This window comes from Veillonella sp. CHU110 (assembly GCF_003992255.1).
Taxonomy (GTDB): Bacteria; Bacillota; Negativicutes; order Veillonellales; family Veillonellaceae; genus F0422.
This window is the reverse complement of sequence record NZ_RQVA01000008.1, coordinates 1-57,671: the sequence shown is the minus strand read 5'-3', so window position 1 is coordinate 57,671 and position 57,671 is coordinate 1. Positions and strand designations below refer to the sequence as shown.

General features: G+C 40.2%; 43 protein-coding genes. 4 read left to right on the top strand and 39 right to left on the bottom strand.

The features are described from left to right. Positions 1-152: 152 nt before the first annotated feature. The 8 genes from potE to EO122_RS04720 all read right to left on the bottom strand — a co-directional run bounded on the left by potE (position 153) and on the right by EO122_RS04720 (position 13,412). Positions 153-1,469 carry a putrescine-ornithine antiporter gene (gene potE / locus EO122_RS04755; protein ID WP_127009604.1) on the bottom strand — a complete coding sequence of 439 codons (1,317 nt, stop codon included), beginning with the start codon at positions 1,467-1,469 and terminating at the stop codon, positions 153-155. A 63-nt stretch (positions 1,470-1,532) separates the two neighbouring features. Next, positions 1,533-3,713 carry an ornithine decarboxylase SpeF gene (gene speF / locus EO122_RS04750; protein ID WP_127009603.1) on the bottom strand — a complete coding sequence of 727 codons (2,181 nt, stop codon included), beginning with the start codon at positions 3,711-3,713 and terminating at the stop codon, positions 1,533-1,535. 578 nt (positions 3,714-4,291) lie between these two features. Then, the gene (locus EO122_RS04745; RefSeq protein ID WP_127009639.1) at positions 4,292-5,590 is read right to left on the bottom strand and encodes an adenylosuccinate synthase; all 1,299 of its coding nucleotides are present in this window, start codon (positions 5,588-5,590) and stop codon (positions 4,292-4,294) included. Positions 5,591-5,803: 213 nt separating this feature from the next. Next, complete coding sequence (gene purB / locus EO122_RS04740; RefSeq protein ID WP_127009602.1) at positions 5,804-7,099, bottom strand: adenylosuccinate lyase; 1,296 nt, start codon at positions 7,097-7,099, stop codon at positions 5,804-5,806. A 351-nt stretch (positions 7,100-7,450) separates the two neighbouring features. Then, complete coding sequence (locus EO122_RS04735; protein WP_127009601.1) at positions 7,451-8,809, bottom strand: MFS transporter; 1,359 nt, start codon at positions 8,807-8,809, stop codon at positions 7,451-7,453. Positions 8,810-9,500: 691 nt separating this feature from the next. Further along, positions 9,501-10,373 (bottom strand): 2-oxoacid:ferredoxin oxidoreductase subunit beta, encoded by an 873-nt coding sequence (locus EO122_RS04730; protein WP_127009600.1) that lies wholly within the window; start codon positions 10,371-10,373, stop codon positions 9,501-9,503. Beyond that, positions 10,373-12,124, bottom strand: coding sequence for a 2-oxoacid:acceptor oxidoreductase subunit alpha (locus tag EO122_RS04725; protein WP_127009599.1), 1,752 nt, complete (start codon positions 12,122-12,124; stop codon positions 10,373-10,375). The genes EO122_RS04730 and EO122_RS04725 overlap by 1 nt, the downstream gene beginning before the upstream one ends. Before the next feature lie 592 nt (positions 12,125-12,716). Further along, the gene (locus EO122_RS04720; RefSeq protein ID WP_127009598.1) at positions 12,717-13,412 is read right to left on the bottom strand and encodes a GntR family transcriptional regulator; all 696 of its coding nucleotides are present in this window, start codon (positions 13,410-13,412) and stop codon (positions 12,717-12,719) included. Positions 13,413-13,603: 191 nt separating this feature from the next. Between EO122_RS04720 and EO122_RS04715 the strand changes: the two genes are divergently transcribed. After that, positions 13,604-14,542 (top strand): diacylglycerol kinase family protein, encoded by a 939-nt coding sequence (locus EO122_RS04715; protein ID WP_127009597.1) that lies wholly within the window; start codon positions 13,604-13,606, stop codon positions 14,540-14,542. Positions 14,543-14,651: 109 nt separating this feature from the next. On the opposite strand, the gene EO122_RS04710 is transcribed toward EO122_RS04715, so the two are convergent. The 6 genes from EO122_RS04710 to EO122_RS04685 form a co-directional block, all read right to left on the bottom strand. After that, on the bottom strand, positions 14,652-16,130 hold the full coding sequence (locus tag EO122_RS04710) for a fibronectin type III domain-containing protein (RefSeq protein ID WP_127009596.1): 1,479 nt from the start codon (positions 16,128-16,130) through the stop codon (positions 14,652-14,654). Between the two features lie 131 nt (positions 16,131-16,261). After that, the gene (locus EO122_RS04705) at positions 16,262-16,594 is read right to left on the bottom strand and encodes a YolD-like family protein (RefSeq protein WP_127009595.1); all 333 of its coding nucleotides are present in this window, start codon (positions 16,592-16,594) and stop codon (positions 16,262-16,264) included. Further along, positions 16,584-17,846, bottom strand: a complete 1,263-nt coding sequence (locus EO122_RS04700) for a DNA repair protein (protein WP_127009594.1) — start codon at positions 17,844-17,846, stop codon at positions 16,584-16,586. The genes EO122_RS04705 and EO122_RS04700 overlap by 11 nt, the downstream gene beginning before the upstream one ends. A gap of 147 nt (positions 17,847-17,993) precedes the next feature. Next, positions 17,994-18,866: a CoB--CoM heterodisulfide reductase iron-sulfur subunit B family protein gene (locus EO122_RS04695; protein ID WP_126937792.1), complete on the bottom strand. Its 873-nt coding sequence runs from the start codon at positions 18,864-18,866 to the stop codon at positions 17,994-17,996. After that, a complete protein-coding gene (locus EO122_RS04690; RefSeq protein WP_126937793.1) occupies positions 18,866-19,822 on the bottom strand; it encodes a succinate dehydrogenase/fumarate reductase iron-sulfur subunit in 957 nt (318 codons plus the stop codon). Before EO122_RS04690 ends, EO122_RS04695 begins: the two co-directional genes overlap by 1 nt. Before the next feature lies 1 nt (position 19,823). Beyond that, positions 19,824-21,542, bottom strand: coding sequence for an FAD-binding protein (locus EO122_RS04685; protein ID WP_126937794.1), 1,719 nt, complete (start codon positions 21,540-21,542; stop codon positions 19,824-19,826). Between the two features lie 1,173 nt (positions 21,543-22,715). Between EO122_RS04685 and EO122_RS04680 the strand changes: the two genes are divergently transcribed. Further along, positions 22,716-24,998, top strand: coding sequence for a ribonucleoside-diphosphate reductase subunit alpha (locus EO122_RS04680; protein WP_127009593.1), 2,283 nt, complete (start codon positions 22,716-22,718; stop codon positions 24,996-24,998). A 577-nt stretch (positions 24,999-25,575) separates the two neighbouring features. Further along, positions 25,576-26,190 carry a DUF4143 domain-containing protein gene (locus tag EO122_RS08430; protein WP_371413188.1) on the top strand — a complete coding sequence of 205 codons (615 nt, stop codon included), beginning with the start codon at positions 25,576-25,578 and terminating at the stop codon, positions 26,188-26,190. A 119-nt stretch (positions 26,191-26,309) separates the two neighbouring features. Here the strand turns inward: EO122_RS08430 and EO122_RS04670 are convergent, their stop codons facing one another. Beyond that, on the bottom strand, positions 26,310-26,510 hold the full coding sequence (locus EO122_RS04670; RefSeq protein WP_127009592.1) for a hypothetical protein: 201 nt from the start codon (positions 26,508-26,510) through the stop codon (positions 26,310-26,312). A gap of 291 nt (positions 26,511-26,801) precedes the next feature. Here EO122_RS04670 and EO122_RS04665 point away from each other — a divergent pair, with 291 nt between their 5' ends. Further along, positions 26,802-27,830, top strand: a complete 1,029-nt coding sequence (locus tag EO122_RS04665) for a ribonucleotide-diphosphate reductase subunit beta (RefSeq protein ID WP_127009591.1) — start codon at positions 26,802-26,804, stop codon at positions 27,828-27,830. A gap of 341 nt (positions 27,831-28,171) precedes the next feature. Here the strand turns inward: EO122_RS04665 and EO122_RS04660 are convergent, their stop codons facing one another. The 24 genes from EO122_RS04660 to cysK all read right to left on the bottom strand — a co-directional run bounded on the left by EO122_RS04660 (position 28,172) and on the right by cysK (position 56,594). Beyond that, positions 28,172-30,931: an autotransporter domain-containing protein gene (locus tag EO122_RS04660; protein WP_127009590.1), complete on the bottom strand. Its 2,760-nt coding sequence runs from the start codon at positions 30,929-30,931 to the stop codon at positions 28,172-28,174. Positions 30,932-31,168: 237 nt separating this feature from the next. Then, positions 31,169-32,500, bottom strand: coding sequence for a branched-chain amino acid transport system II carrier protein (brnQ, locus tag EO122_RS04655; RefSeq protein WP_127009589.1), 1,332 nt, complete (start codon positions 32,498-32,500; stop codon positions 31,169-31,171). A 210-nt stretch (positions 32,501-32,710) separates the two neighbouring features. Beyond that, positions 32,711-34,714, bottom strand: coding sequence for a molybdopterin-dependent oxidoreductase (locus EO122_RS04650; protein ID WP_127009588.1), 2,004 nt, complete (start codon positions 34,712-34,714; stop codon positions 32,711-32,713). Between the two features lie 11 nt (positions 34,715-34,725). Continuing rightward, positions 34,726-35,019, bottom strand: coding sequence for a hypothetical protein (locus tag EO122_RS04645; protein ID WP_127009587.1), 294 nt, complete (start codon positions 35,017-35,019; stop codon positions 34,726-34,728). A 263-nt stretch (positions 35,020-35,282) separates the two neighbouring features. Further along, positions 35,283-35,717, bottom strand: a complete 435-nt coding sequence (locus EO122_RS04640) for a DNA starvation/stationary phase protection protein (RefSeq protein ID WP_126938448.1) — start codon at positions 35,715-35,717, stop codon at positions 35,283-35,285. A gap of 346 nt (positions 35,718-36,063) precedes the next feature. Continuing rightward, positions 36,064-36,849 carry a sulfite exporter TauE/SafE family protein gene (locus tag EO122_RS04635; RefSeq protein WP_127009586.1) on the bottom strand — a complete coding sequence of 262 codons (786 nt, stop codon included), beginning with the start codon at positions 36,847-36,849 and terminating at the stop codon, positions 36,064-36,066. A 3-nt stretch (positions 36,850-36,852) separates the two neighbouring features. Next, entirely contained in the window at positions 36,853-37,827 is a 975-nt protein-coding gene (locus tag EO122_RS04630; RefSeq protein WP_127009585.1) for a hypothetical protein, read from the bottom strand. A gap of 19 nt (positions 37,828-37,846) precedes the next feature. Beyond that, a complete protein-coding gene (dinB, locus tag EO122_RS04625; protein WP_127009584.1) occupies positions 37,847-39,052 on the bottom strand; it encodes a DNA polymerase IV in 1,206 nt (401 codons plus the stop codon). Position 39,053: 1 nt separating this feature from the next. Further along, positions 39,054-39,404, bottom strand: a complete 351-nt coding sequence (locus EO122_RS04620; protein ID WP_127009583.1) for a helix-turn-helix transcriptional regulator — start codon at positions 39,402-39,404, stop codon at positions 39,054-39,056. A gap of 307 nt (positions 39,405-39,711) precedes the next feature. Beyond that, positions 39,712-40,275, bottom strand: a complete 564-nt coding sequence (locus EO122_RS04615; RefSeq protein ID WP_126938453.1) for a redoxin domain-containing protein — start codon at positions 40,273-40,275, stop codon at positions 39,712-39,714. Between the two features lie 148 nt (positions 40,276-40,423). Continuing rightward, positions 40,424-41,665 carry a serine dehydratase subunit alpha family protein gene (locus EO122_RS04610; protein ID WP_127009582.1) on the bottom strand — a complete coding sequence of 414 codons (1,242 nt, stop codon included), beginning with the start codon at positions 41,663-41,665 and terminating at the stop codon, positions 40,424-40,426. Between the two features lie 126 nt (positions 41,666-41,791). Next, positions 41,792-42,910, bottom strand: a complete 1,119-nt coding sequence (menC, locus tag EO122_RS04605; RefSeq protein ID WP_127009581.1) for an o-succinylbenzoate synthase — start codon at positions 42,908-42,910, stop codon at positions 41,792-41,794. Positions 42,911-42,939: 29 nt separating this feature from the next. Further along, positions 42,940-43,770 (bottom strand): 2-succinyl-6-hydroxy-2,4-cyclohexadiene-1-carboxylate synthase, encoded by an 831-nt coding sequence (gene menH / locus EO122_RS04600; protein ID WP_127009580.1) that lies wholly within the window; start codon positions 43,768-43,770, stop codon positions 42,940-42,942. A 1-nt stretch (position 43,771) separates the two neighbouring features. Next, on the bottom strand, positions 43,772-45,406 hold the full coding sequence (gene menD, locus EO122_RS04595) for a 2-succinyl-5-enolpyruvyl-6-hydroxy-3-cyclohexene-1-carboxylic-acid synthase (protein ID WP_127009579.1): 1,635 nt from the start codon (positions 45,404-45,406) through the stop codon (positions 43,772-43,774). Between the two features lie 18 nt (positions 45,407-45,424). Beyond that, positions 45,425-46,567, bottom strand: coding sequence for an isochorismate synthase (locus EO122_RS04590; protein ID WP_127009578.1), 1,143 nt, complete (start codon positions 46,565-46,567; stop codon positions 45,425-45,427). Between the two features lie 206 nt (positions 46,568-46,773). Continuing rightward, entirely contained in the window at positions 46,774-48,444 is a 1,671-nt protein-coding gene (locus EO122_RS04585) for a sulfate adenylyltransferase subunit 1 (protein WP_127009577.1), read from the bottom strand. Further along, positions 48,444-49,343 carry a sulfate adenylyltransferase subunit CysD gene (cysD, locus tag EO122_RS04580; protein ID WP_127009576.1) on the bottom strand — a complete coding sequence of 300 codons (900 nt, stop codon included), beginning with the start codon at positions 49,341-49,343 and terminating at the stop codon, positions 48,444-48,446. Before cysD ends, EO122_RS04585 begins: the two co-directional genes overlap by 1 nt. A gap of 10 nt (positions 49,344-49,353) precedes the next feature. Next, on the bottom strand, positions 49,354-49,668 hold the full coding sequence (locus tag EO122_RS04575; RefSeq protein ID WP_127009575.1) for a ferredoxin family protein: 315 nt from the start codon (positions 49,666-49,668) through the stop codon (positions 49,354-49,356). Further along, complete coding sequence (locus EO122_RS04570; protein ID WP_127009574.1) at positions 49,652-51,520, bottom strand: adenylyl-sulfate reductase subunit alpha; 1,869 nt, start codon at positions 51,518-51,520, stop codon at positions 49,652-49,654. Before EO122_RS04570 ends, EO122_RS04575 begins: the two co-directional genes overlap by 17 nt. Before the next feature lie 81 nt (positions 51,521-51,601). Next, positions 51,602-52,663, bottom strand: coding sequence for an ABC transporter ATP-binding protein (locus EO122_RS04565; protein WP_127009573.1), 1,062 nt, complete (start codon positions 52,661-52,663; stop codon positions 51,602-51,604). A 35-nt stretch (positions 52,664-52,698) separates the two neighbouring features. Beyond that, positions 52,699-53,526, bottom strand: a complete 828-nt coding sequence (locus tag EO122_RS04560) for a sulfate ABC transporter permease (protein ID WP_127009572.1) — start codon at positions 53,524-53,526, stop codon at positions 52,699-52,701. A gap of 7 nt (positions 53,527-53,533) precedes the next feature. Then, on the bottom strand, positions 53,534-54,409 hold the full coding sequence (gene cysT, locus EO122_RS04555) for a sulfate ABC transporter permease subunit CysT (RefSeq protein WP_240632656.1): 876 nt from the start codon (positions 54,407-54,409) through the stop codon (positions 53,534-53,536). After that, positions 54,390-55,415 carry a sulfate ABC transporter substrate-binding protein gene (locus EO122_RS04550; protein ID WP_127009570.1) on the bottom strand — a complete coding sequence of 342 codons (1,026 nt, stop codon included), beginning with the start codon at positions 55,413-55,415 and terminating at the stop codon, positions 54,390-54,392. Before EO122_RS04550 ends, cysT begins: the two co-directional genes overlap by 20 nt. Positions 55,416-55,670: 255 nt before the next feature. Continuing rightward, the gene (cysK, locus tag EO122_RS04545; protein ID WP_127009569.1) at positions 55,671-56,594 is read right to left on the bottom strand and encodes a cysteine synthase A; all 924 of its coding nucleotides are present in this window, start codon (positions 56,592-56,594) and stop codon (positions 55,671-55,673) included. Positions 56,595-57,671 lie beyond the last annotated feature (1,077 nt).

The window sequence follows — 57,671 nt, the reverse complement described above, 5'->3', positions numbered from 1 at the left end:
CAAGTATATAAAAAAATGGTGTATCACACAAGTATGATACACCATTTCTAACTATCTTATGGATGCTTCAAGTCTATATTGATCCACTTCATCACGTAACATAACTACATGTTTTATGATATGCGGCCCCTATCTAGACGTCATACAACAAATTAAGATTGTTTTTCTAGATCAAATTTATCAGAGATAAATCCGTATAATGTCCAGCCTACGAATGTTACGATAGAACCATAAGTCATTGCTTCTAAACCAGATGCATATAAAGCATATAAGCTATACAAGGAACCAATGAACGCGATAAATGTAGTACCGCTTAATTCGCCACCTGCACGTCCAGCAGACTTCAAGATCACGATGATAGCTGCCATGGACAATAAGTAAGGGATAATATTAGTTACTACCGCAAGGTTAACTAATACTTCGAATTGTTCATTCAAGGATTCAGACATTGTCATCAACGCTAACAAGGATTGAATGATTGTGATTGTAACCATACCAACCACTGGAGCCGCTTTAGATGTAACTTTGCTGAATAATTTAGGGAATAAGCCTTCATCAGCAGATTGTTTGAATACGTTTGCAATTGTAAACTGCCATCCAAGAAGGGAACCGAAACAAGACATAACCATTAAGCCCATAACAATTTTACCTACTGTTGGAGTGAACATTGTAGCAAATGCTAAACCGAATGGAGCAGAGCTATGTAATAAAGCATCTGCTGGTACAAGACCAAACATAATGTTAGTAGACAATACATAGATAATGGCTGCCCCTAATGTACCACCAAGTACGGCAATTGGCACGTTCTTTTCAGGATTATCAACCGCATCAGAGTTAGCTGCTGCAGATTCCAAACCTAAGAATGCCCACAATGTCATAGCAATAGAGTTAGTTGCTGCTTCACTAAATGGTAAGTTATTTACGTTCCAGTTTTCCATGTATAAGTGACCGGAGAAGAAATACCAACCTGCAGTGGAGATAACGAATACAGGACCGATAACGCCCCATACAGTAAAGCTAGATACACGACCAGTGATACTAGCACCACCAAAGTTAAGAACTGTTGCTAACCATAATGTAGCAATTGTCCACATGGCTGTTGTAAATGGAGATAAGTTCGCATCTAAGAATGTTGCGCCATAACCTACCGCAGAAATCGCAATAGCTACGTTCGCAATTAAAAGGGATACCCCATAGGTATAGTTTGCCATAAAGTTACCAGCTTTACCGAAGGAATATTCGGAATAGCCACCCATACCGCCGCCTTTTTTGCTATACATACCTGCTTTTGCAAAGGCATAGGCAAGAGCCATAGAACCTACGGCTGTAATTAACCAGGATACAATTGACAAAGATCCTACTTGCGCCAACTTAGTTGGAAGCATGATAATACCGGATCCCATCATGTTTACAGCTGTCAAAATCGTAAGCTGTAATACACTCATTTTATTTTCGCTTGTGCTGCTCATAGGCACCTCACTCAGGAAGGCTCAGCTAGGAGCAAGCTCCTAGCTTTACCTCATTATTAATAACTATTTATCAAATTCTTTTTTCAATACATAACCGAAGGCTTTTTTAGTTCCGTCTTCTTGAGTTGTAATGTATACACCTTGGATTTCAGGAGCGAAGCCTGGTAATTTATTGATACCTTCTTCTAATGCTAAGAAGTAATCTCTAGCAGTTTCAGACCATCTTTCACCTGGTTGTACGCAAAGTACTCCTGGAGGGTATGGAAGAGCGCCTTCCAATGCCATGCGACCAACAGCTTCTGTCAATGGAACAAGTTCACCTTGTCCACGTACGAAGTCAAAGTTTGCTTCTTGAGGAGTTTTTACATATTCAGGTAAGTATTCATGCAAGAATAATTTCTTTTGAAGTTCGCTTACATTGCGATCTTTGTAGAAGTCATGCATTTCTTGGCATAGACGGCGGATTGTATAGCCTTTGTATTTATCGATGTTATTGTAGTAAATCGATGGCAATACATCTTGCATTGGTGCATCTTGTTCAATTAATTGTTCGAAGCGAACTAATTGTGCTACCAAATCATCCATTTTTGTTTTGGATTCTGCTGGAGTCATCAAGAATAAAATTGTGTTCAAGTCACATTTTTCTGGGATGATACCATGTTCACGTAAGTAGTTAGCCAAGATATTAGCATGGATACCGAAGTCTTCATACTCACCAGTTTCTACGTTGATACCTGGTGTAATCAATTGGAATTTACATGGATCAATGAAGTATTGACCTGCACCATAGCCTTCGAAGGAATGCCATTTTGCACCTGGCTCGAATGCGAAGCATTTAACATCTTGAGCCATTGCCGCAGTGTCACCGTCTTCCCATTTTTTACCATTTACAACTGGTGGTACTAATGGACGAAGATATTTACAGTTTTTAAGAACTGCTTTACGAGCATCAATAACTGTTTCTACGCAATCTTTCCACAATAATTTACCTGCTTCCCCTTCATGGATTTTAGCATTGATGTCAAGGGATGCAAATAGTGGATAGAATGGAGATGTAGATGCATGCATCATAAATGCGTTATTCAAACGTTTATGGTTTACATAGCGATCTTGACCTTTAATATGGGAGTCTTTTTTATGTACTTGAGAAGTTTGAGAGAAACCAGCTTGTTGTTTATGAACAGATTGAGTTACCAAGATACCAGGATCGTTAGGGCCAAGTTCTAATAACAATGGGCTGCAATCTTTCATCATTGGGATAAATTGTTCATAACCAACCCATGCGGAGTCAAACAAGATGTAATCGCAAAGGTGACCGATTTTATCTACTACTTGACGAGCATTGTAGATAGTACCATCGTATGTACCTAATTGGATAACTGCTAAACGAATAGGGCGTTCAGCTTTTGCTTTTTCAGGATCTTGTTCTGCGATTAATTTACGGATATATTCTTCATTGAAGCAATGTTCCAAGATACCGCCGATAGAACCGAATGGGTTACGAGCTGTTTCTAAATATACAGGAGTCGCACCAGCTTGTACTAACGCACCATGGGAAATAGATTTATGATTATTACGATCGTATAAAATGATATCCCCAGGAGCTAATAATGCATTCAATACCATTTTATTCGCAGAAGATGTACCGTTCAATACGAAGTATGTTTTGTCTGCATTATATACTTGTGCTGCATGTTGTTGTGCGTCACATGCTGGACCTTCATGAATCAACAAGTCACCTAATTTAACGTCCGCATTACATAAGTCACTACGGAATAAGTTTTCACCGTAGAAATCATAGAATGCACGACCTGCTGGGTGACGGGCGAAGAATTGGCCACCTTGATGACCTGGGCAGTCAAATTGAGAGTTGCCATCTTCTACATAATCAGCTAAAGCACGGAAGAATGGAGGTAACATTTCTTCTTCGTATTTTTTAGCTGCTGCTTCAATTTGTTTTACATATAATTCGTAGTTTACTTCGTTACCATCGATAACGCGAGTAATTTTACCTACAAATTCTGGTTTTACAGTAGAGTTCGCATCTTTTTTGATTAAGAATACAGGAATGCGAAGCGCTTCAATCAATGGGTTGCTCAACACTTCTTCATGATCTGCATCTGTAATCACAATCGCTGCTACATCAGAAAAATCTGTTTGATCTAAAGTCACTGCAAAACGAGTAATGCAATCTTCAAAGTCTTGTAGCGCATCGTGAGAGAACGCAATGTGTAAATGATTCATAATAAAGCCTCCTATTGCATACTATGAATAGACATAATTATTGAAAACCATTGTCGACATGGTAGCTATAGATATATAAATATACAGTAGCTATTTCATATTCATCTTACACCTAACGCCAATTTAATTCAACCTTAATTAACTATTTTTATTATAGCAATTAGTTATATTTCATCTCATTAAATGGCTAAGATAGTATATCCTATAGAATATTATTTTCTCTATTTCATCTTAACAAATACACTTATATCAACGTTTCTTATACAAATCTATTAATTTTCATTGATTCAAGACAACATTCCTATCTTTAAATCTTTATACCTTTATTATTGATATCTTTTCTCGTTATAGGTTGTATTTCTTGTATGTTTATTAACTAATTGTCCACTCAGAATAGATTTAATGAGTTTTTATTCCTATTTTATTAATATATTGTTGATCACACTAGTTAAACCATTATCATATTTTTATTCTTGCACTTTTCGCATAGGAAACCCCCATTTTTAGCATGCTAGCTCTCTACTTTCTATAAAATTACAAAAAAGAGACCCTATACAGAGTCTCTTTCATTTTATATATTATGCAAATACATTGACTAAGTCAATGGTTTGATCACGGCCAGGCCCTACAGACACGATACCGATTTTTACACCTGTCACTTCTGCGATACGTTCTACATAGCGACGTGCTGCTTCTGGTAATTCTTCGTAGTTACGGATACCAGAAATATCTGTTTTCCAACCTGGGAATGTTTCGTATACTGGTTCACATTCTGCTAATACGTCCAAGCTAGCAGGGAATCCTTGCACTGCTTCACCATTGCGAGTATAGCCTACACAGATTTTCACTTCATCTAATCCATCTAGAATATCAAGACGAGTAATCGCTAAATAATCTAAGCTATTTAATGCAGCACCATAGGATACAACTGCCAAATCTAACCAACCGCAACGACGGGAACGACCTGTTACAGTACCAAACTCATGGCCTGTTTGACGAAGGTATTCACCAGTTTCATCCAATAATTCAGATGGGAACGGGCCTTCACCCACACGAGTGGAGTACGCTTTTACTACACCAAAGATATTTTTTAAGTAGTTAGGGCCTACACCAGCGCCCACAGATGCACCACCAGCCACTGGATGAGAGCTTGTTACGAATGGATAGGTACCATGATCAAGGTCAAGCATTGTTGCTTGTGCCCCTTCGAACAATACTTTTTTACCACTTTGGATAGCATCAATCACAGCAAAGTTTGTATCTTTTACAAATGGACGCAATTGTTCCGCATAACATAAGTAGTCTTTTAAGATTTTTTCAAAGTTAACTGGCTCAAAGCCATAGACTGAAGTTAACATTTTATTTTTCAATTCTACGTTGAATTTAAGTTTTTTCTCGAATACAGCTGGATCCATTAAGTCGCAAATCCGGATACCGATACGATTTACTTTATCTGCATAACATGGACCGATACCATTTTTGGTAGTACCAATTTTAGCATCGCCTTTCACAGATTCTTCCGCTTCATCTAAGCGGTTGTGATATGGCAAAATCACGTGGGCACGATCAGAAATATATAAGGATTTCGCACTTTTACCTTCTTTTTCAAGGTTTGCAATCTCTTCTAACAATACTTTAGGGTCCACAACGACACCAGTGCCAATGATATTCATTTTATCATCATACAAAATACCGCTAGGCAATAGACGCAACGCGAAAGATTTGCCATCTACTACCACAGTATGACCTGCATTATTACCACCTTGGCTACGTACCACTACATCAGCGCGTTCAGATAAATAATCAACGATTTTACCTTTCCCTTCGTCGCCCCATTGTGTGCCAATTACCATACTTGTTGCTACATTGGTTCCCATATGAATTGCCTCCATTACATCTTTGAACACTTCATGTTGCTGGTTATCCTTCTTTGTGAAAGCAACCACTCTGAAAGTTCTTCTAGTTATCATTTAGTACTCGCAAATAGGCATCTTACATAAAGCTATTTACAATCTATTATAGCATATATTGAAAGTATTAGGGTAGATAAGATGACATATGACATTCTATCTACCCTCCTGATTCTATTATTATAGTCCAAATCGAGCCATAATCGTATCAACATGACGCAACAATGGTGTTGGATCAAAACAAGCATCGATTTCTTCTGCGCTTAAATACTTAGCAATTTCTGGATCAGATTTTAATCCTGTAGCAAAGTCTTTGCCTTCTAACCAACGAGCCATAGCATGACGTTGCACCCAACGATAGGCTTCATCACGAACAGCCCCTTTGTCCACCAAATGCGTTAAAATCGTTTGGCTAAATACAAGGCCACCTGTTAAGTTCAAGTTTTTCATCATATTTTCAGGATATACCAATAATTTATCTATCGTACGTGTGGCTAAATGAATCATGTAATCCAATGTAATCGTTGCATCTGGTAAAATCACCCGTTCTACAGAGCTATGAGAAATATCTCGCTCATGCCATAAGGCTTGATCTTCAAAGGCCGCTTGTGCATGACCACGCAAGATTCGTGCTAAGCCACAGATTCTTTCACAAGTGATAGGATTGCGTTTGTGAGGCATCGCAGAAGACCCCTTTTGTTTCGGGCTGAAATATTCTTCCGCTTCACGCACTTCTGTCCGTTGTAAATGACGAATTTCCAAAGCAATACGGTCCAATGTTCCACCGATGACAGCAATCATAGACAATAATTCTGCATGACGGTCACGAGATACTACTTGTGTCGCTACTTTCACAGGTTCTAACCCTAATTTTTCACACACATATTGTTCCACAAATGGATCAATATTGGAATAGGTGCCTACAGCACCAGACAATTTACCCACTGCTACAGATTGACGAGCTTGTTCTAAACGAGCAATATCACGATCAATTTCGGACATCCAGTTCACCAATTTTACACCAAATGTGATCGGCTCCCCATGAATACCATGCGTACGGCCAATCATCGGCGTATATTTGAACTCTACTGCACGACGAGCTAGGACCTCGCGGAAATTACGTAAACCTTTTAACAACAAGTCACAAGCTTGTTTCATCATGTATCCTAAGGCAGTATCTTTTACATCTGTGGACGTTAAGCCAAGATGAATGTATTTCGCAAACTCAGGACCTACGTATTCGCCGACAGCAGTGACAAAGGAAATGATGTCATGATTCGTTTCACGTTCGATTTCACGAATGCGTTCTACTTGAAAGTCACCTTTCTCACGAATCGCTACTGCCGCTTCCTTCGGGATAATTCCCAACTCAGCTTGCGCCTCAGATGCCAATATTTCTACTAATAACATCGTATCGAACTCATTACGTTCACTCCAAATATGTCCCATCTCTTCACGAGTGTAACGATTAATCATACTGTCACTCCTTTATCTAATCCTCATGGTTTTTTTACTATCCATTGTAAAAGTCATACCTCATAGGGTTTTCTATATTACCTTATCATTATACAAAAATCGTAGGCAACTGTCAGCTATTAGTTGACAGTTCAAGAATTATAAAGTGGTTGTCAACTAATAGTTAACAACCACCCAGCAACAGAAACTACCTTCTCAATTCTCTAAATATATCAAACTAGCGCATCAGAAGAACCACTACGTCACTTCTAAAAACTGCCCCACGTGAAATTTTTAGAAGCAACACGGCTATTCTAAGGAAATATATTAATTGGGCAACAAAATTTTTATAGCATCAAGACGAACTGTCAACTAACAGTCGACAGTGTGTTTACTACTGCCTCCCATCCCAGCTGGGATAGCCCCTACCAAGCAAATCACTCCAAATGCTATTAATGCGACGGTGCTATTGTACTCCATCATTTGTAATGTAGACATCCCTTCTATGGTATAAGCTAAAATGACTCCTATCAGCGCCATGCTCATGGTTTGTCCCAAGAGACGTACTGTCGAAATAGTAGATGACGCAAAGCTGATATATGTTTTTGGTACAGAACTCATAATCAAATTATTATTCGGCGGTGCAAAACTGCTAACCCCTATACCAACAATGGCTAAGCTACTCATAATAATTGACAGACTTTCAGTAAAAGTACCATAAGCCATGCTAAGTAAACCTATCCCAATGAGCACCATCCCCCATCGAGCAAATCGGGATGGATTGTATCGATCCGATAAGGCCCCCATACGCGGTGCCAAGAATACCATAATGCCTGTTTGGATGCACAAGGTCAATCCCGTCATACGAGAATCAAAGCCCATTATCATTTGTAAAAACAATGACAATACAAAACCTACACCAAAGGTGGCGCTAAAGTTCATCATCGCAGCTATGCTAGACATAGTAAACCCTAGATTTGACGCAAATATTCTAACGGGAATGAGCGGATCTTTGCTATTCCATTCTTTATATCCTAAGACAGATAACGCTGCAATTCCCACTACAACAGCATAAGCACTCCACCAGAAACGAACCCACTCTGTAATACCAATCATAATTGCACTAATACTGAAGGCATATAATATTAAACTACTGAAAGATAGATTACTATCTGGGGCATGCACCCATTCTTGTTGCAACGAACGAAAGGCCATCCCATTTGCCACCACACCTAATAAGGCGGTAAACACAAAAATACTGCGCCAGCCATAATAGTAATTTAAAAGTCCTCCTAAGGCCGGTCCTAAGGATAACCCTAAATACACCATGCCTCCAATCATACCAAATGCATATCCACGTCGCTCCACTGGTACGGACAATGTCAAAATAGACATAGACGTAGTATACACAATACCTAAGGCAATCCCTTGCAAAGCCCGATAAAACATTAACATTTCTACGGAGTTCACAAAACACATACATACAGATATCACCGTAAATACGATGCTACCTATATAAAACAATTTGCGTTTCCCGTACATATCCGCTAGCTTCCCAGCAGGAATCACCGCTACCGTACAACATAGCAAAAAGGCTTCCACTACCCATGCCATATCATTCGTAGAGGCTCCAAACTCACGCATCATATCTGGAAAAGACATCGTGAGAGAACTCGATGCAAAAGGATTCAAAAATGCCGCTAGCATCATCGTATATAAAACAGATTTCATGTAAATATCACTCCTCGTTTCAATATACTCTCATTATAACAATACAAATGAGGTTTTGAAAGATTCTGCTTTTAGATGACAAATCTCGCTAAGCATGATATAATCCAATTGACAACAAGTTGACTAGTTCCATGAGAACAACAAACCCCCACAGCGCCTACTGTGGGGGTTTTGCTTTTTAAAGAGAGCTACCTCTAGATCGGGCTAGTTACCTTTAAACCATCTGCCTAACCACTTGCAGAAATATTGACTGATTATTCCTGCCACAACAGAGATTAACAAGTTGACTAGTATCTCCATGAACTCACCCCCTTCCTGTCACCAGTATCGGGGAGGTAACATCTACAGTATAGCAAAAATTCACAAACTATAAAATAAGTATTGCAATCAAGCCATACAATCTCAAAAAAGCTACATTGCTCATTAAAATAACTCACCAAGAAAAGCCGTGTTACTTACTAAAAACTTTCACTCAGTTTTTAGAAGTGACGCGGCTTTTCGCCTTTTCAGAAGCGCTGCGGCTTTTCCTCCACCTAGAGTCCCTCCCAATAGAAACAACATATCTCTCCACACAATACAGTAATGCAAAAGAAAAGCTGTGTTGCTTACTGAAAACTTTCACGCAGGGCAGTTTTCAGAAGTAACACAGCTTTTCTATATCACTCATATTTTTAATAGAGATATGTCGTTTCTATTTAAACTCGTTGCAAAGAGCTGCAAACACGTCTGCATCTGGTTTCACTACGTTATGCACTAATGCACGAGCATGTGGACCACCGTTAGCAGCATATAATGCTTGTTCAAAGGATGGTTTTGTTGTATCTTGATAAATCAAACCTGTTACAAGACCATTAGTTTCACCTAATGTAGCGAATGCTTGCGCACGATTAGTTGGATCATAACCTTCTGGTAGTTCTACTAAATTATCTTTAAAGTAGTCATACCCATTCTGTTTATTGTACGTTACGCAAGGGCTGAACACGTTAATGAAAGAGAATCCTTCGTGCTGCATACCTTGTTTAATCAAGTCTACTAATTGCGCACGATTTACCATGTAGCTTTGCGCTACGAAAGTAGCACCAGAAGCGATAGCTGTTTCGCAAATTGGCAATGGACTTTCAAAAGAACCATGTGGAGATGTTTTAGTTACAAATCCCACATCAGAGCGAGGGGATGTTTGACCTTTAGTTAAACCATATACATGGTTATCCATAACCACATAGGTAACATTCACATTACGTTTGAACGCATGAATTGTATGGCCCATACCGATCGCAAAGGCATCACCGTCACCACCACAAACCACTACATTCATATCTTCATTCGCCAATTTCACACCTTGTGCATATGGAAGTGCACGACCATGTGTAGTATGCGCACCATAGGCATAGAAGTAACCACCGATACGGCTAGAGCAACCGATACCAGAGATAACAGCTAATTTTTCAGGTGCAATATCAAGAGCAGCTACTGCATCAGCGATGGCTGCTTGTACCCCATAGTGACCACAACCTGGGCACCAGTTAGGGCGGATATCATTTCTATATTGATTTGCTGTTGCCATTATAATACCTCCTTAATTGCCGCTTTCACATAAGATGTAGTAAATGGATTACCATCATATTTTAAGCAACTAGAAAGTTTTTCTTTATTCGGCATGTTAATGCGGAACAAGTTAGTCAATTGACCTGTCGCATTTTGTTCACAGATCACAACTTTTTTAGCACTGTTATAGAATGGTAGCAATTGTTCTTTCGGGAACGGTTTAATCAAACGAAGTTGTAAGTGGTTCACTTTGTGACCTTCTGCCTCTAATTCCACCACTGCTTCTTCGATAGCACCACGGCTAGAGTTAATGCCGATCACAAGAACATCTGCTTCCTCATGTTTTGCATTGTTCAAGAATGGTTCATATACGTCTGCTACTGTAGATAATTTACGGAAACGTTTGTCTGTTTGTGCCACGTGCATAGAAGGTGCCTCTGCCGGTTTGCCTTCTTCATTATGCTCAAGGCCAGTAGACAAAAATAGACCGTTTTTCATACCTGGAATCGTACGAGGGGAAATACCGCTTTCAGTCAATTCGAAACGTTTGAAATACTTAGGAGCTTCCAATGCTGGCAACTTTTCTTCTTTCATCAAATTACCACGTTCGATACCAACGCGATTCAAATCGAATGTTGGTACAGATTGTTTATTCAAGCCTTGTTGTAAATCAGGCATGAAAATAACTGGACATTGGTATTGTTCCGCCAAGTTGAAAGCATGTTGAATTTCATAGAAACATTCTTCAATGCTTGTAGGTGCGATAACGATATTAGAATAATCGCCATGCGCATTGTAGCAAGCTGCATCGATATCGGATGTTTCCACTTTTGTAGCCATACCTGTAGATGGACCAGAACGTTGTACATCAATAACCAACATTGGCAATTCAGCCATAGATGCCATAGATAAAGACTCAGCCATCAAGCTCAAGCCAGGGCCAGATGTACATGTAAAGCCACGAACACCAGCATACACGCCACCCATCGCCATCATACAAGCCGCAATTTCATCTTCTGTTTGTACTACAGTAGCACCGATTTTGTCCATTTTCTTAATCATGTATTCCATCACTTCAGAAGCTGGAGTAATTGGATACGATGCCATGAAACGAGAACCTGCAGCAATAGCGCCCAATGCTAATGCTTCATTACCAAGTAAGAACATTTGGTCTTTTGGTTCTGGTTTATCCAGTGTATCTACTTCTACATCACCCAATTGTTCTTTTACAAGTTGATAACCCAATTGGAATGCTTGTAGATTTTTGTTAATAATGTCTTCAGATTTTTTCGCAAAACGAGCTTTAATAGCTGTTAGGAATAATTCTGTTTCAAAGCCCAATAGAGCAACGGACATGCCCAATGCCACGATGTTACGCATCAACAAGGAGCCTTGTTGTAATGCTGTTTCGGAAATTGGTAATGCTAAGCATGTTACACCAGTTCCTTCAAATGCTTCAAAATTAGGATTTACTTTGCTATCGCAAATAATAAAACCGCCTTCGCGCACTTCTTTACCGTGCATATCCACAGTTTCTTGATCTAATGCCACCAAGAAATCGATATACTCACCGACTGTCATAATTTGTTCTAATGCGATACGTAGTGCAAATGTTGTGTGACCACCTTTGATACGAGATGCAAACAAACGTTGGCTATACAAGGAATATCCTTCTTTGGCAAGAATAGTAGCTAAAATTTCGCCACAACTTTCAATACCTTCACCTTGCTGACCGCCCATTTTCCAGATAAAATCTTTACGTTTTTGCAAGAGATTCACCCTCCTTAGGATTGTAATATAGGACTACAGAAAGACTGTATTTATTCAGTGTTTTCAATACACATCAATCTCTCAAAGTTCAACTCTTATAATAGCATTTTTACCGCTTTTCATCAATCAGATTCCCTATATTTATAAAGTATATTTACCTCTCGGTCTCTATCCATTTGACAAACAAAGCCAACACCCTCTTCATATAGTTGTTATCTATACCTCAAGGTATACAAAAACCTCGGCCAAGAGAAAAAAGCCGAGGTTTCTGTATTTGAGAAAAAAGAGAGAGAACATTTGAATTAACTTCAAATGTTTTGGGGCAATGGGGGGCGCCCCATTCGGTAAAAGTAGGGTCTTTTACCTGGGAAGGTGTAAGATGAAGCCTTCCCTATTGTAAGTTAGGTAGATAAAGAGAGAGATCTTTATCTTGCAAAGGTAGTGTGAACCCTTTGCTTGAGTTATTATAGCAAAGGATTGTGTAAAAGTAAATACACAAAATGATAAATTCCTATATTTTTTATATAGGTTTTACGTATAACCAATTGAGATTTTCTTACTTTCATCTATCAAAGTCCATATCTATTCGAGATTACTCTTCTTTTTGTTTCGCCAATAATTCAGCATGAGCCTTTTTAAATACAAAAGCATTTCGCACATGCGCTCGCATGCGCTCCTCTGCCAGCTCCCCATTACGATCATGGATAGCTTCCATAATTTGTTGATGTTCCAAATCACAAGAGATGGTCCGCGTTTTATCCGATGTACTAATATACATATCTCGATTCACCATTTCTCGGAAGTCTGCCAAATAATCTGCCACACGCTCATTGCCAGAAAATTCTGCAATCATCGTATGAAAGCGACTATTGATAGCCACTCGCTCTCCTGGGTCTTCCGTATGGATGCCCGCATCACACACGTCTTGCAGCTCATCGAGTTGGGCTTGTGTGCATCGCTCCGCACACAATCTAGCGCCCAATCCTTCCATCACTTCTCGACACTGATACATAGCTACGATTTCCTCTGGAGAATATCCTTTTACAGTCACGCCCTTCCAAGGTTTGATGACTACCAAATTATCTTTTGCCAGTTTACGAAACGCTTCTCGCACCGGCGTAGCACTCACATTTAACTGCTCTGCAATACGCACTTCACTGAGCTTCACCTTGGGCTTTAATGACCCAGTTAAAATCGCTTGCTTCAGGGACATATATACTTGTTCACTCAACGGTAATCGTCCGATTGAATCAATACTATGCAAACGATACTCTTCTGTCTTATCCATCTGATTCCCTCCGTGTTGCTTTACCCATCATATAGTACCTAGCCCTCTCTAGGTTTTTTGGCAACAGTTTCTTTCATTATACGTGAAAGCATTCTAAAAAATCAACGTATCTATTGATAATTCCTATGGTATAATAATATATACTATAATTAATCTCTTAAAACTATGTGTATATAGAATAGGAATCAACCATGAGTCGTTGTTTAATTATTATCAACCCCGTATCTGGTGGTGGCAGGGCTCGCCGATACGTAATGGAGCTACAGTGGCAACTCAGCTCTTTATTTGATCGAATGGAGGTAAAATTTACTCGCCACGCAGGGGATGCCACACAATTTGCCATCGAAGCCTCCAACGAAGGAGTGGATGCCATCTTTTGTATGGGTGGAGATGGCACCATCAATGAAACTGTGAATGGTATCGTTCGAGCTGGAGGCCGTGCCAAATTTGGATTTATTCCCATCGGCACTGTTAACGATATGAGTCGCGCTCTAGGTATCTCTTTGCAACCACTAGAAGCCATCCACGCTTTAAAAACCAGTGTTATTCGTCGTGTCGATATCGGCCGCTGTAACGATACGTACTTCTGCAACAATATCGCCATCGGCGTTATCCCTGAAGTCGTGGCTTCTGTAACGCCAAAAGAAAAGCAATTATTAGGCCCCCTTGCCTATTTTGCCAAAGGCGGACAAGCTTTATTCACCACGAAAGATTACCGCTTTAGCATCACTACAGAAGAAGGCACGAAAGAGTTTATGTCGCCCTTAGTTATCGCCCTTCTCACCAATGTCGTGTCTAGCTTTGAACACTTTATGCCCACCGCCTCTGTAGACGATGGTTACATGCGTATCATCATCTTCAAAGAATATTTCATTATGAACTTATTCTTTATTTTACCGCTCATTTTAAGCGGCTCCATCTATAACTCTAAATATGTGACTATATTGAAAGTCAAACAAGCTCACATCGAAGTATGCGATACTATGGATGCCTCTACTAATATGGACGGCGATATCGGTCCAGATGCTCCGTTAGACTTAGAAGTACTACCTAAATTTTTACAAGTATACGTGCCTACAAAGCAACGTAAAAAAACAACCAGTTTATTCCACAACCCATTACAACTATAACTATCTTGTTTTATAACAACAACCAAAAGAGGAACAGGACCCCATCATCGGGTTCCTGTTCCTCTTTGTATTCGTTCACCCCTATACCATAGGGTCTTCATATGTATTATTATATATCGTCTGTGGCCGGTGCTTTCACAGTCTGTAGCTCTACCGTTGTATGTCCCCAGTCCACAGGGTTAATCCGTTTTACACCTAAATCGATCTGTTCTCTAATACGACGCAATGTGGAATCTCGCACTACGATATTACGGATACCACCGCCAATCGTAGCCGTTTCTCTCACTCGTACCGCTAGCTCTACATCTTCCATGATTAGCCCTTGCAAATACACATGCTGAATCCATGTATTACCTGTGTTGGAAAATACTAGTCCTATTTGACTATTGGAAATATGAAGTCCATAGGCATTCCATTGTTCTGTCACTGTCGTCTCTGTTGGATCACCTGCCGCTACAACTACGCCCTGTTGCATCTGTTCCATCCGAACATGACTCATCACCAAATTATGTCCATCCCAATGCAATCCATCGCCACTGTACATGCCTAGCATGTGTACATCTTTCATATACATCTGTTCCACTTGTGCGGCTTTTACCATATGGGCTGGAGCGTTTTTCAATACCACACGTTCTAGGACAATCTCCTTGCCATGTTGTATCTCAATCAAAGAGGAGCGAGTGGAACTACCTTTTTCATAGCTGGCTCCTCTTCGCATAGCAGCTTCTACTTCTGATCGACTCAATACACCGTATTCTTCAAGAGTATCTTGCTCTATCTTTCCCACTTCTTGCTCAATCTCTAATTCTCGTGGTACTGGCTCTTTCCAACCACTACCATCAATGACACCACCTCGAATCACAACTCGTTCAATAGGCCCTGTTTCATCCCCTTGTAGGTTTAAAATGCCAAGGTACGGAGTTCCTCCTGTGACGACATAGTTTGGCTTCACAAAGGCTGAGCTTTCATCCACAGCCATCAACACCGCACCTTCATCTAGGTCCAAGGTCATATAACTATGTAAAAATAACGCTCCTGTTCTGTATACCCCTTTTGCGATATGTAGTACTCCACCAGCCGGCGTATCTCGTATTGCTTTTTGCAAGGCCTGCGTATTATCTGTCACTCCATCGCCAACAGCACCGTACGCGGTAGCTTCTAATCTTGGTTCTTTCGGCAATGTTTTATAGGGAACCTTTGATGATGTATATACACTCTCCCCTGCCGCATTGATTGCTTTCACCTGCACCATATATACAGTATCTGGTTGCAAATCTATTAACTGTACCCGTGGTTCTAAACTATCCCCTACATGCTCAGGTCGGATTGTATTAGTTAATGTATCATTGACATATACATCATACCCTACAATCCCTGTTGCATCTGATAATGACCATTCTATCTCCATCGTTGTACTAGTCACCCCTACTGTAGGGGCCGTTATAGAAAAATCTCCTACTTGTACCGTATATTGTGTCACCGGTGCCGTATACTTTCTATACAGATTCCAAGTAAGACCTAACAGTCCCACTAAAAGAACAACCCCTATCATCCATATCCAACATACTCTATTACGCTTTTGCTTCATATACCTACCTATCCCACTATGTCATTAGATCATCGATCCTCAATCATTGTATTGAACACATCCATAACTAGTATTCATACTATTATATCCATCTATGTCCATTCTACATGATTTACATAAATGGTCAATACTCAGTCTAATGAACTCAGCTTTGTAATTTGCGAAAGTGATATCTGTTGCCCCTGTACCTTGATGGTTCGATGCACAGGATTGATAGAATCTAATATCCCTTCTACTTGATGATAGCGTCTCCCTGTGTAATAGATAACCCTCACTCGTTGTCCCTTAACCATGGAGTACAATTGTCTATCTAACTCTTCTAATTGCTCCTCTGAAAGTTCTTTACGATTCTCTGTATATCGTGCTGTTTCTTCTAGCAATTCTTGAAACCCTTTCAACGCAGCAAAAGGCATAAATTGTTTTGCCCGTTGCAATAATGTCATCTTCGGTCGCTTATGTTGCATTATGACCTCCCACCAAAGTATTGCGAAACTGCATCGTACCTTCTTCTTGCAAGCTACTCGCTCGCAGTATCGAGTTACCACCAAATCTCTCTTTAATTTCCAGTACTGTACGCTCCACTTGATACGATTTTTCTTCCTCTTTTGAATCATCAGAAAATAAGTCTTCCTCCCAAGGAACAGCTGCCCGATTCACTAAATCATCAAAGCCCACAGATAACTGTCGAATCTCTTGATGGTGATGAACAGTTTCTTTGTACAATTCCAATACCGCCTGTGAAAGTATCTCTAAAGAACAAGTATACTTCGACAGACGTCGAGATCCACCTGTGCCTTTTACAGTTCTATCTGCATACCGTACCCCTAAAGAGATGTGCTTCGTCAAAGCCTCTTCTGCAACGAGTTCTAATAGCAAGGATTCTACCATCTCACGGAGTGGGACAAAACACTCCTCATAGGAATAGTTCCGCAACAAGATTTGCCCCCTAGATAAAGAATGTTTAGCTGGACGATACGCATGAATCTCTTTCATCGTACACGTCTCACGTCCCCACGCATGGTCAATCAATAGTTCTGCATTGACACCAAACTCCTTATACCACCTATCTTCTGGCACCGTAGTAATACCATGTAAATCTACTACACCATATTTGTGTAGTCGGCGAGCAATGCCTTTGCCAATTTGCCAAATATCTGTGATGGGCTGATGATACCATATCTTTTCTTTAAATGACTCCTCATTAAGCATACCAATCCCTTGCGGTGCATGCTTTGCTAATACATCGAGGGCCACCTTCGCTAAAAATAAATTACTTCCTAACCCAACCGTGGCGTGAATATGAGTGCGAGCTAATACTTTATCTTTGAATAACAGAGCCAAGTCATAATATGATTTCTTATATAAACGGCTATAGGGAGTTACATCAATAAAATATTCATCAATAGAATACACATGTATATCTTCAGGTGCCACATATTCCAACAAGACTCCATAAATAGAGGCGGATACCTCCATATATCGTCGCATCCTAGGCTTTACTGCTATATATTCGATGGTAGATGGAATCTCGAATAATCGACATCGATTTTTTACCTCCAATGCCTTTAAGGCTGGAGAAATAGCAAGCGTAATGGCACCTAACCCGCGAGATGCATCTGCCACTACGAGCGGTGTCGTGAAAGGATCCACCCCTAAATCTGCACACTCTACAGAGGCATAAAAACTCTTCAAATCTAAACACATATACACTGCCATACTATCCCTCCTCTATAGCAGTATAGTAGCATATTTGTTCTATATTTTCAATATATATGTTCGATACATTGCATAATATAAGAAAACAGGTTGCCCATATGGACAACCTGTTGTAAGTTTGTGTGATACTATTTATTAAGTTTCAAATTATAAGAAACGGTTCAAGGAAGCAGTGCTTGCCAAGTGACGGTTAGTCATACCCATTTCTGCTGGAGTGCAACCCAATGCAAGACCAATTAATTGGCTCATGTGGATGATAGGCATATCACCATTCATTGGAACAGTTGCTTTCGCTTCTTTTTGGAACATATCTAATTGCATTTGGCAAAGTGGGCATGGTGTTACGACACAATCAGCACCTTCTTTTTGCGCATCAGCATTGATAGAACCAGTCATTTGCATTACAGAATCATGTGCAGGGTATACTGCATGGAAACCACAACAATCTAATTTACGAGAGAAATCAATTGGAGTAGCTCCTAATGCTGTAATCAAATCTGCCAAGCTTGTTGGGATTTGCATATCTTCGAAGCCCATTTCTTCTTCTGGACGAAGGATATGGCAACCATAATATTCAGCAACACGAAGGCCAGTCAATGGACGAACCACTTTTGCTTTCAAATTATCTAAACCATATTCGCGGATAAGAACCCACAAGAAATGTGTTACTTCGCTAGTTCCTTTGTAGTTCATACCAGCTTCGCCAAGAATGTTGTTTACTTTTTGACGAGTTACTTCATGATCATCAAGCTCTTTTTTAGCTTCACGAAGCATTAATGTACAAGTGTTGCAAACTGTAAGGATATCTAAGCCCTCTTTTTCAGCTAACGCAATATTGCGAGCGTTAGTAGAAAGAGTCAATAATGGATCGATATCTTGTACGTGAGACGCGCCGCAGCAAGTCCATCCGTCTAATTCTTGAATTTCGATACCTAATTTTTTCGCTACTGCAACGGTTGCTAAGTAGTCTTCTTTAGATGCGCCTTCTAATACGCAACCAGGGAAAAATCCGTATTTCATTATTTTCCAGCCTCCTCTACTGCACGACCGATTGTACGAACACCTTCAATACCATTGACTGGTTTATGAGGAACTACCAACTCGAATGGATTGATTTTGCCATGTTTCCATAAACGAAGAGCATATAGACCTTGTTTTGCAGAATCCAATAATCCATCTGTTTTCAAGCTCATAGTTACTTCGTTTAGGCGACCAGTTTTTAACAAGTCTTGTTTGAATGCGATCGCATGACGAGTACCTTTATTAGATAAACCAGCTGCTGTAGCTACACGACGAAGGTTGGAAATATCTTTTTCTGGTTTCAAATGTTTTGGACAACGAGTGATACAGTTCATGCAATGCACGCATTTCCACAAGCCATGGTTGAAAGCCGGTGTTGTATGTGCCATTGGAGATACATCACGGGAATCCATTACAAAACGATTAGCTTTTGTATATACATATGGATCTAAGAAGTCTTCACGGTTAGCAGACAATTTATTACATTCGGAAGCACAGCATCCGCAAAGGATACATTCTGTGTTCATAACGAATTTTTTGAAGTCCGCAGCTGTTTGACGAGTACCAGTTTTAGTAGTAAATTCTGGTTTTACGAAGATCCAAGGAGCTACTTCTTTCAAGCGGCTAACTTTTGCTTCCCAATCAACTACTAAGTCACGGATTACATCGAAGTTACCAATAGGTGCTACAGTGATTTCATCAGAACCAAAACGTTCTGTTACTTCATCAATTTTAGCTTCACAGCCAAGCATTGCTTGACCATTAACTTTCACGGAGCAAGCGCCACATACTGCGGAACGACAAGCTGCTACGAAAGTCAATGTTGGATCGATTGTATCTTTAATTTTTTGTAAGCCCCAAAGGATAGTACGGTCTGCTTCGTAATCGAAAGTATAAGACTGTACATAAGCGCGGCCTTCATTAAAGCGGTGGATATGATAAGTAATTTGTCTCATCTTAGTACTTCCTTTCTTGTGGTTCGTATTTAGTGAACACTACATCGCGTTCTGACATTTCGTATTCGCCATTTGCGCCAAGTTTCCAAATTGTATGTTTTAAATATTGGGAATCATCACGTTTAGGGAATTCTTCACGAACGTGAGCACCACGGGATTCTTTACGGTTTAACGCGCCTAAAGCAATTGCTTTCGCTACTGTTAACATAGATTTAATTTCTACATAGTTAACGAATGCCATGTTGTAAGTGCGGTTGGAATCGCCTACGTAGCAAGTTTCATACTCTTTAGTTAAACGTTCAATAACTTCAAGAGCTTCTGTGATACCTGCTTCGTTACGGAAGATACCTACTTTATTCCACATAGCTACTGCTAATTCATCACGAATTTCAGCAACTGGACGACCTTCTGTACGGGATGTAACTTCAACGAATTTAGCTTCCCATTCTTCAGCTTTTGCTTTCAATTCAGCATCGCAATTTGCAAATGTGTTTGTTTCTGCATAATCAGCAGCGCCTGCACCAGATACTTTACCGAATACAACGCCGTCTGCCAAGGAGTTACCACCTAAACGGTTAGCACCATGGATAGAGATACAAGATGCTTCACCAGATGCGAAGATGCCAGGAACTTCTGTAGCACAAGTTTTATAGTCAACTACGTCGATACCGCCCATGATGTAATGGCAAGTAGGACGAATTGGCACTGGATCAGTTAATGGATCACAATGTTCGAAGCAAAGAGCCAAGTCACGGATACCATGAAGTTTTTCTATGATAACTTCTGGTCCTAAATGACGAAGGTCAGCTACTACGTATGCGTCAAGACCAGTTCCGTTGAAACCGCGGCCTGCTGCGATTTCATCTTCGATTGCTTTCGCTACAACGTCACGAGACGCTAATTCCATTTTGTTAGGAGCGTATTTTTTCATGAAACGTTCGCCCTCAACGTTTAACAAGTATCCGCCTTCACCACGAACAGCTTCGGACATCAAGATACCAGTTTTACCAAGACCAGTTGGATGGAATTGGATCATTTCCATATCTTTTAAGCCTACGCCCGCACGGAATGCTACTGCCATACCGTCGCCAGTAGAAAGGAATGGGTTAGTTGTACGAGTCCAGAATACACGGCCAGCACCACCAGTAGATAACACGATGGATTTAGCTTTGATAATTTCTACTTTACCTTTTTTCATATTCCAGATAACAGCACCGCCAGCTTTACCGTCTTTTACAACGATATCTAACAAGTACCATTCTTGTAAGAAATGTACGCCTTCTTTAAGACATTGTTCATATGTTGTATGAAGAATAACGTGACCTGTTTTATCCGCACTGTAGCATGTACGTGGATAGGATTGTCCACCAAAGTTACGTTGTGCGATTTTGCCTTCGTCTGTACGAGAGAAAGGAGTTCCCATGAAATCCATTTCTAATACGCCTTCTGGGCAACGTTGACAGAAGAATTCGATAGCATCTTGGTCGCCAAGATAGTCAGAACCTTTTACTGTATCAAATGTGTGAACTTCTGTGGAATCTTCTTTTGCTACGTTATTTAACGCTGCATTAACACCACCTTGCGCCATTGCTGTGGCAGAACGTGTTGGGAAAATCTTTGTGATCAATGCTACACGTAAACCATCACGTCGTGCAGCTTCTAAAGCAGCTCGTTGGCCTGCTCCACCACTACCTACTACGAGAACATCATATTGTTCCATACGTACCTCCTCAAAAACACTTGTCTTATTTTGAACTATACATCTTACATACTGTTCTTAAATAAGTAAATATTTTTACACTGCATATATGACTGATATATGCATTCAATCTATAGCTTTATTATATACGGTTATCTCAAGTGTTACAATTGTCACAGTTGCCCTTAAAATCCCCTTTTTTACAAGGGATTATCTTATTTTGATAACGCTTTTCATAAGTTTTATTAAAGCCTAAAACTTTTGCCTTTTTTCATCTATATTCTCATCTAATCTATACTTTTCTAGTGTACTTTTGTAGTCTATTTTAGACTTCCCATTATTACGCCTTTTTTTAGCATCTATAATTTTTTCTCATCATTGAATCTTAATTTTAGAATAATTTGCCATTTACCTGCATTAATAAATCCTATATTTCTATATGATATTCTTTCTCATAATTAATTTTCTCGTTAATTAATATCTATTTTGCATTCTTTTTATTACAAAAAATCATATAACAAGATATTGATTTTTATCACATCCTGGATACAAGTAATATCTATTTTTTTCTATTTCTTTTCTCTGAAAGTACCAATTGTACGATGACCAAAGCATAAAAAAGACGGCAGAATTTTCCATCGTCTTTTTCTTATCGGTTCTATTTTACTACTAGCGTTCTGTCTTCTTTTTCACCAGATACACTCTTGTATAACATGCTCCATTATTACATCTGTTTTAATTCATTCCGCAATCAATTTTTTATAAGCTTATTTATCAAACACCATCATATGCTTCCTTTACTGTTAGCATTTTTATTAGTTATCTCCCTGGTCTTTATAGATCAGCTAATACAATTATAATATTCTCTGATTAAATTATTTTGTAAAGTACCATTTCCTCATTAGGGTATGCATTTTTGACATTGTTAAGCCGTTGAGAAAAAGCCACCTATATAGTATAATTTTAGAAGATGTTGTACTAATGCAACGCCTTAGCATACAATATATTGATATTGAGTCTGTGTGAAAACATATCTATGCACTCTCATTTACAATTTGTAAATGGGAGTCCTTTTATGGTCAAGGGCTCATTCACAGAACGTGAGGATGTGCTTTCACATATATTCAATTTATCTGTATATTTCTTTAACTTACGATGTTAGATCATCAAATCTGTAGAAAAGGGAGAACTTTCATGAGCATTATGATCAAGAAACGGGATGGCCATTACGAGCCATTATCGGTAGAAAAAACAAAGAAAATGGTTGCCTTCGCTTGTTTAGGCCTGGATTCCTGTGACCCTATCGAACTAGAAATGGATTGTAAATTACAATTCGTAGACGGCATGACGACAAAACAAATTCAGCAAACCCTTGTTCAAACTGCCATTGAAAAGGTCATCCAAAAAGTAGATGACGGCTTCGGTAACATGGTGAACCGCATGAACCAAGATTGGCAATTCGTAGCAGCTCGTCTATACTTATTTGACTTGTACAAAGAAGCTGCTATCAATCGCAAGTACAAAGCCTTTGGTTACGGTAACTTCACTAATTTAGTAAAAACATTGGTGGATGCTGGTCGCTATGCGGACTTCTTCTTAACAGAATATACAGAAGCTGAGTTAGAAGAACTAGGCGACTATATCAAACCGAAACGTGACTACTTATTTAACTATGAAGGTATTAAATTATTAGCTGACCGCTATTTAGTAAAAGGCTTCAACAAAGAAATTTTTGAACTTCCTCAAGAGCGTTTCATGGCTATCGCTATGCATTTAGCTGTCATCGAAGGGGATAAAAAAGTTTACTACGCTAAAAAGTTCTATGATTTGATGAGCGAGTTAAAAATGACTACTGCTACTCCAACATTGGCGAATGCTGGTACACCATTCCATCAACTAAGCTCTTGCTTTATTTCTGGTGTAGAAGATAATCTATGGTCTATTTACGATGTAAATGCGAAATTCTCCCGTGTGTCTAAACATGGTGGTGCTCTTGGTATTTATCTTGGCAAAGTTCGTGCTCTAAACTCCGACATTCGTGGCTATAAAAATTCTTCTGGCGGTGTTATCCCTTGGATTCGTTTGTACAATGACACAGCTGTTGCCGTAGACCAACTAGGTAAACGTAAAGGTGGCGCTACAGTAACACTTGATGTGTGGCATAAAGACTTCTACGAATTTGTTGAACTTCGCACCAACAATGGTGATGACCGTCGTAAAGCGCACGACATTTTCCCTGCTCTATCTGTACCAGATATTTTCATGGAACGTGTTATCAACCGTGAGCATTTCACCTTATTCGATCCACATGAAGTATCTCGTGTGATGGGCTTCCACTTAGAAGATTACTATGATGACGATACGAATAAGGCTTTCACAGAAAAATATTTAGCTTGTGAAGCTAGTCCAGATCTACACGGCATCGAAGTCAGCGCCTTAGATATGATGAAAAAAATCATGCGTTCTGCGGTAGAAACTGGTACACCGTTCATTTTCTTCCGGGATACGACGAACCGTGCGAACCCTAATAAGCATGCAGGCATGATTTATGCGTCCAACTTGTGCCATGAAATCGCACAAAACGTTGGTTTCACTGATTTAGATGAAGAAATTATCCAAGACGATGGTTCCATCGTGACTCGCACAAAAGCAGGTGACATGGTAACGTGTAATTTGAACTCTATCAACCTAGGTCAAACCTCTGACGAAGAATTAGAAGAAAACATCGCTTTACAAGTCCGTATGTTGGATAATGTCATCACGATCAATCAATTCCCTGTGCCTGAAACTCGTGTGACTAGTGAAAAATATCGCGCGATTGGCTTAGGTACTAGCGGTTACCACCACTATTTGGTGAAACATAAAGTACAATGGGAAAGCGACGCTCACTTGGAAATCGCCGATACATTATTTGAAAATATTGCCTACGCTGCTATCAAAGCGTCTATGGAACTAGCAAAAGAAAAAGGGGCCTACCCTGCTTTCAAAGGTTCTCAATGGGAAACTGGAGAATATTTTGAACGCCGTGGTTACACCTCTGAAAAATGGCAACAACTGCGAGCAGATGTAGCAAAATACGGTATCCGCAATGGTTACTTAATGGCTATCGCTCCTACAGGCAGTACATCCAACATTGCCAACACCACAGCTGGTATCGATCCTATCTTCAAAAAATTCTTCATCGAAGAGAAAAAAGGTAGCTTTACACCAAAAACAGCACCTGATTTGAGCAACGAAACCATGTGGTTCTACAAAGAAGCACATACTATCGATCAACAATGGTCCATCAAGGCGTGCGGCATCCGCCAACGCCACATCGACCAAGCACAGTCTTTCAATTTGTATATTACGCCACAAATGAAAGCAAAAGAAATTCTTGATTTATATGTGGAAGCGTATAAACAAGGCATTAAGACAATTTACTATATCCGTAACCAATCCTTAGAAATGGATGAATGCACTAGCTGTTCCTCCTAATCTTTGGTGAGGTTATATTTGAATAGGGAAAGAGCACCACACACTTCTCCGCAAACTGATCCTACGGTAGGTTTGCTTCGGAGTATGTAGTGCTCTTTTTGTATGTTCTGAATAATATAACTCCCCCGCCAAAGATCTAGTCGGAACGATGTCGTTTCTTCGGGGAGGGGCGGATTTGTATTCTGTAAGTAACTATGGTATACTTGACTTATAAACAAGAAGAGTCTTCAACGTGTGGTGGCGTTAGGCTCATCTCAAAAAACTGTTGAAATGAAATGGCCTAACGTGTTGAGGTGGTGAGATACCTCTTTACATTAGGCGTTTTCATTATTTATATAAAGCAATAATGTTAACTACTAATGATAAAATAGAAATGATCAAGCTGATTTTTTCATATTTCGTCATAGTATCACCTCCTCCCATGGTAGGAAGAGATGAGCCCAACTCACGTTGATGACTCTTCTATGGTTTTATTATAGCACAAACATTTGCGATTTGTTGATATTTCAAAGATTTTACATTATAAATCTCCTATAGATTTCGATTATAATCGAATCTATGTTAATATTTACTAACAATTTCGAGTATAGTCGAAATCATCATTGGAATATACATATATTCCGAGTATGATCGAGTCCTATCATTTACTATACAAAATATAGGGTCCCCCGTTTCTGCAACTAGTATTAAAAAATATTTAAAGAGCGAGCATCGGGATGTTTCCATTGATACCATCCTAAATTATTTAGACTATTGTCAGCAAGCTTTCATCCTGAAAAAGGTATCTAGATTTGATACGGTCGGTAAAAAGAACCTTAAAATCGATGAAAAATATTACCTTACGGATCATCGATTTCGGACTGCCAAAGGATATTCTAATACGAAAGATATTGAAAGAACCCTGGAAAATATTGTATATATTGAGCTAATATCTAGAGGATATACCGTAGAAATAGGTAAAATAAAAGATATGGAAATCGATTTTATCGCTACTAAAGATAAAGAACGAGTATACTATCAAGTGTCGTATCTCATGGAAACAGAAGCTACACGACAACGTGAGTTTGGAGTTTATGCACATGTACAAGATAATTACCCTAAATTTGTTCTCTCCATGGATACCGTTGACTTTAGCCAAAATGGAATCGTTCATAAACATGTGATTGATTTCTTGTTGGAAAACCGTTTATAAATGTATAAATGCTATCATAAGAATGTACAGAAATGATGATATAAGACTGTACTAGATGAATAGTCCCCGCATTCTAATATAAAGTATACAAAAGCACAGGGCTCGCGTCCCTGTGCTTTTTATATACCATATTTCTTCATAAAAAATGCATCTACTTCATCTATACTATAGGTTTTATCATTCTTTAACGAATCTATTCCTTTTTGCAATTCCTTATCCAATTCTTCCTTCAGCAAACTGGCTAAGGATACTAATGTATTTGGTTTATTTTCTTTACGTACCTCCTGTGTCTTTTTAGACACACGACCTACATTCTCCATACATATATACCTTCCTTTTTTCACTTCATTAACGGTTTTATTTTTCTAATACCTCTAATAAATACGGATACACTATTGTTTTAACTTTTATCTAATATCATTATATATTGCTATATCCAAATTCACAACACTCTATCTATTAACCATCTCTCCCCCTATCTTTTTAGTATGCATTTTTAGTATAATAGAAGGTAGTTTAAGAACTGCAAATCTATGAAAGCATATCATGTCCAGGCTTTCATAATAATTTATATGCATATTGTTATTATAGATAAGGTAGGAGTTACTTTCATGGAAAAGAAACTAATTTTTAATGAACATGGTGACCGTGGTACGCAAAGTATGGTGGGCGGTAATACGACGAATTTACGTGAATGGAATCGTATTAAGTACGATTGGGCGAATACATTGTATCGCACGATGCTAAACAATTTCTGGATTCCTGAAGAGATTTCTTTGAACGAAGATATTAAGCAATTCCCGTATTTAACAGATAGCGAACGCCGTGCCTTCGACAAAATTATTTCTTTCTTAAACTTCTTGGACTCTATTCAAAGCGAAAACTTGCCCAACTTAAGCCGTTATATTACAGCTTCTGAGGTAGCTTCTTTATTGAATATCCAAGCATTCCAAGAAGAAATCCATGCACAATCGTATTCTTACATTTTGGATACCGTAACGAATCCAATTACTCGTGATCGCATTTATGATGAGTGGCGTACAGACGAGCATTTACTAGCTCGTAACCGCTTCATCGCTGACATTTACCAACGTTTTAGCGATGAGCCATCGGAGCACAATTTAATCCGCACTATCATGGCAAACTATATCTTAGAAGGCATCTATTTCTACTCTGGTTTTAGCTTCTTCTACACATTGGCTCGCCAAGGCAAAATGACCGCAACTTCCACAATCTTTAAATACATCAATCGTGATGAAGTGACTCACTTGGTATTGTTCCAAAACATTATCCGTGAACTTCGCATCGAACGCCCTGAATTATTCACTGCCGAGCTAGAAGCTGAATTAACACAAATGCTTCGTGAAGGTACAGAAAATGAAATCGCTTGGGGGCAATACATTACAGATGACAAAATCCTTGGCATCAACAACACATTGATCGAGCGCTACATCAAATACTTAGCTAACCAACGTGCTGATTCCATTGGCTTACAACCGTTATATCCAGAGATCAAGGAAAACCCTATGGCTTGGATTGAAAGCTTCTCCAACTTGAACAGTACGAAAACTGACTTCTTTGAAGCGAAAGTGACGAACTATACAAAAGCAGCAGCTTTCGATTTTGATGATTTGGAGTAAGAATTCCTATAAGGTTATATACATAAAAGCTACACGTAGATATTATTTATGGTGTAGCTTTTTGTTTTCCCTCTAAATCTATAATTTACAACTTTAAAATTCAATGAGCCTAGTATTTAACTAGGCTCATTGCTATTAAAATCAATTCATTTTGTCCTATAACCCTATAATTCTTATTTAATTAGAAAAAATGTTGGAACTACTCGTCTAAAAATAACTCAACATATATTATAGAACCTTTATTTTAAACTATTCATATAAATAGGATATAAACAAGAATAAGCACTAGCCATACATAACTAGTGCTTATCTTCTTATATCATAGTACTAACACTATACAATTAGTATTTCCAGTTTACACGTCCACCAAACGTTGTTCCTCGTTTTTGTCCGAACCAACCTTCTACATTAAGTGTTCCAGTAAAGGTATCCGCAGTGCTACCATAGGTAACTCCAACTTCTACAAGTCCACTAGATCCGCCTAAAGAAGGTGCTAAAGTACTTGCGCCTTTAACCGTTGCATGTGCTTCTCCTGAGAACTCACGTTCATAGGCAGCACCAACATATCCTGTGTAACTATTGCCTAATTGTTTAGAAACTTTGTACCCAAGGCGTGTACGAAGACTGTTGACACCTGCAAATGTATAGGTTTCTCCTAAGCCTTCACCTTTCAATGTAGCAGTCGCTTCCCCTTGATGGCTATAGAATAGATTACCATATACAGTACCTTCATATCCATTTCCATAAGATACTACTTTTCCTAACCCTACATGTGCTGCATAATACATATTATGTGCATCATAGGAAGTATGAATAGTTTTTGTTGCTGTTTTTATCTCGTTACTTTCATAGTTATAGGATGTACGTCCGCCACGAATACTGCCTTCTAAGTAAATTCCATTATCATAGGTTGTTTTTCCATACACACCAACACCATAATATTTAGCATTACCATCTGCACGAAGACCAGAATCTAAATGGCTATCGTAGCGAGACCAACCCATTTCTACAAATGGTCCCCAGTAGGTTTTACCTGATTGTTTTCCTAACCCAAGAACTATATTTGTTCCATTAATATTGGCATAAGAACCGGATTCCACTCTCATACGACCATGACTCACGCCTGCAACGATTGGTGCTGTACTACTAGTATTAGCAAAGGCCTTCACAATGCTATCTTGGCCATTATTTATAACGCTAGATACAGCTGTACGAGTCTCTACAAAGGATTTTGTTTGTGGTAATACACTACCCGCAACAGTACCTGTACTTGGTGTTGTTGTGCCAGCTGCTGCTGGTGTACCTGTTGTGCCACCGTTTGCTGGTGTTGTACCTGTTGTTCCATCGTTTGTTGGTGTTGTTCCTGCTGTCCCACCACTTGCTGGAGTTGTACCTGCAGTATCACCTGTACTTGGTGTTGCTGGATTCACGGATCCACCAGTAGTTGGTTGTGTAGGGTTAGGTGTATTCTCTGTGGAATTTTCCTTAATAACAGCAATAACAGATTTAGCATCATCCCCCGCTTTAGCAGTAATATCATATGCCAAGGAAGCGCCTTGTTGTAATTTTCCGTATTGAGCACCTGTTGTTGTTACGCCATTCGTATTATAGATAAGTTTAATAGCATCCCCTGTATGTAATGCTGGTGCTTCACCAGACACACCTACATTGATTTTTGTATTAGATACATCTGTACCATTTGGATCGGTTACAGTAAGGATTGTATCTCCATTCACAACATCTTTAGGCAAATCAAAGTTGTAGATTTCAAAGTTCGATACTTGAGATAATGTAATTCCTTTGACCTTATTAAGATTTAAGGTATTACCAGTTTTAATATCGCCTGTAGCATTGTCTGAGAAGTAATGACCGCCCCAGATAGCTACTTTTCCACTAGCCAATGCTTTAGCATTATTAATATCTACAATATTACCAGTAGCTTCTACATCACTCACACCGCCGATAATAAAGTTGTTACCCTCTTGTTCTGCATCGTTCACTCGTTCAGGGTAAACACCATTAGCATCAATTCCATTAATATGATGCTTAGATTGTTCTTGCTTAACTTTAAACAATCCCTTTCCAGTAATAGCGCCATCTCCAATCACAACGACATTCTTATTTGCTTTATTCGTTTTTGAAAAACCACCTATGACTTGACCTACTTTAGGTAGTACTATCGAATCTGACTCACTTTTTCCCATTTCCTTTTTTAATTCATGAGAATCCACCCGTCCAGAGACCCCATTTATTTTGCCATTTTCAGTATCAGCAGAATCAATGCCTATCAAGACACGATTCCCTATCACTTCTCTAGTGTTAATATTGGAAGTCGTTCCACTGTCTGGTGTGCTACCTTCGTCAGAAACACTAGCAAACGCTCCAAATGCTGTACGCGATGTACCAGACGCTGCTACTACTAAGTTTTCTTTTAAGGAACCAGTTGAGGATGTGCTATCAAAAGCTGCAGCCTCTGAAACAAGCTGAATATCTTGCCCACCAGCAAGAAATACTCTATTATTAATAGCACTGCCATCACCTTGGCCTAATACAGCTCCAGTTACATTTGCTATAGTACCTACATTACGCAAGATAACCATATTTTTCTCTGCATTTTTTGCTCCAGACACTGCTGATATTCCACCAGTAATATCACCACTAAACATTTCTATTGCATTTAGTTTCGCTGTTGCATTATTTGGACCAGCTTCAGAATAACTAACAGTGTATGCTTCTTTAGTTGTTCCGTTCACTAATGCTACATAATTATCTTGTGTATTCTTACCATCAGTAACAATACCTACTTTAGGACCCCATCCTGTGTTTGAGTTTGAGTTTACACTCATTATATCATCAATTTGTGTTCCAGTTGGCTTCGTATAGAATTTCTTATCATCACGCTTATGTAAAGCTACATCAGGATCAGCTGATGGTACGTCATTGCTATCAACAGTAACCATGCTATTCTCTTTACCATCAACAAGAATAGTAAAAGGCACGCTTAGATTTGCATTACCAGAATCATTCGCCATAACAGGCATCATCATTGTACTCCCTGCAATAACCGCAAGAATCACATAACGAAGTTGTTTTTTTCTCATTATGAAATCTCCCTTTCTTCATTATAAATAAATTACATCTTCATGATTTCTTCATGATACTCTCATATTATCAAATGTCCCCCCCCGTCAACATTTTATATCTTATGTATACAAGATGCGCACAAAAAAAGATCTTCTTTATGTATATAGGTTCTACGAACCTATGTTATAAAGAAGATCCTCTAGTTAGATAGTAAATACTACGTATTTATATATCAGATCATATGAAATTTTATCTTACTCAGCTTTCACCAACGCGCGATGGATCAATCCAATCACCAATCCTACGCCGCCGAACACGATCCAGTCCATGCCTATGCCATGCATTGGCACTTGTGTCGCAAAGAATTGTCCAATGTTTCCAAGATCAACTTTTGCTGTTTCTAGACCAGATACGAGAGCTGTAATGAAGGTAGCTCCTACTGTCCACGCATACACACATTGACGGCCTTTGAACACTGGGTCTAAGAAGGCCAAGAAAATCAATACAATAGCTAGTGGATACAAGAACATCAACACTGGGATGGCAGATGTAATGATCGTTTTCAAGCCAAACATGCCTACCCCTGTAGACACTACAGAGAATAGTACGGCATACCATTTGTAGGAAAGTCCACCGAATTGCGTACTGAAGTACTGTGCACAAGAAGTAACTAAACCGATACTTGTTGTTAAACAGGCTAACAATACAATAACCGCCAAGATCATAGCCCCTAACTCACCAAATAGTAAGCGTGCAGATTCTGCTAATACAGGAGCACCTGTTTCTAAGATACCCAGTTTTTCTACACTAGTTGCTCCTAAGCTAGCAATGAAAATATATACTAAGCCTAAGCAACCTACCGCAATTAAACCTGCTTTCAACGTTGCACTTGTAATTTCCGCTTTTGTTTTCGCCCCAGATAAGGTAACAAATTCAATCACCAAGATGCCGAATACGAACGAAGCTAATGCATCCAATGTATTATATCCATCTAAGATACCTTGTACAAATGCAGTACTGCTCGTAGCATACATCTCGTTTGGTGTTGTATAGCCACCTAATGGAGTAATTAAAGATTTAATGATCAAAACAATGATAGCCAATAATAAAGCTGGTGTCAGTACTTTACCAATACGATTCACTAGCTTTTGTGGGTTAATGGATAACCATAATGTCAGCAAGAAGAATCCGATTAAGAAAATCATTTGAGTCGTTTCTGTGGCTGCACCACCTAAAAATGGTTTCATAGCTATTTCATAGGATACGGTACCAGTTCTAGGAATCGCAAATGCTGGGCCGATGGATAAGTATAATGCCAATGTAAATAAGACCCCAAACACTGGATGCACACGGCTTGCCAAACTTTGTACATTACGGCTACCAGAAAATCCCATAGCCATAACCCCTAATAAAGGCATACCCACCCCAGTAACGATAAAGCCTAAAATCGCCCACCACACATTAGTACCTGCGTGTTGACCTAAAGTTGCTGGGAAGATCAAGTTGCCTGCCCCAAAGAATAATGCGAAGAGCATAAGACCTATTGCGATATAGGCTCGCCCTGATAGTTGCGTATGATCTGACATAGTATCTCCTTTCAAATACACTCTATACTAACAAATATACACTATGTATAAACATTTTATGCTGTAGCTTTTATTATAGCTAATTATAGGCAAAATAAAAAGCCATTTCCACTAGGGAAAATGGCTTTTTCTATGCCAATTATGCATATAACATCTTCCTATAATTGATAGACTATCTGCATGTATTAACTATAACTATATGCCTCGGCATCAGTCACATGGCCCCACATTGACTTTCACATCATAGAAAGTACTTCCCCAACCATAATCTGTAGGGCGTGAAGCCGTAAGGACATTCATTGTATGTTCTGTATCATGGGACTGTGATTGCCACCATACGCCACAGCTGACAATGGCCCCTTTGGGAACTGTGTCATCAATGACTAAGGCAATGCGTAATGAACCTCGTACATTGTACAAGCGGACAAACTGACTCTGTAATACACCTTTACGCTCTGCATCTTCCGGGTGCATGCGAACCGTCATCATTGGCACATCTTCTTGTAGTTCACAGAAGGAGGAATCTAAAATTCGTGGGTCTGTACCATTAATCAGGAAAAACTCAGCCTCATCCCCATGGGCCTCACGATACGCTGGATATGGCTCTTGTTCTAATGGATTATACAACTCAATTTTCCCCGACGGTGTCCCATATTTTAGTTTATAGGTCTCCGATAACTCCATGTCTACCAATTCACCTGCTAAGATTCTATCTTGTATCTCTGTTGGAATCGGAGCATGACGCACAATATCTTCTATCATCTCTAACTCAGACATATCGAATACAGGATCCTCAATCTGCATGGCTTTGGCAATACTACAGATCGTATTCCAATTGGAACGACTTTCACCCACTGGGGGAATCGCCTGATACCCACATCCAATCGTGTAATGACCGTATGAATTATATATATCATTATGTTCTACCGATGTGGTGGCCGGCAAAACAATATCTGCATATTTTGCTGTTTCCGTCATAAACCGTTCATGAACTACGGTGAACAAATCTTCGCGGGCTAATCCTTTACGCACCACGGTTTGATCAGGCGATGTAATAGCAGGATTACTGGAATACACATACAAAGCCTTAATCGGTGGGTTCTCAGCTTCTGTTAACATAGGTCCCAACCGAATCATGGGGTTCAATCGGGTTTCCTTCGTCTGAAAGCGAGCCCAGCTAATACGGCTGCCCCCTACAAATTGACTGCCAGATGTACTCGATAATAATCCACCACCTCGATGCAAATAGGCTCCCACTAAGGCAGGCAACGCCACAATACAGCGCACTGTGTTCGCTCCATTTCCATAACGAGACAATCCACTACCCAATCGAATAAATGGTGCTACCGCTTGTCCATAAGCGCGAGCAAACTGAACGATTCTCTCTTCAGACACTCCTGTGATGCGTGCCACTTTCGATGGTGGATAGTCTGCGACTACTGTCTCGTGAAAGCCTTCATAACCTTGTACATATTGATCGATAAACTCCCTATTAATGAAGCCTTCACTAGCTAGCACATGGGCTACTCCTAGGGCAAAGGCTCCATCTGTACCTGGTCGCAAGATAATGACTTCATCTGCTAGTTTCGCAGTTTCTGTATAGTGCGTATCAATGACCCATAGTGTTGCACCTTTCTGTCGAGCTACTTTCACATCATGTAACACATGTACATCGGTAGCTACTGCATTAAGGCTCCACAAAATAACACAATCACTATCCTGCATATCTTGAGGTCGATTACCTAAAGTACTTCCCATCAAGCTATTCCAACCATATCGCTTCGCAGGAGAACAAATTCCTTTATCTTGTCGTGTAGCACCTAAGATGGCAAATAAAGGATCTCCTGCTCCTTTATGTAAAATGCCCATCGTCCCTGCATAAGAATAGGGCATAATGCTTTCAGAGCCATAGGTATCAATGCAGTGCTGAAATCTCTCTGCTATTTCCTGCAGCGCTTCCTCCCATGTAATCGGCTCAAATTGTCCACTCCCCTTGGCCCCAATTCGTCGCAATGGCATTTTGATACGGCCAATATGATGGACAGTCCGTTCATAATGTTGCATTTTTTGGCACAACGTGCCACGGGTAAAGCTATGTGTTTTTAGCCCTTGTACTTTCTCTATGCGATCCCCCGATACAGTAACTATTAATCCACATGCATCAGGACAATCATAAGGACATACAGATGTTATTGTATGTATGGGCTTTGTCATAAAGGTCCTCCTTAATCATCATACTCATCAAAACTATCATAATCATCATAGTCATAGCCATGGTCCTTTTCAGACTCATAGTCCAACTCATCTTCCATAATGTCATCATAGTTCTTATGAAAAAACTGGTCTTCTACCACATCTATGGCCTGTGACACATCATTTGACGTTCCCTCTTGTTGCACCATATCTAACAACTCATCCGAGTCCACTTCATTCACAAGCGTATCCATATCTTCTATGACAGACGTATCTTTATTGGATTCTATGGTCTGTAATTGCCCTCGTTGTAAAAAGCGATTCATGCATATCCCCCTATCTATTGTGTATCCTCTACTATTTCTATCTGTATTGTATCATCTTACACCTGTTTTACAAAATTAAGCATTACTATACGTCACATATATCTCGAAGCATAACTACCCTATATACAAAAAAGAGTCCTCGCAGTATCTCTGCAAGGACTCTTTTGTATAGTATAGTTGTATAGTTAAAGTAGTGTTTCAGGATTTGTTATATCACATAGGATTGTAAGTTATGTAAGTGATAAGAGGTTATACGTCATAGCTTATGCTAATGTAGCACGTAAGAACCATAATTGTTTTTCATAATAAGCAATATGATCTTCCATGATAGCTACCAATCCGAAGTTGCCTTCTTCATCAGCAGATTCACGAATCGCACGTGCTTCTTTATTCAACAATTCAAAGTCTCCTTGTAAGAATTTATATACTTGTTCTACGGAGAATTTATTACCTGGTTCTTCTTTCAAAGATGCAATTTCCAAATATTTAGCTACATGTACCACTGGTTCTTCACCTTGCATTTTTACATGCTCTGCTACATCATCATAGTAATCAAATGCGATGTCATATACTTCTTCTAAGTATTTATGTGCAGGTACAAATTGAGAACCTGTTACATTGAAGTGAAAGTTGTGTAATTTGATGTTCCAAATTGCTAAGTTTGCAATATACTGATTAACTGCTTGTAAGTTTTTCATAGTAAAATCTCCTTTTCTTTAGTTTGTTTTAGTAACAATTATTTTTACTAATTAATAATTATTATTTGTTATGTACATATCTTAGCACAATAGATTTCAAATTGCAATACTTTTTCATAAAATTTATCTATTTTTTTCGATATTGTTTTACGCAATAAAAAAAACTATAACAATATAGCCGTCAAATAAAATAGAGGAAAGTTAATCAAACTGTATCAACTTTCCTCTATTTTTATATGCGTAATATACCAAAGGGGCCCGAAGACCCCTTTCATTCATATAATATAATTAGAACGCATCCCATTGACTTTCACATGAGTATGTACCACGATTCCCCACCATGGAATCAAAACAACACATGAGATGTATAGATCAATCGTAATGCTAACGCACCAACGCCAATAGATAAGCCAATCAAAATTGTTTTAGCTCGCAATCGTTTTGAAATATAGGCTCCTAATTGTCCACCCATAAGAGCGCCAATACCACAAGGGATGGCCACAGCAAATTGAATATGATCGGATAGGAAATGCGTTGTAGAACCTACAAATGTAGACGTAGCTAAAATAAAATGGCTCGTTGCTGCCGCCATATGTGTAGGGAAACCCATAATATAGATTAAGGCTGGCACGTGAATCAATCCGCCACCAATGCCAAATAGACTGGAAATAAAGCCTACTACCATACTAATCAAAACACCCACTACTTTATTATAGGATAAGTCTTCTAATCCTAATTCTTCTTCTTTCCGCTCTCCTTTTTTCATGTTTTTATATCCAATAAACACAGATATCATAAGCAAGAACGAACCAAACCAGAAACGGAATCCACTAGCATCAAAATACTCTGCTACATGCGCCCCAATGATAGACCCGGGGAAGGTAGCAATACTGAATAAGATAGCTGCACTATAGAGTACTTTTTTCTGACGTACATAGGCGATAGTGCCAGATACGGCATTACAAGTAACGGTAAATAAAGATGTACCCACCACCATAGCTGGTGTCCATTCCGGAAAAAAATACAAGAATACAGGAACAAAGATAATGCCTCCCCCTGCACCAATAATCGTCCCTAGAGCTGCCACAGCAACCCCTAATAATACAAATCCTAAGATTCCTATTATGTCCATACCTTACTCCTCCTTAGATAGTTCTGCAAAGCGATCTAGTTTATGTTTTTTAAAAATAGCTTTTGCATCTCGCTTCGCCGCTTTTTTCTCTGCTTTTTTAGCTACTTTTTCTAACACTTTTTCTGTCCATGCATCGCCATGCTCTTTCGCATATCGTTCCCACTTGGATAGTTTTTTAGCCCACTTCGCAATAGAAGTATCCTTCTTTTTAGATTTCGACTTATCTTTGCTCTTTTCCTTCTTTTCTTTCTTTTTCTTCTTTTCTTGTTTCACAATGCAACATTTTTCTCGTTCTTCTGGAATAGGAGAATCTTCTGTACAATGCTTACATCGTTTTTTCTTGTCTCCCCTGTTTAGATCGATAGGCTCTAATTCGCACTCTTCCACGATAGGTTCCACAGTCATCTCCGTGGCAACCAGTTCTACCGGCTCTACTGGCTCAACAGATGCAGCTGGTGTAGCTGGCTTCTCGGCTGTAGCAGCTTCTACTTTTGATTTCGATGAAAAACCAAAGAAATTTAGCAATGACCATCCACTAGACTCACTCTCCGTAGGTGGTGTAGGTTCTACCTTCTCTAGTGTCACTACCTCCTCTTCTTGGTGGTATTCCTCCTGAACCATACCTAATGCAACACCTACATCATAGCCTTCTACACCTTCATGCATAGGAATATCTACACTTAGACCTGCTACATCTTGTGTGCCATCTAGTTCAGAAATTGTTTCAAATAGATAATGATTGCCTACTGTTTCTTGTAACACTTGGATTTCTTCCCACTGTTTTCCTAAGACAGCTAACGTATGGGCAAAGACTTCTAAAGCTTCGATGACTTCCATAGCTGTCTCTGTTGATTCCAAGTGATTCGTTTCCCAATACGCCACATATTGTTGTTGCAATTCTTTACAACGATTATAGTTTTCTTGTATGGATGCCAAGATACGCTCGATTTCTTTCGTCTCTATCATGTATTGATTCATACGATACCTCCCTCGATATTTATGAGTCTTGTTCTGTAGGGTCAGATGGTGTTTCATCCGTCATCTGCTGCTTTCGCTTCCATAAGGCTCCTGTGGTGACTATGGCCTCCCCAAATCGTTCTTCCAATGCATCTAATGTGCTAGCCAATACATCTGGCTCTTCTTCTGCACTATGAAAGAGTGATTCTTGTTCTACGCTCTTGTGAAAGCCACTCACCGTAATGCCCAACAATCGAAATGGACCCTGTACATTAAGTTTATTATATAATACAGTCGCCACGTCATACAATACATCTTCTCGATCGGTCTGGTATGACAACCGCTTCTGTCTCGTCTTTGTCGTAAAGTCGGGGAATCGCACCTTAATAGCAATCGTATTCCCTTTTAAACCCTTTTGGCGCAACCGTTTTGCCACATGATGCGCAAAATATCGCCATTCTCTATCAATCTCTTCCGGATCAATGAGATCTCTTTCATAGGTCAATTCATTGCCGACGGATTGCAATTCACGATTCCATTCAATAGGCCGGTGGTCGATCCCTTTAGACAACAAATAGATCCGCTCACTTTGCTGTCCACAATAGGGTTCTAGTTCATGAAAGCTTTCCAAGCTGGCAATATCTCGTATCTGCTGAAACCCACCTCTTCGTAAGGCTGTTTCCGTATGGGATCCTACCCCCCATAGTCGACGCACAGGAAGATGTGCAATATGAGCCGCCTCTTGACCATGAGGAATAATATATAAGCCATCTGGCTTTTTCAAGTCAGATGCTAATTTAGCTAAAAATTTGTTAGGTCCAATGCCAACAGAAGCGATGAGCCCTGTGCGTTCAAAAATTTGTTCTTTCACAGCGCGCCCTACTGCCATGGGCGATGGATAGAGTTTGCCTAAACCAGAGATGTCCAAAAAAGCTTCGTCCAAAGAAATCGGTTCTAAATAGGGACTAAATCGATGTAGCACCTCATGAATCTGATCAGATACTTCGTGATATCTATCAATCCTTGGCAACAGATAGATTCCCTCAGGACATAATCTGCGCGCTTTTCCAATCGGCATAGCCGACCGAACACCAAAGGCCCTCGCTTCATAACTGCAGGTAGCCACTACCCCACGTGAAGAAAGGCCACCCACAATAACGGGGTGACCTTGTAATTCGGCATTATCATGTTGTTCTACAGAGGCAAAGAAAGCATCCATATCCACATGCATAATCCATCGCTTCATGTTATTCTGCCACCGCCTGTGGAGCATCCTCAATGCGGCAGTATTTAATTTGTGCGCAGATGCACTCATCTTTTGTTTTGTATAACTCTGGCAAGAATTTAACTAATGCATCAAATGCTTCTTCATCGATGGAGTATCTTGTCCATAGACCACTGCGCACAGAGTTCACAATGCCTGCATCAATTAAAATTTTCATGTGATAGCTAAGTGTAGATTGAGATAATTCAAAACTTGCTAATATATCACAAGCACATAATTCATTACAAGATAACATATCTACAATGTGTAATCTCGTCTCATCACTTAGAGCTTTAAAGATTGCTGCCAATCGTTCATATGTAACTTCTACCATACTCATTCTCCTATGCTCTTTCAATTTGTAACCTTACAATTCTATTATATACAAAATTTTAAACTAAATCTAATACTTTAAATGTAGAAAGGATGCTTTTTAGTTATAGCTCTATATCTTTTATGAAAGATAAAAACGACAAAGCTTTGCTTTGTCGTTTTTATGGGAAGTAAAGGATCTAAGATGTGTTCTTAGGAAAGTTTACAAATATAGTCAACATACTAAGTCTATGGAAATGCAGTAACGGAGAGTCGAGAGAGGGAGATGATTCTCCAACATTTCCCGTCGAGTTAGTTGTTTATTAACATTAGATTTTGCCAACTAAGCCAAGATCTTCAGGGTTTAATGTTTTGTCACCTGGAGTCCATTTAGCTGGGCACACTTCGCCATGTTTTGCAACAAATTGGCAAGCTTGTACTTTACGTACTAATTCAGCTGCGGAACGACCTACGCCCATGTCACAGATTTCTGCGGAGCGAACGATACCTTCTGGGTCTACTACGAAAGAACCACGGTATGCTTGGCCATCTTCTTCAGAGAATGTATCAAAGAAGTCAGCTAATTCATGTTTAATATCGGATATCATTGTGTATTCGATTTTATTGATAGTAGGAGATGCATCAGACCATGCTTTATGAACATAGGCAGAGTCAACGGATACGGAGAATACTTCCACGCCTAACTCTTGTAATTGTGCATATTGATCTTGTAAATCTGCCAGCTCTGTTGGGCAAACAAATGTAAAGTCTGCTGGATAGAACACAAATACACTCCATTTACCTTTAATATCCTCATTCGTCACTTGGATAAGCTCAGGTTTACGGAACGCTTCTAATTTGAATGCTGGTAGTTGTTTACCGATGATTGCCATGATCAAAACTCCTTTTACTACTAAACTATTTTTATAATAGAGCTATTGTATAAACTATGTACACACTCAATTACAATACTATGATACACTACACTTCAAAAAAAATCAATATAGAATTATTCTCATTATCTATACTAAAAATGCATAGTTACTTTTCTAGCATCGTTTCTAGAATAACTACATCTGTTTCCTTCATACCTTCACGGGCAATGGTAGCTACCGTTTGTACCGTATCGTCGATCGTCTCTTTTACAATTCCTTGCCCCGCTTTAAAGCTATTTTTCGTTTTAGCCTGCGTGTAGGCGAGTAATGAATTACCTAAAGACATACCAATCTTCATAGCACAAGAAGCTTTTGCTCCATCACAAACAACACCAGAAGTTCCTGCCAATGCATTCGATAGCGTTTCCCACACAACTTCTTTCGATTCTTTCAGTAAGAATGCTACCCCTGCGGCTGTAGCGGAAGCTGCACTCACCACACCACAGTAGGCACTGAGACGACCGATATATTGTTTGATGTATAATGCTAATACATTGGCTAATGCTAAGGATCGTAATGTATGATCTCTTGGCACATCATATTCTTTAGCATACATCATGATAGGTACCGATAAAGTAATCCCTTGGTTCCCACTGCCACAGTTAATCATGACAGGCATGGAACAACCATCCATACGCGCATCGGACCCTGCCGCTGCATAGGCCCTTGCCTTATCTGCGATAGACGTAGAATTGGAGATAATTAACTTGCCAATATTAGAGCCATAATTGTTTTTCATGCCTTCTTCAGCAATGGCCATATTCAAATCTAATTGAGGCCCTAAAATATCCTCTAATTCTGCAGCATCCACAGTCATAGCAAATTCATAGCAAGAATCAAAGCAAAGCTCCATACTATGTTTTGTCACTTCTTCTGGCGTCAAAGCAATTAACACCTGTCCATCTTTTTCTGCATAAGAAATCGTTGTATGTGTATTTTGCACAATCACCTTCGACGTATGTTTTCCAGCAGTAGCCACCACTTCAATATATAAATTTTCTACACCTTCTGCTAGCTCAATGGAACAAAAATCTGCTTCAAACAATCGATCTGCTGCTACCACTTGTTCATGAGTCACATCTTCCAGTACTTCTAATTCTTTTTTTGCGGTTCCTACTAAGGCACCTAGAATTAAACTGTAATAAATACCTGTACGACCTTCTGAATTAGGGATCGTCACACTTTTCGCATTCTTGATGATATTTCCACTTAAACGACCGTGAATGTGGTCTGGTGTGACACCTAATAATTCTGCTGCTTTTGCCGATGCAAAAGCGAGCGCAATGGGCTCTGTACATCCAAAGGCAGGTTTAACCTCCCGTTTCAATAATTCTATATAGTCTTGCATAAGTCCTCCTCATATTGACTGGCTCGCCAATGTTGTATCTATATGAAGATTTTATTATAACACAATTGATACAATCCTATCATCTATACTATATGTGCTTCATAGGAAAAGCCTTACCTTACGATCCTATACGGTCCATATTTTGCGATTCACACAGTATTTGTCCAATACTGCTTCATCTATAGTCGCACCAAGGCCAATTCCTCTCGGTACTTTCATAAATCCCTCGGTAAAAGCAAGGTATGGATCTGTGAGATCTTCCTGAAAGTATCGCAAAGAATCTGACAAATCTCCTGCCATATACGAATCGCCCAAGGCTGCTAGCTGCACATGTAGTAACTTAGAAATACTCGATTCTACCATGGAACCAATCCAATAAGAAACACCTTGGTCTCGACAGTAGTCTATAGCTCGAGCTACCTGTTGTAGTCCTCCTAATCGTCCTACCTTGACATTTAACACATCTAGCAACTGATGAGTACCTGCATAGACTAATGCATCATAAGACAAAATAGATTCATCTAAACAAATAGGTGTTGTGATACCCCAATGATCTGCGAGGTCAGCTTTAAACGCAGCATATTCCTCTAAGCTCTGTATCTGAAAGGGCTCTTCTAGGCAAGCCAACCCCAATGTATTATAGGAGCGTACCGCATCAATCTCTGCATAGGAATAACTTTGATTTGCATCGGCTGCTACTATCATGTCAGGGAATGCTTGTCGCACTAAAGATACTCGTTCATATCCATCCTTGGGCGACACTTTTAATTTAATCCGCCTACATCCTTGTTCTACATAGGTAGACACCGTATCAACGATAGTATCTAAGGGTACCTCTCCGATGACAACTCCCATCGGGATCGAATCGCTCAATGGTTGCCCCATCACATATTCCACTGTATTCACACCTAATTGGGCACATTTCACGTGAAACAAGGCATTTTCTATAGCGGCTACTGTCATAGGTGTTCCATCTTGAAGCCATTCCAGAGGGCCATCGATTGATACCGGCTGTCCTATGAGATTAGGGATATATCGTTCACATAGATCATACCAACAGGATGCCACCGTTTCCGATGTATAAAAATGATCCACAAAGGCTACACATTCTCCATAGCCAACATGGCCTTTAGAATCTTCTATGCGCAAGATGAGCGTATCCCGTACACTCACTTCCCCTTTCGCTGTTTTGAACGTAAACCGCATGGGCATTTGTAAATGGTACAATGTTATTCTTTGAATCATAGTTTACCCATTTCTTGTGTATCCAGTCACTACACATCCAAAAACTCTTTTACTATGCACATATACTGACAAGGCTTTTCCACATGAACATTATGACCAGCTCCTAGTACCACATGATGCACACCTTCAAAATATCGTCTACCAATCCCCGTATATTTTGTATCGAGTTCTCCACTAATATAACATACGGGCATAGTCAGTTCTTGCAGTCGATGCCCCACATAGGGCATCACCCCTTGTCCACTGCCTTCCAATGTAAAAGCCAACGCATGAGGACTGTTCTGCAATCGTCGCTGTTGGATACGATGTTGTACTGCATTCGGTAATGTGTATTGGGATTTAAATACATCCAACTTCGCCCAGTTCTCAGCAAACCACTCGATGGTCTGCTCTCGTATCCGCTTCCCTAAGGCCATATCTGCTTCACGTCGCTCAGATCGCTCTACTGTTCCTTCGATGCCTACAGATCCACTTTCTAGGATTAATTTTGTCACCTCTAGGGGATATTGTAAGGCATAGAGTAAAGCAATCCTAGCTCCCATGGAGTAGCCTAATAGAGCATATCTTTCACCGGCTAGGGCATAGACAATACGATGTATGTCTAATATCATTTGAGAAATGGTATAGGCTTCTACTTCTGTAGGTCTAGACGATGTGCCATGACCGATTAAGTCAATGCGAATCATTCGATATCCATCTACATGAATCCCATCCCACGTCGTACCAGATTCAGAAAATCCATGTAAACAAACCAAAGGTTTACCATCCCCTACAACGGTCACGCCATAGTGATACTCTCCCAGTTTAACTTGTATTCTTTTTATATCCAATGGTCTTATATCTTGAATGACACAACCCATATTACTTCACCCGATATACCTTATGTAACTCTCGACTACCTTCTTTTGAGGTAGGTATTTCAATGATATGTATACCTTCTCGTCCAATATACGTATTCATTGCTTCTTCTAATTCTGCATTCGTTGCCACTTTCACATAATCTAAACCATACATCGTAGCTAATCCACTGTAATCAATGCCTTGTGGTGTATTGAAAAGGTAATCAAAATCGTCTGTTCCTTTTTGTGGCAAATATTGGAAAATACCGCCCCCATCATTGTTATGCAAGATAATCGTCAAGTTCATGCCATGTGTTTTACCAATCGCCAACCCGTTCAGATCATGAAAGAAACTCAAATCTCCTGTCACCATCACTGTAGGTTTTCCATTTGTACTCAAACCTAAGGCTGTCGATACGGTACCATCGATACCATTTGTACCTCGATTGCCATAGACTGTCGCTGTAGACCGACCACTCGCCCAATAGTAATCCATATCTCGAATAGACATACTATTGGCTACCAATATCTGGCCATCTGCTGGCATCTGTGCTTGTAGCATATGAATGGTGCGACCTTCAAAAAGATGGGGCTCCTCACCTACTGCATCTAACTGACGACGACTACTTACCTCGATCTGCTGCCACATAACACAATACTCTCTACTCGCCTGAATGGCTGTAAGTCGATGTAGAAATACACCGATATTGGCCATGACGTGGATAGTAGTGGTCAAACTAGGGTTCAACGACTCTGCCGTAGGACTAACCTCTATATACTCAATGCCATCTAAGGCCGCCATCCATTGCTGAATCCGTTTTGATACTGGAATTTGACCTAATTGAATGACTACATCTGGACGCAACTGTTCTTTTATAGACTCATGTACCAATACAGAATCATAGGTGCTAATAGCCTCTTCAAATTTTCGTAGATTCGATAGAGGATCTCCTATAACTACAGCACCTATGGCATTAGCAAATTCCATAACTTCCCGCGGTTGTGTAATAGACGGTCCCCCTAATACAAGCACTTTCTTTCCTTTTAACACAGGTCCTAGCTCACGAATTGTATCTTCTGTTACTAGTCGAAAGACCTTGTCACTACGACCCATCCTGAAATAAGAGCTATCTCGTTCTGGCACCAATGGTTCAAATAGAGGTACGTTGATATGAACAGGGCCTTCCTTATGATTTTTAGCATACAAATACGCACGCCGTGCCACTTGGCGAGGATACGTGTAATAGTGACTTTCACTAGGCACAGATAATTCCTCATAATAGGTTACGGCAGTGCCAAAATATTTCTGTTGATCGATTGTCTGGGGAGCTCCCACATTCTGTAATGTGTACGGCCGATCCGCAGACAAAATGATCATAGGAATACCACCATGTTTCGCCTCTACCACAGCAGGACCATAGTGCGTCAAAGCTGAGCCAGACGTGCATACCAATACCGCCGGCTCTCCGTGGGCTTTGCCAATTCCTAAGACCATAAATCCTGCTGATCGTTCGTCTATATTCATATATGTTTGAAAGCCACCATGGCTTTGAAAAAGCATAGCCAATGTAGTAGACCTGGAACCAGGACTAAATACAGCGTGGCGTACACCTAACTGATATAGCTCATCCACTAAGGCTGCTATGTATTCATTCATACTCTATCTCCTATACAATTACAATGCATCGAGTATAGTTCCCATTTTATTAATCGTCTCTTCGTATTCTTCATCACTATTGGACTCACTAACAACTCCACAACCAGCATAGGCATAGAGGTGATGTCCTACAATAAGGGCCGAGCGAATAGCGACTACTAAAATGCCATCTCCCATATCTTTCATAAATCCAAATGGCGCTGCGTACATACCACGTTCATGGGCCTCATACTTCACTAATAAGTCCATAGCCGCCTCTCTTGGTTCACCACCAAGGGCAGGTGTAGGATGCAATAGCTGTCCCCATTCAATGAGCGATTTCGTACTATCTTTGGCAGTAATGATTGTCCGCAGATGATACAACCGCGACAACTCCATAATCCCCGTTTCACCTACAGACACATCATCTGTCACCTGACGCATCGTATGTACAATACGGTCTCGTACAATCTCATGTTCCACACGATTTTTATGATCCCCCAAAAAACGCTCTTTCGTCCATGCCTTAGGACCAAATTTCGGAGCTGTTCCTGCCAAAGCATAGCTAAGAATTTCATCGCCTCGATGGCGCACCAGAATTTCTGGAGATGCCCCTACAAAAGTACGACCATCCTTTTCATATCCAAAAATGAAACAGTTTGGATTATTTTCTACCAATCGATCCAAGATACTCACCACCTGATAGGGTGTAGGACTAGTAAACTCTACTTCACGAGACGATACTACCTTCGTCATCTTTCCCCCATGAATAGAGGTTAAAATAGCATCCATCAATGTATCCCAGTCTTGTTTATCATTGCTTGTTTCCGTATACGTATGATCGACTCTAGTAATCCTATGCCGTTGAATCTCAACGGCATCACCGGCATGAAGGTAAAAGGATTCTCCATTTTCAACAATATAATAATGTGTGAACGCCACCATTTCATGGCCCATATCTTTCCATTTTTCATCTTTTACTGTAGGAAAGAAAGTCCCTCCATAAAACACATAGGCATAATTCTTTCTCTCTTCATCATCTTTCACAACAGCTAATCGCTTTGCTCCTACAACAACTCTATCACTTTGACGGTCTACCCAAAAGACACGCTCTTCCCCTTCAAAATTCAGCCAAAATTCCAAAGGATTATCTAGTTGTAATGGCACCTTCTTATAGTTCATAATGCTCCCTTATATCGAATACTCAGTTTCAGACTTACATTTTTCCACTTGCATTGAAATACTAAGTCTATCTATACACCCTATCGCTTCATACACTTCGTCTCTTGATTGCGACATATCACTCTTGTATTCAATTATACCACTGAAAGACATCCCCTACTAGACACAATCCCAGGCATAGAAAAAGCGCCCGAAGGCGCTACTATCTATTTTTTGAAAGCAATATGACGATAACTTGTGAACGTCAACCATTTTCCGAAAGTATCATTTAGATTCTTAGAATCTTCAATATCTGCTAAGAATTGGGTATATTCTTCGTCAGAGTGCACCTCAATACCAAAGCCACGACCATTCAATAATGGTACCCCTTGGTAGGTATACTCACGCAATGGAGCGATGGCTGTGATGACCCCATCTCGCACAGAAATATAGACTTTGTCACGTAGAATCAAGATATCGAAAGTACTTGGATATTGGTAACTATCCCCTGTAAGCGGAATCGCATCACCCACATGGTATGTGGCACATTCCGGTCTTACTTTATCTACTGTTAACCCTTCCACATCATAATAAAACTCTTCAAAAATATCGCCACGACCACGAACAGCATCACCAATAAATGTGTACAGTTCCTCTCCTTTATCGAGGGTGTCTTGGATAACACCGCAAGCCGCTGTCATATGGCTCACACGGTCGATAAGGATGAACTCACCCAATGTTTTATGCTTAGTGAAAGCATCCACCACAATTGGCTCTTGTAAGGTCAAGACACAACGAGCGATTTCATTTTTGCTCAATCCATCGCGCTCCACATGATCGCCCGTGTTTACATCCACAGCATAGCGAATTTTGCTCACCACCCCAGATACTAGTTTTGTACCTACCATGATAAGGTATTCTCTACCTTCTTGTAAGGTGGTGTCATCCATCCATAGTAATGTCGTTTCTAGCTTTGCGCTGACCTGTAACTCTGTGTTATTCACAATAACGCAACCACGAGATACGTCTACTTCACGGTCTAATTGGATAGTCACCGCTTCCCCTATATGAATTTCCTCAACAGAGTCAAATCCTCGAATTAAAGATTTCACCACTGCTGTTTCACCGCTTGGCAATACGCACACTGTGTCATTCACACGAAGGGTACCACTTTCTACTTGACCTTGGAATCCTCTAAAGGTATGGTCTGGACGTGACACACGTTGTACTGGCAAATAGAAGCCTTCTTCTTCAAAAGCTTGGATATCTACTGTTTCTAAATGGCCTAGTAAGGTATTGCCCTTGTACCAAGGCATGTGTGGAGAATGAACTGTAATATTATCTCCCTCTGTAGCAGAAACAGGAATGATAGCAATGTCCGCCAATTGCAATTCTTGTTGTAATGCTTGGATATCTGTTTGGATCTCTTGGAAGCGACTTTCACTATAGCCCACTAAGTCCATTTTATTCACTGCAAAGATGAAATGTTGGATACCCATTAAGGCGCAGATACGAGCATGACGACGTGTTTGCACCAACACACCTTGCTTCGCATCCACTAGAATGATCGCCAAATCCGCAAAGGAGGCCCCTACCGCCATATTGCGAGTATATTCTTCATGGCCTGGTGTATCCGCCACGATGAAGCTGCGATGGTCCGTTGTGAAATAACGGTATGCCACGTCGATGGTGATGCCTTGCTCACGCTCTGCCATCAAACCGTCTAACAACAAGGAATAGTCGATTTTACCACCACGACTGCCCACCTTACTTTCTAATTCAAGGGCTTCCTTTTGGTCTGCATATAATAATTTGGAATCGTATAAGATATGTCCAATCAATGTAGATTTTCCGTCATCTACACTGCCACATGTAATGAATTTCAATAAACTTTTCATTAGAAATAGCCCTCCCGTTTACGTCGTTCCATGCTACCTGCCGCTTCACTGTCGATAACCCTTGTAGTTCGTTCAGAGGATACGGCACTCAATGTTTCTTCGATGATTTCATCTAAGGTAGTCGCATTCGATTCAATACCACCTGTTAATGGGTAGCAGCCTAAGGTACGGAATCGAACTAATTTGTTCTCTACCGTTTCTCCTTCTTGTAACCGGAATCGTTCATCGTCAACCATGATTAAGTTGCCATCCCGTTCTACTACAGGTCGTTCTGCTGCGAAATACAATGGCACGATATCGATATTTTCTCGTTTGATATATTGCCAAATATCTGTTTCTGTCCAGTTAGAAATGGGGAATACACGCATGCTTTCCCCTTTGTTGATTTTTGTGTTAAACAGTTTCCACATTTCTGGACGTTGGTTCTTTGGATCCCACGCATGTTGTTCATTCCGGAAAGAAAAAATACGTTCTTTCGCACGAGATTTTTCTTCATCTCGACGACCACCCCCAAAGGCTGCATCAAATCCGTATTTGTCCAAAGCCTGTTTTAACGCTTGTGTTTTCATAATATCTGTGTAGGCCGCACCAGAATCGAATGGATTAATACCACGATCTACCCCATCCTGATTGATGTACTCTAGCATTTCAATGCCTAGTTTCTTTGCCACATTGTCACGGAAGTCGATCATTTCTTTGAACTTCCAAGTGGTGTTCACATGTAAAAATGGGAATGGTGGTTTTGCTGGATAAAAAGCTTTCATCGCCAAATGCAACATCACCGAACTATCCTTCCCGATAGAGTATAGCATCACTGGGTTTTCGCATTGTGCGGCTACCTCACGAATAATATATATAGCTTCCGCTTCTAATTCATCTAAATGAGAGAATTGACTCATATTAACCTCCTTAATAGGCATTACTTTCTTTTGCATTTACTGTAATTCGCTGCACAGTTCCGTCTATTTTCGTAATATCCCAATGCAGCAAATGACCTTCTGTTGTTACCACCATCGTGGCGCCTTTGCCACCCATATCTTCCCCTAGGAAAAAGGAAATGGCTCCTACAGGACATTCTTTCACGCAAGACACACAGCCCCAACAATCAGAGGGATAGGCGATGTAGGCTTTCTTCGTTTCATCTTTGTAGATCAATGTCCCCGGGCATACTTGTTGGCATCTACCGCAACCGATGCAAGTATCCTTATTAATTTGTATGCTCATAGGTATCCCCCTTTTCTACTAGTGGTCGTTGAAAAACCTGAAATTCGCCATCTTTGTAAACGGAGTTCACATACACCAATCCGTCGTCGCTACAATTCGGGTAATCACCATGTTCTCCAAAGCTATGCCAACGTGTTTCCTTACGCCCTCCTAAATGCGCCACTAAAGCTCGGGCCACCACAATGCGATCTCGCAGTTCATAGAGGTAGGACAGTTCATGTAACGTATTCGCTTGTAATTGCTCTATATCTTTAGCTAAGGCTTCTAGCTTTGATTTCGCCACACCTAAACTTTTCTCTGTGTATTTGTAGGCTTGGCTGATACCTCCAGCATAGACATCCATAATGTCTTGCAATCGTTGTTCCTGTTCTTCAATACGGGCTAATGCAGAATCAGCATTAGTATAGGATAGTTCAACACCAATGTTTGTGCCGTTTTGTACAACACTATCGTTAGATCTGGTTTGTACAGAATCAACATTGGTATTAACTGCTGTAAATTCGCCCCTCACATGGGTTAGTAGGTTACTATCACTGGCACGGCTTATACCAGCACCTCCGTTAGCCCCCATTTGTGAAGTATATCGTTTCACGATAGCATCAATTGCTTTCTGATACCACGGTTCATTTCCTACAGACGGTACTTCACCTTGCTCTTGGTATCGTCGCACAATCTCATCCCCAGCAATTTCTCCTTCTGCTAAGGCTCCTGTGACATATTTTTGAGGTGCTCCTCCTGCCACATCACCGGCAGCAAATAGGTTAGTGATGGTCGTTTCTCGATGGGTATCAACCCAGTAGCCACTCGCCGTATGACCCCCTACGATATAAGGTTCTGTGCCTTCAATTTCTACATTTTCTGTAGCTGGACCATGACCACGTTCTACCCAACGCAACGTTTGGCTTGGCGCCATGTTGAGGTAGGCTTTCAGAAGGTCTTGCTCTTGGTCTGGAGAAATCCCCTTCGTCCCTAAATAGCAAGGGCCTCTGCCTTCCACCTGTTCCTGCACAGTACCGTATACGCGTTGCGAAGTAGTGATACCGTATACACTTTCATAGTTCTCGCCAAGACCATTGATTTGTTTCGCTCCTACCCCTTGGGCGATGGTTCCAGTAGGGGCGATAGTATCTTTACAACGAAGGGCAATGAACCGCATCTCTAAGGTGGTCATCTCCGCCCCTTGCAAGATACCCATAGCATAGCCCGCCCCTGTATTAAACGGGGAATACCACATTTTATGACGAGAGAATCCTGGATTGTTGGGCTTATAAACCCCAGAGGTACCGCCAGTAGCACAAATTACATAAGTGGCTTCAATCTCATAGATGGTCCCCGTTTCCTTATGGAATCCTACAGCGCCATAGATGCGATTGTCTTTTACGATATAATCTGTGATAACTAGTTGGTTAATAATTTGACAATTCTCCAACGATTCCACGGCACTTGCCAAAATGGGCTTAATATTTTCACCATTGATTTTAACATTTCGATTCCCACGAGCTACGTAGTTGCCTTGGTCGTCTTTCAAAATCACTAATCCTAACCGTTCTAACTCATGAACCGTTCCATTCACTCGTTCGCACATCGTACGCAACAAGTCATCTCGTACAATACCCTCCGCATCCTTCGTGGCATAGTCCACATAATCTTGAACCGTCCGATTTGGCAAAATATAACAGTTGATGGCATTCACCCCTGCCGCCAAACATCCGCTTCGTTTAATATGGGCCTTCTCCGCCACGATAATACGGGCATTACTGGCTTTTCCTATAGTTAATGCTGCATAACAACCGGCCGTCCCTCCGCCGATAATCAGCACATCCGTGCGCAGTCGCTCTTTCTTTCCTAACATCCTATGCACCCTTTCTTTCCATGCGTATATACCCTTGTATATATTGTTTCTGTTCTATCTATAGCTTTTGAAAGTTTCGTACTAAATATAGAACAAGCTACTTGTATTCATACCTTCATTTTCCACTAGATACGTTGCGTTGTCATCGTAGATACAAATTCTAGAAATCAGCACATCCACTGCATCACCTACTTTGAAAGCATGCCCATCGATGGTATGATTTGCCACCAATACTAACTCACCAATCCGCAGGGTCACTTCCAAACGATTTCCTTTGAATAAAATATGTTCAATATAACCTAGCTCCACCACACTGCGATAGCGGTGTAATGACCCTTGGGGATGAATGCTAATATATTCTGGTCGAATTAAGGCTTCTTTTACATTGTCGATTTTCTGAAAGCCTTTTAACACGTCATATCCTTCTACGACAGAAGACTTACCTAAGAACTTAGCTACAAACGGAGTCTCTGGATTACAGTAAATCTCCTGTGGCGTTCCCACTTGTTCAATACGACCTTTGTTAGTCACCACAATTTGATCTGCCATTTCTAAGGCCTCTTCTTGGTCATGTGTCACAAAGATAGTAGTAATCCCAATTTGCTGAATCGTATTGCGCAACCACATACGAAGTTCTTCTTTTACCTTCGCATCGATGGCAGCAAAGGGTTCATCCAAGAGCAACACATCTGGATTCGGTGCCAAAGCTCTCGCAAAGGCAACCCGTTGCCGTTGCCCACCAGATAATTGGCTCGGATATCTATCTTCTAAGCCACTAAGTCCGATGAGATCGATGAGCTCCGTTACACGACGACGAATTTCCTCTTTGCCCACTTTCTTCACGGTCAATCCAAAGGCAATATTATCAAACACCGTCATATAGCGAAATAAAGCATAACTTTGAAATAAAAATCCAATCCCTCTATCTGCAGGCGCCACAGTATTGACCCGTGTCCCATTGATACAGATATCGCCTCGATCTGGTGTTTCCAAGCCGGCAATCATTCGTAGTATAGTCGTCTTCCCGCTTCCACTAGGCCCTAAGAGGGCTACCAAGCTGCCCTTCTCAATGGACAAGGACACATCTTTCGACGCCTGAAAGTCTCCATAATTTTTATATATATTCGATAAACTAACGTACATGCATTTCCTCCCTCTACCTGTATCGATGATGATTATTACCGATGGCTAGCTTTATGTGCTGCATAGGTGCGCAAGGCGATCATGATGAAAGCCAACAGAATCAGCACCGACGACACACTAAAGGATGCTACCACGGCACTTTCAGTACCAGACATATAAAGAGCATCGATTTCTAATGGCAAAGTGAAAGTAGATCCCCTCGCCTTAGATACAGCCGCCACAGCACCAAATTCACCCATAGCCCGGGCCCCACACAAGATAATCCCATACAACAAAGGCCATTTGATGTTAGGAAAGGTAATATCCTTAAAAATACGCCATCCAGAGGCCCCCATCAAAGCCGCTGCTTCCTCTTCTTCTCGGCCTTGATTCAACAAGACTGGTAAGATTTCACGAAATACAAAGGGCATGGTCATGAATACAGTCACCAAGATAACCCCTGGTATAGCAAAGACAATACGAATGTCTAGACCTGTCCACGCATTGAACTGATTGATGTATGGCCCCAACCAACCCAATCGACCGAAAGTGAGCAAAAAGGCTAACCCTGCAATAACGGGAGATACGGAAAAAGGTATATCTGCCAAAGTAGCTATCAATGTTTTACCAGGAAAATCAAATTTCGATACCGCAAAGGCAGCCGCCACTCCAAAGGTAGCACTCACCAACATAGCAATGACCATCACCAGTATGGTCAGCCCCAAAGATTTCATCACATAGACAGTGCTAATAGACTGCACATAGAACTGCCAACCTAAAGATAAAGATTGAAACACTACTGAAAGCATAGGAATAAGGAGCATAAAAATAATGAATACCCAAGCTAATACAATTAACAAGGTAGAACCGTATCGTCCTTTCATAGATTTATTACCTCCCTTTAATGCGCTTTGCGTGATGATTCTGAATTAGATTTACTACTAACAAGATAGAAAACGAAATGCCTAGTAACACGATAGCGATGGCCGTAGCACTGCTATAGTCGGCATAATTTAATTTTTGCATAATCACATAGGATACAGCTTGCGTGTGATTTTTAAAACTATTTCCTGAAATGTAAATGATGCTACCATATTCGCCAATCCCTCTAGCAAAGGCCAAACTAAAACCAGTCAACAAGGGCGGCAATAATTCAGGAAAAATGACTTGTCGATACAATCTAAATTTACTGGAGCCCATCATGAAAGCAGCCTCTTCATAAATAGGATCTAAGGTTTCAAGCACTGGTTCTAAGGACCGCACCACAAAAGGAATCCCTACAAATACGAGGGCTACCACAATGCCTATTTGACTATAAGCCACGTGAATCCCCCACTGTGACAATATAGATCCAAACCAACCTGTATCAGTATACAGTTTCGATAAAGTAATCCCAGCCACCGCTGTTGGTAGTGCAAAAGGAAGTTCTATCATGCTGTTCAGTAAGGCTTTCCCTGGAAATGTGTAGCGCACCAGAACCCAAGCCAAGATAAAACCAAATACTACATTGATAGCTGCTGCAATAGCGGCTGTTAATAAACTAGTTGTAAAGGCTTGTACTACATTCGCTTTTGTAAGCAATACCTTCCACGTGTCCCAAGGCAATGACAGCCCATGGGAAAACACTGACCCCAAAGGAATGATGATACAGATAGATAATAAGGCAATGGTAATGCCCAATGACAAGCCCATGCCTGGAATAATTCTTGTCGATGTTGGGTTTATAATTCGTGAAAGCCACGATATCTTATGTTCCATAGATTTCATCAAATACCCCACCTTCATCAAAAAACTTTTTATACACTGCATCCCAGCCACCATAGGCATGAATAGTTGTTAACTCTATCCTGTGGTTAAAGGTCAAAGAAAACTCTTCTAAGATAGCTGGATTGGACGGTCTAAATCCATAAGAACCAATCAACCGCTGCCCCTCATCAGAGTATAAATATTGAATATAATCACGAGCTACCTCTGTAGTTTGATCTCGATCTGTAATTCCTTTTACAAGAGCCACATTCGGCTCTGCGACGATGCTCGTTTTAGGTGTGACCAGCTCATATTGACCTGGATAGTTCTTCACAATTTGTAAGGCTTCATTTTCCCAAATTAAGAGTACATCCCCTTGCTTATTTTCTACGAAAGTCGTCGCCGCACTACGAGCACCCGCATCTAAGACTTTCACATGGTCATAAAGAGCTTTCACATAGCCTTTCGCACCTGTTTCTGTGCCATACGCCCTAAGCCCATGGTCCCAAGCTGCCATGAATATCCAACAAGCCGCACTAGAGCTCTTCGGGTCTGGAGCTACGATGGAAATCCCAGGCCTCTCTAAATCTGCCCAATCTTGTATGTGCTGAGGATTACCCTTACGTACTAAAAATACAATAGTTGACGTATAAGGAGCCGAATGATTGGGAAACATATCCTCCCAATTCGCATCAAGCAAATGCACACGGTTCAACATTTCAATGTCTTGCGAAGACCCTAAGGACACAATATCGGCATCATTTCCTTCAATGATGGACCGCGCCTGTGCACTAGAGCCACCGTGAGATTGCGTGACATGCACATCCTTTCCAGTGATAGCCTTATAATGCTCACGAAATAATCGGTTATAATCTTCATAAAACTCACGGGTACTATCATAAGATACATTTGTAATATGTATATCATTACCTACTATTTTGGGATCTTTCATACATCCCGTGAAAGTCCCTATAGTAACAATCCCTATCATGGCGATGAGCCAGTTTCTATATCGTTTTCGTTTCATATATACCCTCCATCGTCATGTCTAAGGCACATTACTATCGTGTACTTTAGCAGAACATTACTCACAATCTCCTGCTTGTTTTTAATATGCTCAACTAGTCTTTAGATAAAATTCCATAGGCTCTATTAATACATAGTATATAAATCTACTGATTCCATATATAGTCTACTAGCCGCTAGAAAAGGTACTCCCATATATTTCATTAAATATTTCAACTCTGTAAATACAGGCTTAAGAGCCATAGTATAATATGTATTAAGCATCAAAAATACCTGTTGATAAATATCGTTCCCCACCATCTGGTAGCAATACAACAATATTCTTATCCTTATAGGCCGGGTCCTGACCAATTTGTATAGCCGCTTGTAAGGCAGCCCCTGAGGAAATACCAAGTAACAACCCTTCTGTTTTAGCAATGGTCCGTGTACATGTATAGGCATCCTCTGTAGAGACCGTCACAATCTTATCTAACAACTTAGTATCTAATACATCAGGGATAAATCCTGCTCCAATCCCTTGGATACCATGAGGCCCAGCTTCTTTGCCAGATAATACAGCAGATGTAGTTGGTTCTACTCCAATAATCTGTACTGCAGGATTTTGCTCTTTTAAATAGCGACCCACACCTGTCACTGTTCCACCTGTACCAATCGATGAAATAAATACATCTACTTCACCATTCGTATCCTTCCAAATCTCAGGACCTGTGGTCTCATAATGAGTGTTAGGATTCGCAGGGTTTGTAAATTGTTGCAAGATGAAAGCATTGCCATGTATTTGTTGTAACTCTTCAGCCACCCGAATACTTCCTTTCATCCCTTCTATGCCCGGTGAAAGCACAATCAACGCCCCCAATGCTCGTACGATACGTTGACGCTCCACACTCATCGTGTCCGGCATGACAAGAATTAATTTAAGTCCCATTTGCGCTGCTACAAAGGCAAGACCAATCCCCGTATTACCACTAGTAGGTTCAATGAGTACCGTATCTTTTTGTATCACACCAGAGTCAATCCCCTCTTTGATCATTCCATAGGCAACACGATCCTTCACACTGCCCAAGGGATTAAAATATTCTAATTTTCCTAATAAACGACCATTCAATTGATATAGTTTTGTGAAAGCATCCAATGCCACCAATGGCGTAGAGCCAATTAAATCTGTTACGTGCTGGTACATGATTGGTTCCCCCTTACTGCTGTATTTTTTATGTATTCTACTCGATGGTTAATATATACTACTTAATATATAGTGACAATATATCTATTTGCTGTGATAGTTGGATTATTAATCTAGAAGTTTAATATATTGATAATACCTATATCTAATTTTATAAATATATAGTTTTATTTTATATTTACTACATATGTATCGACATATGCTTATAGACAATATCTAGTTATTACTGAATGCAGAGCTATAATAACGTCTACTATTGTATATTCTTATTCCTATGTAGTCAATTGGATATAAACTATAGAATACTATAGGGTAAAACTATATACATAAATATGCAAATTCAAAAAATGAGAATTGTTATTTGTTATTTTATATGTAGAGATAAAAAAAAGACACCTTCAGGTGTCCTAATATATATATTACTTTTGATATATTGAGTGGAAAGAGATCTCTTTGTACCTTGTCAGTTGCGACTTCCTATTTGTTCCTAGCTGTGGATTTTGTACGCCCCTTTGGGGCTCCAAAATCTTACGCAAATGCTTTTATCCGTTATCCTTTTGTTCCTGTCTGTGGATTTTATTCGCCCTTTTAGGGCTTTAAAATCTTACGTCAGGAACTAAGCGATACTCTAAGATTTGCGCGTCGCTTCACTCCTTCAAATCTTGAGTCCTGCTTATGCGCGTGCTTTGCTCCTTTGAAAGTGGTTCACTGGAGGTCCCAGACCTATGGCATTCTTCCATAGATATTACTTGAGACATATTGGCTGGAAACGGCTCTCTTAGTACCTTGTCATTTGCAACTTCCTGTTCCTGGCTGTGGATTTTGTGCGCCTCTTTGCGGCTCCAAAATCTTACGCCAGGAACTCTCCGATTCACACACTTTCATGCGTCGCTACGCTCCTATGAAAAGTGGTTCACTGGGGATCCCAGGGCGTCCTGCTCGTATGTAAACTTATAAATTAATAAAAAAATAGCACCCTTTTGGGTGCTCTTCTTTTATTAATCAGCAACTTCCTATCCTCCCAGGCCGTTTCCAGCCAAGTACTTTCGGCGTTTACGAGCTTAACTACTGTGTTCG

Excerpts from the sequence above, each read along its gene's own strand:
- EO122_RS04685 (WP_126937794.1), bottom strand. The coding sequence starts at position 21,542 with ATGGAACAATATGATGTTCTCGTAGTAGGTAGTGGTGGAGCAGGCCAA.
- cysT (WP_240632656.1), bottom strand. The coding sequence starts at position 54,409 with ATGAAATCTATGGAACATAAGATATCGTGGCTTTCACGAATTATAAAC.
- EO122_RS04665 (WP_127009591.1), top strand. The coding sequence starts at position 26,802 with ATGGAAAAGAAACTAATTTTTAATGAACATGGTGACCGTGGTACGCAA.
- brnQ (WP_127009589.1), bottom strand. The coding sequence starts at position 32,500 with ATGTCAGATCATACGCAACTATCAGGGCGAGCCTATATCGCAATAGGT.
- EO122_RS04705 (WP_127009595.1), bottom strand. The coding sequence starts at position 16,594 with ATGCAACATAAGCGACCGAAGATGACATTATTGCAACGGGCAAAACAA.
- EO122_RS04585 (WP_127009577.1), bottom strand. The coding sequence starts at position 48,444 with ATGAAAAGTTTATTGAAATTCATTACATGTGGCAGTGTAGATGACGGA.
- menH (WP_127009580.1), bottom strand. The coding sequence starts at position 43,770 with ATGGGTTGTGTCATTCAAGATATAAGACCATTGGATATAAAAAGAATA.
- potE (WP_127009604.1), bottom strand. The coding sequence starts at position 1,469 with ATGAGCAGCACAAGCGAAAATAAAATGAGTGTATTACAGCTTACGATT.
- EO122_RS04630 (WP_127009585.1), bottom strand. The coding sequence starts at position 37,827 with ATGAATCAATACATGATAGAGACGAAAGAAATCGAGCGTATCTTGGCA.
- EO122_RS04690 (WP_126937793.1), bottom strand. The coding sequence starts at position 19,822 with ATGAGACAAATTACTTATCATATCCACCGCTTTAATGAAGGCCGCGCT.
- EO122_RS04700 (WP_127009594.1), bottom strand. The coding sequence starts at position 17,846 with ATGGCAGTGTATATGTGTTTAGATTTGAAGAGTTTTTATGCCTCTGTA.
- dinB (WP_127009584.1), bottom strand. The coding sequence starts at position 39,052 with ATGAAGCGATGGATTATGCATGTGGATATGGATGCTTTCTTTGCCTCT.
- EO122_RS04610 (WP_127009582.1), bottom strand. The coding sequence starts at position 41,665 with ATGCAAGACTATATAGAATTATTGAAACGGGAGGTTAAACCTGCCTTT.
- EO122_RS04570 (WP_127009574.1), bottom strand. The coding sequence starts at position 51,520 with ATGTTAGGAAAGAAAGAGCGACTGCGCACGGATGTGCTGATTATCGGC.
- menD (WP_127009579.1), bottom strand. The coding sequence starts at position 45,406 with ATGAATGAATACATAGCAGCCTTAGTGGATGAGCTATATCAGTTAGGT.
- EO122_RS04715 (WP_127009597.1), top strand. The coding sequence starts at position 13,604 with ATGAGTCGTTGTTTAATTATTATCAACCCCGTATCTGGTGGTGGCAGG.
- EO122_RS04695 (WP_126937792.1), bottom strand. The coding sequence starts at position 18,866 with ATGAAATACGGATTTTTCCCTGGTTGCGTATTAGAAGGCGCATCTAAA.
- EO122_RS04615 (WP_126938453.1), bottom strand. The coding sequence starts at position 40,275 with ATGGCAATCATCGGTAAACAACTACCAGCATTCAAATTAGAAGCGTTC.
- EO122_RS04660 (WP_127009590.1), bottom strand. The coding sequence starts at position 30,931 with ATGAGAAAAAAACAACTTCGTTATGTGATTCTTGCGGTTATTGCAGGG.
- cysK (WP_127009569.1), bottom strand. The coding sequence starts at position 56,594 with ATGTACCAGCACGTAACAGATTTAATTGGCTCTACGCCATTGGTGGCA.
- EO122_RS04560 (WP_127009572.1), bottom strand. The coding sequence starts at position 53,526 with ATGAAAGGACGATACGGTTCTACCTTGTTAATTGTATTAGCTTGGGTA.
- EO122_RS04670 (WP_127009592.1), bottom strand. The coding sequence starts at position 26,510 with ATGGAGAATGTAGGTCGTGTGTCTAAAAAGACACAGGAGGTACGTAAA.
- EO122_RS04735 (WP_127009601.1), bottom strand. The coding sequence starts at position 8,809 with ATGAAATCTGTTTTATATACGATGATGCTAGCGGCATTTTTGAATCCT.
- EO122_RS04710 (WP_127009596.1), bottom strand. The coding sequence starts at position 16,130 with ATGAAGCAAAAGCGTAATAGAGTATGTTGGATATGGATGATAGGGGTT.
- speF (WP_127009603.1), bottom strand. The coding sequence starts at position 3,713 with ATGAATCATTTACACATTGCGTTCTCTCACGATGCGCTACAAGACTTT.
- EO122_RS04620 (WP_127009583.1), bottom strand. The coding sequence starts at position 39,404 with ATGGTAGAAGTTACATATGAACGATTGGCAGCAATCTTTAAAGCTCTA.
- cysD (WP_127009576.1), bottom strand. The coding sequence starts at position 49,343 with ATGAGTCAATTCTCTCATTTAGATGAATTAGAAGCGGAAGCTATATAT.
- EO122_RS04680 (WP_127009593.1), top strand. The coding sequence starts at position 22,716 with ATGAGCATTATGATCAAGAAACGGGATGGCCATTACGAGCCATTATCG.
- EO122_RS04565 (WP_127009573.1), bottom strand. The coding sequence starts at position 52,663 with ATGTACGTTAGTTTATCGAATATATATAAAAATTATGGAGACTTTCAG.
- EO122_RS04730 (WP_127009600.1), bottom strand. The coding sequence starts at position 10,373 with ATGGCAACAGCAAATCAATATAGAAATGATATCCGCCCTAACTGGTGC.
- EO122_RS04645 (WP_127009587.1), bottom strand. The coding sequence starts at position 35,019 with ATGAATCGCTTTTTACAACGAGGGCAATTACAGACCATAGAATCCAAT.
- EO122_RS04550 (WP_127009570.1), bottom strand. The coding sequence starts at position 55,415 with ATGAAACGAAAACGATATAGAAACTGGCTCATCGCCATGATAGGGATT.
- EO122_RS04720 (WP_127009598.1), bottom strand. The coding sequence starts at position 13,412 with ATGGATAAGACAGAAGAGTATCGTTTGCATAGTATTGATTCAATCGGA.
- EO122_RS04640 (WP_126938448.1), bottom strand. The coding sequence starts at position 35,717 with ATGAAAAACTTACAAGCAGTTAATCAGTATATTGCAAACTTAGCAATT.
- EO122_RS04650 (WP_127009588.1), bottom strand. The coding sequence starts at position 34,714 with ATGACAAAGCCCATACATACAATAACATCTGTATGTCCTTATGATTGT.
- purB (WP_127009602.1), bottom strand. The coding sequence starts at position 7,099 with ATGATTAATCGTTACACTCGTGAAGAGATGGGACATATTTGGAGTGAA.
- EO122_RS04590 (WP_127009578.1), bottom strand. The coding sequence starts at position 46,567 with ATGAACTATAAGAAGGTGCCATTACAACTAGATAATCCTTTGGAATTT.
- menC (WP_127009581.1), bottom strand. The coding sequence starts at position 42,910 with ATGATTCAAAGAATAACATTGTACCATTTACAAATGCCCATGCGGTTT.
- EO122_RS04635 (WP_127009586.1), bottom strand. The coding sequence starts at position 36,849 with ATGGACATAATAGGAATCTTAGGATTTGTATTATTAGGGGTTGCTGTG.
- EO122_RS04745 (WP_127009639.1), bottom strand. The coding sequence starts at position 5,590 with ATGGGAACCAATGTAGCAACAAGTATGGTAATTGGCACACAATGGGGC.
- EO122_RS04575 (WP_127009575.1), bottom strand. The coding sequence starts at position 49,668 with ATGAGCATACAAATTAATAAGGATACTTGCATCGGTTGCGGTAGATGC.